The 56531-nt window shown below is 71.0% G+C and carries 52 protein-coding genes; 39 read left to right on the top strand and 13 right to left on the bottom strand.

The features are described from left to right. Positions 1–333 precede the first annotated feature (333 nt). Positions 334–1362 (bottom strand): 5'-3' exonuclease, encoded by a 1029-nt coding sequence (locus ISG29_RS13700; protein ID WP_194504013.1) that lies wholly within the window; start codon positions 1360–1362, stop codon positions 334–336. A 103-nt stretch (positions 1363–1465) separates the two neighbouring features. Here ISG29_RS13700 and ggt point away from each other — a divergent pair, with 103 nt between their 5' ends. Next, the gene (gene ggt / locus ISG29_RS13695) at positions 1466–3391 is read left to right on the top strand and encodes a gamma-glutamyltransferase (protein WP_194504012.1); all 1926 of its coding nucleotides are present in this window, start codon (positions 1466–1468) and stop codon (positions 3389–3391) included. Positions 3392–3426: 35 nt separating this feature from the next. On the opposite strand, the gene ISG29_RS13690 is transcribed toward ggt, so the two are convergent. Beyond that, positions 3427–5034 (bottom strand): amidase, encoded by a 1608-nt coding sequence (locus tag ISG29_RS13690; RefSeq protein WP_194504011.1) that lies wholly within the window; start codon positions 5032–5034, stop codon positions 3427–3429. Positions 5035–5238: 204 nt separating this feature from the next. On the opposite strand from ISG29_RS13690, the gene ISG29_RS13685 reads away from it, so the two are divergent. The 3 genes from ISG29_RS13685 to ISG29_RS13675 are packed head-to-tail and all read left to right on the top strand — an operon-like array spanning position 5239 to position 8407. Continuing rightward, positions 5239–5928 carry a TetR/AcrR family transcriptional regulator gene (locus ISG29_RS13685; RefSeq protein WP_194504010.1) on the top strand — a complete coding sequence of 230 codons (690 nt, stop codon included), beginning with the start codon at positions 5239–5241 and terminating at the stop codon, positions 5926–5928. After that, positions 5925–6818, top strand: a complete 894-nt coding sequence (locus tag ISG29_RS13680; RefSeq protein WP_194504009.1) for an amidohydrolase family protein — start codon at positions 5925–5927, stop codon at positions 6816–6818. Before ISG29_RS13685 ends, ISG29_RS13680 begins: the two co-directional genes overlap by 4 nt. Continuing rightward, the gene (locus tag ISG29_RS13675; RefSeq protein WP_194504008.1) at positions 6815–8407 is read left to right on the top strand and encodes an AMP-binding protein; all 1593 of its coding nucleotides are present in this window, start codon (positions 6815–6817) and stop codon (positions 8405–8407) included. The genes ISG29_RS13680 and ISG29_RS13675 overlap by 4 nt, the downstream gene beginning before the upstream one ends. A 107-nt stretch (positions 8408–8514) precedes the next feature. Here the strand turns inward: ISG29_RS13675 and ISG29_RS13670 are convergent, their stop codons facing one another. Continuing rightward, positions 8515–9810 carry an acyl-CoA dehydrogenase family protein gene (locus tag ISG29_RS13670; RefSeq protein ID WP_194504007.1) on the bottom strand — a complete coding sequence of 432 codons (1296 nt, stop codon included), beginning with the start codon at positions 9808–9810 and terminating at the stop codon, positions 8515–8517. A gap of 154 nt (positions 9811–9964) precedes the next feature. Here ISG29_RS13670 and ISG29_RS13665 point away from each other — a divergent pair, with 154 nt between their 5' ends. The 7 genes from ISG29_RS13665 (at position 9965) to ISG29_RS13635 (ending at position 17157) form a co-directional block, all read left to right on the top strand. Then, complete coding sequence (locus tag ISG29_RS13665) at positions 9965–10489, top strand: aromatic-ring-hydroxylating dioxygenase subunit beta (protein ID WP_194504006.1); 525 nt, start codon at positions 9965–9967, stop codon at positions 10487–10489. After that, a complete protein-coding gene (locus ISG29_RS13660; protein ID WP_194504005.1) occupies positions 10486–11292 on the top strand; it encodes an SDR family NAD(P)-dependent oxidoreductase in 807 nt (268 codons plus the stop codon). The genes ISG29_RS13665 and ISG29_RS13660 overlap by 4 nt, the downstream gene beginning before the upstream one ends. Positions 11293–11307: 15 nt before the next feature. After that, entirely contained in the window at positions 11308–12225 is a 918-nt protein-coding gene (locus tag ISG29_RS21715) for a quinone oxidoreductase family protein (protein ID WP_194504004.1), read from the top strand. A 280-nt stretch (positions 12226–12505) separates the two neighbouring features. Next, positions 12506–13333, top strand: a complete 828-nt coding sequence (locus ISG29_RS13650; protein WP_194504003.1) for an IclR family transcriptional regulator — start codon at positions 12506–12508, stop codon at positions 13331–13333. Continuing rightward, positions 13330–14925 carry a long-chain-fatty-acid--CoA ligase gene (locus ISG29_RS13645; RefSeq protein WP_207793123.1) on the top strand — a complete coding sequence of 532 codons (1596 nt, stop codon included), beginning with the start codon at positions 13330–13332 and terminating at the stop codon, positions 14923–14925. The genes ISG29_RS13650 and ISG29_RS13645 overlap by 4 nt, the downstream gene beginning before the upstream one ends. Before the next feature lie 126 nt (positions 14926–15051). Beyond that, positions 15052–15792, top strand: coding sequence for a dienelactone hydrolase family protein (locus ISG29_RS13640; protein ID WP_194504002.1), 741 nt, complete (start codon positions 15052–15054; stop codon positions 15790–15792). A gap of 45 nt (positions 15793–15837) precedes the next feature. Further along, positions 15838–17157 carry an aromatic ring-hydroxylating oxygenase subunit alpha gene (locus tag ISG29_RS13635; RefSeq protein WP_194504001.1) on the top strand — a complete coding sequence of 440 codons (1320 nt, stop codon included), beginning with the start codon at positions 15838–15840 and terminating at the stop codon, positions 17155–17157. A gap of 69 nt (positions 17158–17226) precedes the next feature. Here ISG29_RS13635 and ISG29_RS13630 read toward each other — a convergent pair whose 3' ends face one another. Next, positions 17227–17754, bottom strand: coding sequence for a gamma carbonic anhydrase family protein (locus ISG29_RS13630; protein WP_194504000.1), 528 nt, complete (start codon positions 17752–17754; stop codon positions 17227–17229). A gap of 191 nt (positions 17755–17945) precedes the next feature. On the opposite strand from ISG29_RS13630, the gene ISG29_RS13625 reads away from it, so the two are divergent. The 10 genes from ISG29_RS13625 (at position 17946) to ISG29_RS13580 (ending at position 28078) form a co-directional block, all read left to right on the top strand. After that, positions 17946–18710: an ABC transporter ATP-binding protein gene (locus ISG29_RS13625; protein ID WP_194503999.1), complete on the top strand. Its 765-nt coding sequence runs from the start codon at positions 17946–17948 to the stop codon at positions 18708–18710. Beyond that, complete coding sequence (locus ISG29_RS13620; protein ID WP_194503998.1) at positions 18707–19417, top strand: ABC transporter ATP-binding protein; 711 nt, start codon at positions 18707–18709, stop codon at positions 19415–19417. Before ISG29_RS13625 ends, ISG29_RS13620 begins: the two co-directional genes overlap by 4 nt. 10 nt (positions 19418–19427) lie before the next feature. Further along, positions 19428–20318, top strand: a complete 891-nt coding sequence (locus ISG29_RS13615) for a branched-chain amino acid ABC transporter permease (protein WP_194503997.1) — start codon at positions 19428–19430, stop codon at positions 20316–20318. Further along, positions 20318–21439, top strand: coding sequence for a branched-chain amino acid ABC transporter permease (locus tag ISG29_RS13610; RefSeq protein ID WP_194503996.1), 1122 nt, complete (start codon positions 20318–20320; stop codon positions 21437–21439). The genes ISG29_RS13615 and ISG29_RS13610 overlap by 1 nt, the downstream gene beginning before the upstream one ends. A gap of 199 nt (positions 21440–21638) precedes the next feature. Continuing rightward, the gene (locus ISG29_RS13605; RefSeq protein WP_194503995.1) at positions 21639–22946 is read left to right on the top strand and encodes an ABC transporter substrate-binding protein; all 1308 of its coding nucleotides are present in this window, start codon (positions 21639–21641) and stop codon (positions 22944–22946) included. Between the two features lie 217 nt (positions 22947–23163). Further along, positions 23164–23490: a non-heme iron oxygenase ferredoxin subunit gene (locus ISG29_RS13600; protein WP_235959847.1), complete on the top strand. Its 327-nt coding sequence runs from the start codon at positions 23164–23166 to the stop codon at positions 23488–23490. Between the two features lie 304 nt (positions 23491–23794). After that, the gene (locus tag ISG29_RS13595; protein ID WP_207793122.1) at positions 23795–25009 is read left to right on the top strand and encodes an NAD(P)/FAD-dependent oxidoreductase; all 1215 of its coding nucleotides are present in this window, start codon (positions 23795–23797) and stop codon (positions 25007–25009) included. Between the two features lie 56 nt (positions 25010–25065). Beyond that, complete coding sequence (locus ISG29_RS13590) at positions 25066–26037, top strand: alpha/beta fold hydrolase (RefSeq protein WP_194503994.1); 972 nt, start codon at positions 25066–25068, stop codon at positions 26035–26037. Further along, on the top strand, positions 26034–26879 hold the full coding sequence (locus ISG29_RS13585) for an alpha/beta fold hydrolase (RefSeq protein ID WP_194503993.1): 846 nt from the start codon (positions 26034–26036) through the stop codon (positions 26877–26879). Before ISG29_RS13590 ends, ISG29_RS13585 begins: the two co-directional genes overlap by 4 nt. Positions 26880–27013: 134 nt before the next feature. Beyond that, a complete protein-coding gene (locus tag ISG29_RS13580; protein WP_194503992.1) occupies positions 27014–28078 on the top strand; it encodes a DODA-type extradiol aromatic ring-opening family dioxygenase in 1065 nt (354 codons plus the stop codon). A gap of 102 nt (positions 28079–28180) precedes the next feature. On the opposite strand, the gene ISG29_RS13575 is transcribed toward ISG29_RS13580, so the two are convergent. Further along, a complete protein-coding gene (locus ISG29_RS13575; protein ID WP_194503991.1) occupies positions 28181–29197 on the bottom strand; it encodes an IclR family transcriptional regulator in 1017 nt (338 codons plus the stop codon). Here ISG29_RS13575 and ISG29_RS13570 point away from each other — a divergent pair. From ISG29_RS13570 to ISG29_RS13555, 4 genes are all read left to right on the top strand, one after another. Further along, complete coding sequence (locus tag ISG29_RS13570) at positions 29160–30260, top strand: amidohydrolase family protein (RefSeq protein WP_207793120.1); 1101 nt, start codon at positions 29160–29162, stop codon at positions 30258–30260. The two genes, ISG29_RS13575 and ISG29_RS13570, sit on opposite strands and share 38 nt — an antisense overlap. Next, a complete protein-coding gene (locus ISG29_RS13565; RefSeq protein WP_194503990.1) occupies positions 30247–31446 on the top strand; it encodes an FAD-dependent oxidoreductase in 1200 nt (399 codons plus the stop codon). Before ISG29_RS13570 ends, ISG29_RS13565 begins: the two co-directional genes overlap by 14 nt. A gap of 127 nt (positions 31447–31573) precedes the next feature. Further along, positions 31574–33241, top strand: a complete 1668-nt coding sequence (locus ISG29_RS13560) for an acyl-CoA synthetase (RefSeq protein ID WP_194503989.1) — start codon at positions 31574–31576, stop codon at positions 33239–33241. Further along, positions 33238–34257: an NADP-dependent oxidoreductase gene (locus ISG29_RS13555; RefSeq protein ID WP_194503988.1), complete on the top strand. Its 1020-nt coding sequence runs from the start codon at positions 33238–33240 to the stop codon at positions 34255–34257. The genes ISG29_RS13560 and ISG29_RS13555 overlap by 4 nt, the downstream gene beginning before the upstream one ends. Positions 34258–34271: 14 nt before the next feature. On the opposite strand, the gene ISG29_RS13550 is transcribed toward ISG29_RS13555, so the two are convergent. Further along, positions 34272–35315, bottom strand: coding sequence for a zinc-dependent alcohol dehydrogenase (locus ISG29_RS13550; protein ID WP_194503987.1), 1044 nt, complete (start codon positions 35313–35315; stop codon positions 34272–34274). 213 nt (positions 35316–35528) lie between these two features. Here ISG29_RS13550 and ISG29_RS13545 point away from each other — a divergent pair, with 213 nt between their 5' ends. Continuing rightward, complete coding sequence (locus ISG29_RS13545; protein ID WP_194503986.1) at positions 35529–36050, top strand: FAS1-like dehydratase domain-containing protein; 522 nt, start codon at positions 35529–35531, stop codon at positions 36048–36050. Beyond that, on the top strand, positions 36047–36469 hold the full coding sequence (locus ISG29_RS13540) for a MaoC/PaaZ C-terminal domain-containing protein (protein ID WP_194503985.1): 423 nt from the start codon (positions 36047–36049) through the stop codon (positions 36467–36469). Before ISG29_RS13545 ends, ISG29_RS13540 begins: the two co-directional genes overlap by 4 nt. A 26-nt stretch (positions 36470–36495) precedes the next feature. Here the strand turns inward: ISG29_RS13540 and ISG29_RS13535 are convergent, their stop codons facing one another. Then, entirely contained in the window at positions 36496–37683 is a 1188-nt protein-coding gene (locus ISG29_RS13535; RefSeq protein ID WP_194503984.1) for an MFS transporter, read from the bottom strand. Further along, positions 37680–40028, bottom strand: a complete 2349-nt coding sequence (locus ISG29_RS13530) for a CoA transferase (RefSeq protein WP_194503983.1) — start codon at positions 40026–40028, stop codon at positions 37680–37682. The genes ISG29_RS13535 and ISG29_RS13530 overlap by 4 nt, the downstream gene beginning before the upstream one ends. Before the next feature lie 186 nt (positions 40029–40214). Here ISG29_RS13530 and ISG29_RS13525 point away from each other — a divergent pair, with 186 nt between their 5' ends. Both ISG29_RS13525 and ISG29_RS13520 read left to right on the top strand, forming a co-directional pair. Further along, on the top strand, positions 40215–41327 hold the full coding sequence (locus tag ISG29_RS13525) for an acyl-CoA dehydrogenase family protein (protein ID WP_194503982.1): 1113 nt from the start codon (positions 40215–40217) through the stop codon (positions 41325–41327). A gap of 13 nt (positions 41328–41340) precedes the next feature. Further along, positions 41341–42531, top strand: coding sequence for an acyl-CoA dehydrogenase family protein (locus ISG29_RS13520; RefSeq protein WP_194503981.1), 1191 nt, complete (start codon positions 41341–41343; stop codon positions 42529–42531). 66 nt (positions 42532–42597) lie between these two features. Here the strand turns inward: ISG29_RS13520 and ISG29_RS13515 are convergent, their stop codons facing one another. After that, complete coding sequence (locus ISG29_RS13515; protein WP_194503980.1) at positions 42598–43341, bottom strand: SDR family NAD(P)-dependent oxidoreductase; 744 nt, start codon at positions 43339–43341, stop codon at positions 42598–42600. Positions 43342–43463: 122 nt separating this feature from the next. Next, positions 43464–44138, bottom strand: a complete 675-nt coding sequence (locus tag ISG29_RS13510) for a nitroreductase family protein (RefSeq protein WP_194503979.1) — start codon at positions 44136–44138, stop codon at positions 43464–43466. 119 nt (positions 44139–44257) lie between these two features. Between ISG29_RS13510 and ISG29_RS13505 the strand changes: the two genes are divergently transcribed. The 8 genes from ISG29_RS13505 to ISG29_RS13470 all read left to right on the top strand — a co-directional run bounded on the left by ISG29_RS13505 (position 44258) and on the right by ISG29_RS13470 (position 53483). Continuing rightward, the gene (locus ISG29_RS13505; RefSeq protein ID WP_207793119.1) at positions 44258–45316 is read left to right on the top strand and encodes a phosphotransferase family protein; all 1059 of its coding nucleotides are present in this window, start codon (positions 44258–44260) and stop codon (positions 45314–45316) included. 73 nt (positions 45317–45389) lie between these two features. Continuing rightward, positions 45390–46355: an NADPH:quinone oxidoreductase family protein gene (locus ISG29_RS13500; RefSeq protein ID WP_194503978.1), complete on the top strand. Its 966-nt coding sequence runs from the start codon at positions 45390–45392 to the stop codon at positions 46353–46355. Between the two features lie 165 nt (positions 46356–46520). Then, positions 46521–47711 (top strand): thiolase family protein, encoded by a 1191-nt coding sequence (locus ISG29_RS13495; protein ID WP_194503977.1) that lies wholly within the window; start codon positions 46521–46523, stop codon positions 47709–47711. Between the two features lie 143 nt (positions 47712–47854). Next, entirely contained in the window at positions 47855–48763 is a 909-nt protein-coding gene (locus ISG29_RS13490; RefSeq protein ID WP_194503976.1) for an enoyl-CoA hydratase-related protein, read from the top strand. Beyond that, entirely contained in the window at positions 48760–50019 is a 1260-nt protein-coding gene (locus ISG29_RS13485; RefSeq protein WP_328829122.1) for an acyl-CoA dehydrogenase family protein, read from the top strand. Before ISG29_RS13490 ends, ISG29_RS13485 begins: the two co-directional genes overlap by 4 nt. Continuing rightward, on the top strand, positions 50016–51074 hold the full coding sequence (locus ISG29_RS13480) for a phosphotransferase family protein (RefSeq protein ID WP_194503975.1): 1059 nt from the start codon (positions 50016–50018) through the stop codon (positions 51072–51074). The genes ISG29_RS13485 and ISG29_RS13480 overlap by 4 nt, the downstream gene beginning before the upstream one ends. A 90-nt stretch (positions 51075–51164) precedes the next feature. Further along, positions 51165–52253: a CaiB/BaiF CoA transferase family protein gene (locus ISG29_RS13475; RefSeq protein WP_194503974.1), complete on the top strand. Its 1089-nt coding sequence runs from the start codon at positions 51165–51167 to the stop codon at positions 52251–52253. A 45-nt stretch (positions 52254–52298) separates the two neighbouring features. Next, positions 52299–53483 (top strand): FAD-dependent oxidoreductase, encoded by a 1185-nt coding sequence (locus tag ISG29_RS13470; protein ID WP_194503973.1) that lies wholly within the window; start codon positions 52299–52301, stop codon positions 53481–53483. 48 nt (positions 53484–53531) lie between these two features. Here the strand turns inward: ISG29_RS13470 and ISG29_RS13465 are convergent, their stop codons facing one another. Continuing rightward, positions 53532–54005: a PaaI family thioesterase gene (locus ISG29_RS13465; RefSeq protein ID WP_328829118.1), complete on the bottom strand. Its 474-nt coding sequence runs from the start codon at positions 54003–54005 to the stop codon at positions 53532–53534. 126 nt (positions 54006–54131) lie between these two features. Here ISG29_RS13465 and ISG29_RS21945 point away from each other — a divergent pair, with 126 nt between their 5' ends. After that, positions 54132–54953, top strand: a complete 822-nt coding sequence (locus ISG29_RS21945; protein ID WP_456237965.1) for a sigma factor-like helix-turn-helix DNA-binding protein — start codon at positions 54132–54134, stop codon at positions 54951–54953. Positions 54954–55013: 60 nt separating this feature from the next. On the opposite strand, the gene ISG29_RS13450 is transcribed toward ISG29_RS21945, so the two are convergent. Both ISG29_RS13450 and ISG29_RS13445 read right to left on the bottom strand, forming a co-directional pair. After that, positions 55014–55319, bottom strand: a complete 306-nt coding sequence (locus tag ISG29_RS13450) for a HigA family addiction module antitoxin (RefSeq protein ID WP_194503970.1) — start codon at positions 55317–55319, stop codon at positions 55014–55016. 21 nt (positions 55320–55340) lie between these two features. Beyond that, entirely contained in the window at positions 55341–55622 is a 282-nt protein-coding gene (locus tag ISG29_RS13445) for a type II toxin-antitoxin system RelE/ParE family toxin (protein WP_194503969.1), read from the bottom strand. 524 nt (positions 55623–56146) lie between these two features. On the opposite strand from ISG29_RS13445, the gene ISG29_RS13440 reads away from it, so the two are divergent. Further along, complete coding sequence (locus tag ISG29_RS13440; protein ID WP_194503968.1) at positions 56147–56428, top strand: transposase; 282 nt, start codon at positions 56147–56149, stop codon at positions 56426–56428. Positions 56429–56531 lie beyond the last annotated feature (103 nt).

Raw genomic sequence — 56531 nt, 5'->3', positions numbered from 1 at the left:
GAGGCCGGGTCGTCGTGGTGCCCCCGCCGCGGCCCAGTCCGGCTCCTCGCCGGACGCCATGGCGACCATGCCGGTGATGCCGGTGATGCCGGTGATGCCGGTGACCAGGTGGTCGGCCAGCTCGGCCACGGTCCACTCCGAGCACGGGGTGAGGGGCGCGCCGTCCGGCCGTGGTGTGGGGGGATTTCGACACGCCTCCGCCTTCGGCATCCGGCGGCTCAATCACCGGTGGGCTGGCGCGCCGGCACCGGCGGCTCAATCACCGGTGGGCTGGCGCGCCGGCACCGGCGGCTCAATCACCGGTGGGCTGGCGCGCCGGCACCGGCGGCTCCATCACCGGTGGGCTGGCGCGACGGCACCGGCGGCTCCATCACCGGTGGGCTGGCGCGCCAGCACCCGCAGCGCGTGGTCGGTGAGGGTGGGGTCGTCGAGGTGGTCGACGACGCGGCGCACCCGGTCGGGGTCCAGCGGCAGCACGCCCGGGCCGGGGTGCTGGAGTCGTGACAGGTCGAGCCCGAGGTCGAGGTCGTCGCGACCGCGCATGATCTCGACGTTGAAGTCGTAGCGCTCGCGCGCGCCCTCGGACGTGAGCGCGGTGACCACCCGGCGTCCGACCCGGGAGCGCCCCTCGGCCTCGCACGCGTCGTCCAGCGCTGGGCGCAGCGCGTCGCCCGCGTTGAGCTCGACGTCGGTCCACGCGGCGGCCATGTCGCCGGCCACCGCGAGCAGCAGGGCGGCCGACTTCTCACCGATGCCGGCCACCCCCGGCAGGTTGTCGCTGGCGTCGCCGCGCAGCGCCGCATACTCCAGGTACTGCGCGGCCGGCACGCCGTACATCGTGTGCAGCCGGGCCGGGGTGAGCAGCGGAGCCGAGGCGATACCGCCGGTGATGAGCCGCAGCACGGAGGTGTGCTCGCTGATGTGGGCGAAGGCGTCGCGGTCCGAGGTCGCGATGGTGCAGCGCCACCCGGAGGCCTCGGCGAGGGACGCCGCGCTCGCGCTCACGTCGTCGGCCTCGAGCCCCTCGGGCTGCACGGCGTGCAGGCCGAGCGCGGCCAGGAAGCCCGGCGCCCGGTCGAGCTGCTCGACCAGCTCGGGCTCCTTCGGCTTGCGCCCCGCCTTGTAGGCCGGGTACCGCTCGGCCCGCACCGAGGCCCGGCGGTCGTCGAGCCCGAACACGACAGCGTCGGGGGTCAGATCCTCCAGCACCTGCAAGATCAGCCGCAGCATCCCGTGCAGCGCCCACGCCGGGCGCCCGCCACGGTCGAGGCGCCCGCTGCCGACGTGCGCGTGGTGGCCGCGGTGCAGCAGGGACGGCGCATCGACGGCCAGCAGCAGGGGGCGGTCGGCGGGAGCGGGCATCGTGTGGTCGATCGTGCCAGGAGTCGACCGTCGGAGGGGAGACGGTGTCGCCGCGGTGTGGCAAGGTGGCGAGCTCACGCGTCGTCTGTCTCGGGAGGAACGCATGACACGCACCCACCTCTTCTCCACCGCGCTGGCCGCGATCCTCACCCTGGGCCTCGGGGCCGGCGCCGGAGCCGGCGCCCCCGCGCTCGCCTCGCCGTCGGGTCATGGGGCCGGTCATGGCTCCGGTCATGGCTCCGGTCACGGGGCAGGTCACGGGGCAGGTCACGGGGGAGGCCACGGCGGCGGCGCCCCGTCCGCGCCCGCCAAGAACCCGACCGCCGTCGGCTACGGCGGCGCGGTCACCTCGGTCGACCCGGAGGCCTCGCGCATCGGGCTCCAGGTGCTGCGCCACGGCGGCAACGCCGTCGACGCCGCGGTCGCCACGGCCGCCGCGCTCGGCGTCACCGAGCCCTACAGCGCCGGTATCGGCGGTGGCGGCTACTTCGTGTACTTCGACGCCGACTCCGGCGAGGTCAGCACCATCGACGGTCGCGAGACCGCGCCGGCGGGCATCACCCACGACGCCTTCATCGACCCGGAGACCGGCGACCCGTACCCGTTCACGCCCGAGCTGGTCACCAGCGGCGTCTCCGTCGGCGTCCCCGGCACGCTGGCGACCTGGAAGAAGGCGTTGCGGCAGTGGGGCACACGCCGCTTGGGCCAGGCCCTCCACCCCGCCGAACGGCTGGCGCGGCGGGGGTTCGTCGTCGACGAGACCTTCCGCAGTCAGACGAAGGACAACGCCGAGCGGTTCGCCGCCTTCCGGCCGACCAAGAAGCTGTTCCTGCCTGGCGGCAAGGCACCGAAGGTGGGCAGCCGATTCCGCAACCCCGACCTCGCCGACACCTACCGGATCCTCGCCCGCCGCGGCACGAAGTGGTTCTACGGCGGCACACTGGGCCGCGAGATCGCTCGCACCGTGCGCAAGCCACCGACGACCAAGGCCACCGACCTGCCGGTGCCCCCGGGCTCGATGACCGTCCGCGATCTCGACGCCTACCAGGCGCCGAAGCAGGCGCCCACGCACGTCGGCTACCGCGGCTACGACGTCTACGGCATGGCCCCGTCGTCCTCCGGCGGCTCGACGGTGGGGGAGGCGCTGAACATCCTCGCGCAGTACGACCTCTCCGGCATGAGCGACGCCGACGCCCTGCACCACTACCTCGAGGCCAGCGCGCTCGCCTTCGCCGACCGCGGTGCCTACGTGGGCGACTCGGCCTTCGTCGACGTCCCCCTGGCCGACCTGCTCTCCGACGACTTCGCCGCCGAGCGCGCGTGCCAGATCGACCCCGACCAGGCGGCCACCAAACCGGTCGCGGCCGGTGACGTGAACGACTACGACGGGCAGTGCGATGGCCAGACCTCGTCGGCGGGGGAGAGGGTGCCCGACACCGAGAACGTCGAGACGACGAACCTCACCGTCACCGACCGCGACGGCAATGTCGTGGAGTACACCCTGACCATCGAACAGACCGGAGGGTCGGGCATCACCGTGCCCGGCCGCGGCTTCCTGCTCAACAACGAGCTCACCGACTTCTCGGCCGTCTACGACGACGACGATCCGAACCGGATCGATCCCGGCAAGCGGCCGCGCTCGTCGATGTCGCCGACGATCCTGCTCGAGGACGGCCAGCCCGCTCTGGCCCTCGGCTCACCCGGTGGCTCGACGATCATCACCACCGTGCTGCAGCTGATCTTCGACCGCATCGACCGGGGCATGACGCTGCCCGAGGCGATCGCCGCCCCGCGGGCCTCGCAGCGCAACACGCCGTCGGTCACCGCGGAGCCGGCGTTCATCGACGCCTACGGCTCGGCCCTCGAGGGGTACGGACACACGCTGACCCCCTCGGGTGACGCGTTCACCTCCGCAGCGGAGATCGGCGCCGCCACGGCGATCGAGTTCGGTCCCGACGGACTCCTCACCGCCGTCGCCGAGCCCACCAGGCGAGGTGGCGGCTCGGCGAGGGTGCTGCAGAAGCGCTGACCCGGGCGGCTACCGGCAAAGGCCCGGATGGGCGCTCAGTTCTCCAGAGCGGTCGGGGTCGTCATCGGCTGGAACGGTGAGATCTCCTCCCACGCCGCGCCGAGTCCGAGGAGGGTTCCCTCGGAGTCGGCCGGGCCGACGAACGAGACACCGACGGGCAGGCCGTGGGAGTCGGTCCCGGCCGGCACGGTCAGGTCGGGCAGGTGCGTCGAGCTGGAGATGTACTCCCCGGCGTAGGTGTCGTCGCTGGTGCACTCGTAGGTGTCGTCGGTGACGTCGTGGATGACGCTGGCCGGGCAGGTCATGGTGGGTAGCGCCAGTGCCGAGACGCCCCGGGCCGCCATGAGCTTCTCCAGCTGCGCACGCAGCTGCGGCATGGTGGTGGTCAGGATCCGCTGGACCTTCGGCGAGTCCAGGGTGCCGGCGGCGGCCTCGGCCGACTCGTAGCCGGAGATGCGGCCGGGGTTGACTGGCTGGTCGGTGTCGGCCAGGGCCTTGCTGGCCCGGATGAGCTCCTTCACCGTGGCGGGAACCCCCTGCGGAGCGTCCTGCATGAACGCCTCCCACTCCGAGACGAACTCGGCGTTGCCGACCGGTCCCATCACCGAGGACCACAGCTTCTCGTACTTGGTGGGCAAGTTGATCCGTACGGTGCTGGCCCCGGCCCGCCGGAAGGCCCGCACGGTGTCGGCGAAGACGGCGTCGACGTCGGCGTTGTCCCCGGCGAAGTTGGTGACGACGCCGATCGAGGCGCCGTCGAGCGCGTCGTGGTCGAGGTCGTCGGCGTAGTCGACCGACGTGGGGGCGTCGGCCGTCGCGGGGTCGTCCTCGTCGGGGCCGGTGATGGCGTCGAGCACGAGCGCCTGGTCGGCGACGGTGCGGGTGATCACGCCGGTCACGTCGAAGTCGCTCGCCAGCGGCATGACCCCGTCTCGGCTGGTGTGGCCGAAGGTGACCCGCATGCCGACCGTGCCGGTGACGTTCGCCGGACCGCGGATCGAGCCACCCGTGTCGCTGCCGAGGGCGTACGGCGCGAAGCCGGCGGCGACGGCGGCGGCACTGCCGCTGCTGGAGCCCGAGGCGTCCCGGTCCAGATCCCAGGGGTTCTTGGTCTGGCCGCCGGCCGAGCTGTAGCCGAGCCAGCCGTAGGAGGCGGCCAGCTCGGACATGTTGGTCTTGCCCAGCACGATGCCGCCTGCGTCGACGAGATCCTGCACGATGGCGGCGTTGGAGGTGGCGATGTTGCCGGTCAGAGCGGCGGAGCCTCCCGTGGTGGCCATGCCCTCGACGTCGTAGTTGTCCTTCACCAGGAAGGGGATGCCCGCAAGCGGTCCGGCGTCCTCGCCGTCCGCGCGGGCGGCGTCGGCCGCCGCGGCGTTGTCCAGGGCGTCGTCGTCGAGGGAGGTGACGGCGTCGATCGCCGCTCCCTGGTGGTTGTCGGCCCGGATGCGGCCCAGGTAGTAGTCGACCAGGTCGACCGAGGTGACGGCCCCGGAGTCGAGGGCCGACTCGAGTTGGGCCAGGGTCTTGCCCGCCGGATCGAAGGGCTGGTGCTGCTGCGCCTCCTGCTCGGAGGAGCAGCCGGCGAGGACTGCACCCGCGAGGGCGGTGGCGGCGAGGAGGGAGAGGAGGCGAGGGGGCAACGTGATCCTTCCGGGGAGCGGGTTCGAGGTGCCCCGCGTGGGCGGGGCGGGCTGAACCTAGGTGGCGGGAGTCGCCTGGGTGTGTCGCGCGGGTTTCCGTCGTATGACCGCGGGTGTGATCTCCCACTCAAACGATCGTTTGGCTAGGGTGACCGCAGCAGCATCACCGCGCGGTGGTGCCGAGCGGCTCGGAGGAGGTGGGTCATGGGGGCCGATGAGGTGCAGCGTGCCGCCGTGCGGCTGTTCGCGCGGCGTGGCTACGCGGCCACCGGGATCCGCGAGATCGGGCGCGAGGTCGGCCTGAATCCCGCCACGCTCTACCACTACGTCGGCAGCAAGCAGGAGCTGCTGGTCACGATCATGCGCACGTGCCTGGACCAGCTCCTCCTCGCAGGAATCGAAGCGGTCGAGTTCGGAGATGACCCGCGGGTCCATCTCGCGCGGCTCGTGCGGGCGCACGTGGGTCTCTCGGCCACCAACCCCGCCACCGCCCGCGTCACCGATCAGGAGCTCCGCGCCCTCGACACTGGAGAGCAGGAGCAGGTGCTGGAGCTGCGCGACCGCTACGAGGCGCTCCTCGCCGACGTCGTGAGGAAAGGGGCCCGGGCTGGCGTCCTGCACGCCCGCGACCCGGTGGTGACCCGCTTGGCCCTGCTGGAGATGTGCAACGGCGTGGCGCACTGGTACCGGCCCGACGGGCGGCTCACGGTGAGGCAGGTGCAGCAGCGATTCGTCGAGCTGGGCTGCCGGCTCCTCGGAGTCGGCGACCTCCCGCGGGCCGCGGATCTCGGTCCGCCGCCACGCGTGGTCCGCCTCGCCTGCGAACCCGACCATCCGCCGGCCGTCACCACACGAGCCGTCCGTCCCACACCGAAGGCCCAGGAGGTCACGTGAGCATCATCGACGCCCGAGTACGACTCCCGCAGGACCAACGTCGCAGCCACACCTACGCGGCTCCGTCGCGTCAGGTCGAGCAGTACGACAAGGTGCTCGACCTCAGCGCCAAGATGAACGGTGGCACCTTGGCTGCCCTGCTCGAGGCCCTGGACGCCGAGGGCATCGAGCAGGCGGTCATGCACGCCGAGTCCGAGGGCGGAGAAGACGCCGACGACCTCAACGAGAGCCTGCGCGCCGTGCTCGACGCCCACCCCGACCGCTTCGTGGGCGTCGGCTGCGTCGACGTCGGGCAGGCCTCGCCCACCGCCGTGGTGAGCCAGGCGCTGCGCGCCCACGACCTGGGCCTGCTCGGTGTCTCCTTCCAGCCCGCGTTCTTCGGGCTCGACATCGACAGCCGGCATCTTTACCCGCTGTACTCGCGAGCCGAGGAGCTCGGCCTGATCGTGGCGGTGCACACCGGCATCACCTACAGCCGGCTGCACCCGCTGCGCCACGAGCGGCCCGAGCTGCTCGACCAGGTGGCCTGCGACTTCCCCGACCTGCGCCTGATCGCGTGCCACGCCGGCTGGCCGTGGGCCACCGAGTTCGCCGCGGTGGCTCGACGCCACCCCACGGTCTACCTGGAGTTCGGGGCCTTGGCGCCCAAGTACGTCGCCAAGCCCGGCACCGGGTGGGACGCCCTGTTCGGCATGATGCCGAACGTCCTGCGCGAGCAGGTGCTCTACGGCAGCGACTGGCCGATGATGCAGCCCGCCCGCGCGGTGCGGGAGTGGCGCGAGTCCGGCCTCACCGACGTCGCCCTCGCGGCGCTGTTCGAGCACAACGCCCGGCGGCTCTTCGGGATCCAGACGACCTCGAGCCCCGCGGACGCCGACGTCTCGCCATGACTGCCGTCACCTTGGCCGACGAGCTGCGGCAGGCCGCCGTCGACGCGCCCGAGCGGGTCTTCGTGCGCACGGTCGAGCAGGACGTCACCTATGCGGACATGCTCGACCGGGTGCAGCAGCGCGCCGGCCGGCTGCGGGAGCTGGGAGTGGGTGCCGGCACCCCGACCGTGCTCGTCATGGACAACGGCGTCGAGCAGGTCGTCACCTGGTTCGCCCTCAGTGCACTCCGGGCGCTGCACGCACCCCTCAACCCCGCCCTGCCGCCCGCGCACCTCACGCATGCGCTGGGTGTGGTCGGGGCGCAGGTCGTGATCGCCGACGACGCGCACCTAAGCAGGGTGGCCGCCGTGGTGCGCGCGTCCGACTCGGGTGCCGTGCCCCAGGTCGTGTCCGGGAGTGACCTGGCCGCGGCCCTGGGATCGCCGGTGCAGCCGGTGCAGCCGGGGCAGCCGGGGCACGACGAGGCGGTGATGGCTCTCGTGGGCGAGGTCGACGAGCTCGAGACGGCCACGCTGCTGTTCACCTCGGGCACCACGGGGCCGTCGAAGGCCTGTGCACTCTCGCACCGCTACCTCGTGCGGGCCGGTCAGCTGCACGCCCGGGAGATGGGGATCACCGCCTCCGACGTGCTCTACTGCCCCTTCCCGCTCTTCCACATCGACGCCGCCACGCTGACCGTCTCGGCGGCCCTGGCGCAGCGGGCCACCGCCGCACTCGGCGTCCGCTTCAGCGCCTCCGGGTTCTGGGAGGAGATCCGTCGCACGCGTGCGACGGTGTTCAACTTCATGGGTGCCACGCTGACGATGCTGTGGAAGCAGGATCCCACCGACCGCGACCGCGACCACGCCGTGCGTCTGGCGTGGGGCGTGCCGATGCCGGAGTGGCAAGGGGCCTTCGAGCGCCGGTTCGGATTCCCGCTGCGTCAGGTCTACGGCCTCACCGACGGGGGAGTGCCCGTCTACGACCCGCTCGACGACCGGCACCGACCGGGCACGGCCGGCAGGGTGCTGCCCGAGTACGACCTCGTCGTCGACACCGCACGCCGCCGCAGCGGCGACCCCGACGACGTGGGCGAGATCCTCATCCGGGGTCGCGAGCCCGGCCTGGTCATGAACGGCTACTTCGGCGACCCGGACGCCACCGCCGAGACCGTGGTCGACGGCTGGCTGCACACCGGCGACCTCGGCTCCCTCGACGCCGACGGATACCTGCGTTTCGGTGGTCGACTCAGTGACTCGATCCGCCGTCGCGGTGAGAACATCTCGGCCCACGAGGTGGAGGAGCTCGTGACCGGTCACCCCGAGGTCGTGGAGGCCGCCGCTCTCGGCGTGCCCAGCGAGCTGACCGAGGAGGACGTCAAGGTGTGCGTGGTCCTGCGGCCCGGCAGCGGCCTGACGCCCCAGGCACTGCACGCCCACCTGCAGCAGCAGGCACCGCGCTACCTCGTGCCGCGCTACCTCGAGTTCGTCGAGGTGCTGCCGAGGACCCCGACGGAGAAGGTCGAGAAGTTCCGCCTGCGGGCACAAGGCGTCACCGACCGCACCTGGGACGCCGAGGCCGGCGAGCGGCGAGCGCGCCCTCCTGGCTGAGCGAGGCTCCGAGGTTCCCGTCGGCCCCCAGACGCTCGACGGGCTCGACGGGCTCGACGGGCTCGACGGGCTCGACGGGCTCGACGGGCTCGACGGGCTCGATGGGCTCAGCGGGCCTCGGGGTTGCCGTACAGGGCGCGCGCGCGGCTGACCTGGATGTCGCGGTGGTACGACGGGAACATGGCATCGGCCGGCTCGACGTCGCGCAGCACCTCCCTGGCCACGACCACCTTGTGGACCTCGCTGGGGCCGTCGGCCAGCCCGACGTGGAAGGAGTTGATGACCCACTCGGCGAACGGCATGTCGTGGGTCAGGCCCAAGGATCCGTGCAGGTGGAGCGCTCGCGCCGAGATGTCGTGCAGCAGCTTCGGCATCGCGAACTTCACGGCCGAGACGTTCTTGCGGATCGCCTTCCAGTCCAAGCCCTGATCGGCCAGCCAGGCCGTCTCGAGGATGAGCAGCCGGAACTGTCGCAGCTCCACCCAGCTCTCCGCGATCTTGTCCTGCACGAGCTGCTTCTCCGCCAGCCTCTCGCCCTTGGTCTCCCGGGAGACGACCCGCTCGCACATCATCTCGAAGGCTCGGGTGGCCTGGGCCAGGGTGCGCATGGCGTGGTGCATGCGACCGCCCCCGAGGCGCACCTGCGCCACGACGAAGGCCTCGCCCCGACCGCCGAGCATGTTCTCGCCCGGAACCCGCACGTCGGTGAACCGCAGGTGCGCGTGGGAATCGTCGCGCTCGCCGTAGAAACCGTAGTTGCGGATGTTCTCGATGCCGGGCAGGTTCCGCGGGACGATGAACATCGACATGCGCCGGTGCGGGTTCTCCGCCTCGGGGTCGGTCACGACCATGAGGATGAAGAAGGCGGCATGGTCGGCCTCGGAGGCGAACCACTTCTCCCCGTTGATGACCCACTCCTCGCCGTCGGGCTCGGCGTGGGCGGTGAAGAGGAGCGGGTCGGCGCCGCCCTGCGGCTCGGTCATGGAGAAGCAGGACACGATCTGGTTGTCGAGCAGAGGGTAGAGGTAGGTCCGCTTCTGCTCCTCGGTGCCGTAGTGCGCCAGGATCTCGGCGTTACCGGAGTCGGGAGCCTGGCACCCGAAGACGATCGGTCCGAAGCGCGACATGCCGAACTTCTCGTTCATCAGGGCGAGCTTGAGCTGGCCGTAGCCCTTCCCGCCGAGCTCCGGGCCGAGGTGGCACGCCCACAGACCGCGTTCCTTGACCTCCTCCTGGAGCGGGCGCACCAGCCGGACGAACTCGGGGTCGTGGATGTTCCACTGGCTGCCCAGCAGGTAGTCGAGCGGCTGGACCTTCTCGCGCACGAAGGCGTCGATCCAGTCCAGCTCTGGCTGGAAGTCGGGGTCGTTCTCGAAGCTCCACAAGGGCCGGCGTCCTTCCATCACGATGTCGTGTCGACGAGTTGTGCGTCCGCAGCGAAGACAACAGCCCGATGGCTCGTCTCGGCAGGTGGGGTTCCAGGGCCCGGAACTGCCCGTGGTCCGCACGCCTCGGACCCCCCACTCTGGGCACCGGATCGAACCCAGGAGGATGACCATGAGCGATGTCCAGGTAGCCCCGAGCGTGGCAGTGCCGGTGTCGGACCCGCAGCTGCGCCGCATCGAGCACTTCCTCTTCGAGGAGGCGCAGCTGCTCGACGAGTGGCGGCTGCACGAGTGGCTGGAGTTGTTCACCACCGGCGGCTACTACCTGGTGCCGTCGACCGACAGGCCGGACGGCGACCCGAGCCGCGACCTGTTCTTGATCCAGGACGACCGGTTCCTCTTGGAGCAACGGGTCAACTCGTTGCTGACCCGCGCCGCGCACGCCGAGTACCCGCACTCGCGCACCACCCGCCAGATCACCAACGTCGTGGCCACCGAGGGGGAGGACGGACGCCTCCGCGTGCGCGCCAACTTCACCGTCTACCGCGTGCGCAACGGGGTGCTCGACACCTATGTGGGGCAGTACCGCCACGTGCTGGAGGTCGAAGCCGAGGAGTCCTTCCGTTTCGTGGAGCGCAAGTCGGTCCTCACGCTGGATGCGCTGCGACCGCACGGCAAGGTCAGCATCATCCTGTGAGCCGGCTCGAGGGCAAGGTCGCGATCGTCACGGGAGCCAGCGCCAACATCGGGGGCGCGCTCGCCGTCGGGATGGCCGCCGAGGGCGCCAGGGTGGTCTGCACCGACCTGTCGGCGGAGGTCGCCGACGCCACGGCGAACCGGATCGTCGACGAGGGCGGCGAGGCCATCGCCGTGGTGGGTGACGTCACCGACCCCGAGCACGCGAGCGACGTCGTCGCGCGAGCGCTCGACCGGTGGGGTCGCATCGACGCTTTGGTCAACAACGCCGTCTGGTTCAACCAGAAGGGGCTCTTCGACATGCCCCTCGAGGAGTACCGCCGCCAGCTCGACATCATCCTCGGCGGGGCGTTCATCTTCACGAGGGCAGTGGCACGGGCCATGATCGACCTCTCGATCCCCGGCAGCATCATCAACGTGCTCTCGACCGCCGCCTGGCAGGGCCAGCCGGGCAACATCGGCTACAGCACCGGCAAGAGCGGTCTGGTCAACTTCACTCGCTCGGTCGCCATGGAGCTGGCCGAGCACGGCATCCGGGTCAACGGCTTCACGCCCACCGCGACCCAGCCCGAGGATCCGGAGCTGGCGGCGCAGATGGCCGCTGCGCTCTCCAAGCAGAGCGGACCCTACGCGATGGACTTCTTCGGGCAGTTCCCGATGAGGCGGTTGCCGACCCCCAGCGACTACGTGTCGTCCGTGGTGTTCCTCGCCTCCGACGACTCCTCGATGATCACCGGCAGCAACATCACCGTCGACGGTGGGGCGACCGCCAAGTACTGGCCCTGGCGCCCCCAGCACGACTGACACAGGAGACACGACGTGCGAGCAGCCCTCATCCGCGACCTCGGCTCCGCCCCCGTGGTGGCGGACATCCCCCGGCCGGAGGCCGGCGACGGGGTGCTCGTCGACATCACGACGGCGGCGCTCAACCCCGCCGACCTGGTCTACGCCTCGGGCGTCCGCCTGCGGCCGTCGACCCCCTTCGTGCCCGGCATCGAGGGCGTGGGCACCACCGCAGAGGGCACACGGGTCTACTTCCACCCCGCAGTGCACCCCGACGGGAGCCTCGCCGAGTACGCGGTGGCGAGAGCCGGGCGCCTGCACGAACTCCCCGACGACATCTCCGACGAGCAGGCCCTGTGCCTGGGTGTCGCGGGCACGACGGCCTGGTTGGCCCTGACCTACAAGGGGCGCATCCGCGCGGGGGAGTCCGTCCTCGTGCTGGGCGCAACGGGCAGCGTGGGACAGATCGCGGTCCAGGCTGCCCGGGCGCTCGGTGCCGGCCGCGTCGTGGCGGCGGGTCGCGACCTCACCATGCTCGAGACGCTGCGGGGGCGCGGCGCAGACTCCACGGTCGTGCTCGACGACGGCTACGCAGAACGGCTGGTCGAGGAGTCCCGGGGTGGCTTCGACCTCGTCGTCGACTCGCTGTACGCGGAGCCCATGGTCGCCGGTCTCGCGGCGTTGCGCCCCGGTGGCCGACTGGTGAACCTCGGCATGCGAGCAGGTCGCAGCGCCGAGGTACCGGGGATCCCCCTCAAGGGGCGCGACCTGCTGAGCCTGTGGGTCGACATCGTGCCGGCGCAGGCGCAGGCCGAGGCCTTCCATGGCCTGTGCACACTCGCGCGAGAGGGCGGCATCGAGGCCGCCTACGAGCTCACGGAGCTCGACGACATCGCGGCGACATGGCAACGCCAGGCGGCGAGTCCGCACCGCAAGCTGCTCGTCGGGTTCTGAGGCGCCGGCGCGTCTCGAACCGGCGTGCCGCGGAACCGGGCATGGTGCTGTCCCGGCGGGTTCCGGGGCTGTCGGGCGCGGCCGGATCCGGTCGTGTGGTGCTTCGCCCACGGGGGTGTGGCGACCGTTCCATTCGCCGGAACCAGCGGTGGGGAACGGGGCGCGTCGACACCACTCTGAGGTCCGTCAACCACGTAACCGACGTCACATCTGCGGGGTCTTCGGCCATCGGTGACCGGGTGCACGTGGGCCATGAGCAGAGCATCAGGAGGAGGCTTCGATGAGTGTCGACATGGTGGTCGTACCGCCGGTGAGCGACCGGCAGCCCGACGCGCAGGTGGGGGAGGTGGCGCAGTCCTCTGCCTCGAAGGCTCTCGCCGTCCTGGAGGCGATCTCGCGGGCTCGCGGCTCGTCGTTCGGCGTCACCGAGGTCGCAGCCGACGTGGGCGTCCCCAAGAGCACCGCGCACCGGCTGCTCAAGACCCTCGAGAAGCACGGCTTCGTCGGTCGCAGCGGCTCGCGCTACCGCGTCGGTGGCAGCTTCTTCGAGCTCAGTGAGGCGGCTCGTTGGTCGGAGTTCGGCGAGCTGCGCGACACCGCCGCACGCCCCCTGAACTGGCTGTTCGAGCGCTCCGACGCCGCCGCGGTGCACCTCGCCGTCCTGAGCGGTCGCGACGTCTTGTACCTCGACAAGATCACCCGACCCGCCGGCACCCGGCTGCCCAGCCGTGTGGGCGGACGGTTCCCGGCCACCTGCACCGCCCTGGGCAAGGCGATCCTGGCGCACAGCCCCCGCGCGACCGTGGCCGACGTGATCGGTGAACCCCTGGCCCGGATCACCCCCTACTCGGTGGCCCTGCGGCAGCAGTTCGTGCTCCAACTGAGCAAGGCACGCGATGCGGGCTACGCCATCGAGCGGGAGGAGGCCTGCCACGGGACGGTGTGCGTGGCCGCTCCGATCATGCGTGACGGTGCGGCGGTGGCGGCGGTCTCGCTCAGCGTGCCCACGCTGACCGCGACGCGCGGCGGCGCCGCCGACCTGCCGGCGCTGGGGCGCCTGCTGGTCCAGGCCTCGACCGAGATCTCGCGTTCGCTCCCCCTCGCGTGAGCACCGTGAGGGAGTCGACCAGGTTCGCCGACGCGGGCTCGTCCGACGTGACGGGCGTCGCCGGCCACGTGCGTCGCTGGGCGCTCCGGCGCCCCGACGCGCCCAGCCTCAGCAGCGGCGAGGTCACGCGGACCTGGGAGGAGCTGGACACCCGCACGAGCAGACTCGCCTGCGCTCTCGTGGAGGCCGGCGTGCGGGCCCAGGCCCGGGTCGTGATGCTGGACCGGAACAACCTGGAGTTCTTCGAGATCCTCGTGGGTGCCGCGAAGGTCGGGGCCGTGACGACCGCGGTCAACTGGCGACTCTCGCCGCGGGAGATGGCGCAGATCATCGACCACTCCACCGCCGAGGTGGTGTTCCTCGGCGCCGAGCTCGTGGCCCAGTGGCAGACGTTCAGCCACCAGCTGAGCACCGTCCGGACGGTCGTCGTGATCGGCGGGGCCCCGGGGTTCGAGGACTACGAGACGTGGCTGGGGCGGCACGCGCCGCGTGACCCCATGGCGCTCGTGGAACCCGACGACACGGCCCTGCAGATGTACACGTCCGGCACCACCGGGCTGCCGAAGGGTGCGATGTTCAGCAACCGGGCGGTCCTGGCCACCGAGGGCATAGCCCGGGCGTTGCGGGTCGACGAGACGTCGACCCTGATGGTGGCCATGCCCGTCTTCCACTCCGCGGGAGCGAGCCTGGGGGTACTCGGACTCCGCACCGGCGCTCACGTCGTCGTGGCCCAGGAGGCCTCGCCCGAGATCCTGCTGACCGCCATCGCCCGCTGGGGCGTGACGATGACGACGTTGGTGCCGTCGGTGCTGAAGATGCTCCTCGAGTGGCCGGGCATCGACGGGCACGACCTCTCGACGCTCGACACGATCGCCTACGCCGCGTCGCCGATCTCGCCGGAGCTGCTGCGCAGATCCCTCGCGGCGTTCGAGTGCCGGTTCCTGCAGATGTACGGCCTCACGGAGACCCAGACGGCGACGACGCTCCTGCCCGAGGACCACCTCGACCCCGCCCACCCCGAACGCATGCTCTCGGTGGGTCGGGCCATCCCCGAGGTGACGGTGCGCGTCGTCGACCCCAGCACGGGGCTCGACGTGCCGGACGGCGTGGTGGGTGAGGTCTGGGTCAAGGCCCCGACCAACATGCAGGGGTACTGGCGCGACGAGCGGGCCACCCGGGCGACGCTCACCGACGATGGGTTCGTGCGGACGGGCGACGGCGCGTCGCGACGAGAGGGCTACGTGTTCCTCCGGGACCGGCTCAAGGACATGATCGTCAGCGGCGCCGAGAACGTCTATCCCATCGAGGTGGAGAACGTCTTGGCGCGGCACCCGGGCATCGACGAGGTCGCCGTGATCGGCGTCCCCTCCGAGCGGTGGGGTGAGACGGTGAAGGCCATCGTCGTCGCCCGGCCGGACCACGCCTTGAGCGAGACCGAGGTCATCGCCTACGCCCGCGGCGACCTCGCGGCCTACAAGTGCCCCACCTCGGTGGAGTTCCTCGACCAACTGCCCCGCAATCCCACCGGCAAGATCCTCAAGCGTGTCCTGCGCGAGCCCTACTGGAGCGGTCGTGAGCGTCCCATCGCCTGACACATCGCCGAAGGGTGTTCCGGCGTCCAGAACTGTCCCTGCCTCGGCGACGTGGGGTGACAGACGATCGAGGCGAGGCCGCGCACCGTCGCCGAGACGGTGCGCCCCGTCCGCAGAGAGGCACCCATGAGCACCGTCATCCCCAGCATCGCACCGGCGTCGGTCGACCTACCCGTCGCCGGCGGCACCCTGACGGTCGCGCAGATCCTCTTGCCGGGCGTCCCCCGCGGGGCTGTCGTCCTGCTCCGCGAGGAGCACGGCACGGATGGTCGGATGGCCGTCCTCATGAACGCACTGGCCGAGCACGGCTACGAGTCCTTCGCCGCAGACCTCGCGACGCTCTCGTCGGAGCCGCTGAGCGACGAGGCTGCCCTCGCCGCGCTCGGCGACCTGGTGGCCCACGTGGGGTCGCACGGATGGACCCGCGAGCAGACCGGGGTCGTCGGCTACGGCTTCGGGGGCCGGCTGGCGTTGTTGGCCGCGTCCCGGACTCAGCTGGGGGCCGCGGTCAGCGTCTCGCCCGAGGGCGTGGGGCGCTCGACGCCCGGTCGACCGGCCCTGGTCGACGCCGTCCCCGCGGTCGTGACGCCGTGGCTGGGCATGTTCGGCGCGGTGGACGACCTGGCCCCCGCCGACGACGTGCGGACCCTGGCGAAGCGTCTGGTCGGTCCGTCCCCTCAGTATAGCGAGGTCGTGACCTACCCGGGCGTCGGGGGGCTCTTCTTCCACGAGTCCGCCGAGGCCCTGGCCCACGCGGCCATGTTCGACTCCTGGCAGCGCGTCGTGGAGTGGTTGAACCTGCGGGTCGTCCCGCGTCCCACCCCCTACGCAGAGATCTGGTCACTCAAGCAGGCCCTGGGTGAGTGACATGTTCAGTGGTGGCCCGAGGGCCGAGAAGAAGGATGTGTGCTGATGTCGCAGTTCATCGACGACGATCGCGAGATGCCGCGATTCCGGGTCAACCGGAAGGCGATGGTCGACCCCGACGTGTTCGCCAAGGAGCGAGACGAGATCTTCGACCAGGTCTGGCTCTACCTGGGTCACGAGACGGAGCTGAAGAAGCCCAACGACTTCAAGACCCGCAACGTCGCCGGACGGCCGATGATCTTCGGCCGCGACGCCAAGGGTGCGATCCAGGTCTGGCTGAACTCCTGCCCGCACCGCGGAGCGATGATCTGTCGTGAGCCCGCGGGCAACGCGCGCTTCATGACGTGCTTCTACCACGGCTGGAGCTTCAGCTCCTCGGGCCAGCTGGTCGCGGTGCCGGGCGACACCTCCTACGGCCCGGAGTTCGAGCGTCCCGGCCTCGCGACCCCGGCCAGGGTCGACTCCTACGCCGGCTTCGTGTTCATCAGCTTCAACCCCGATGTCGAACCCCTCGTGGACTACCTCGCCGGGGCGACCGACTTCATCGACCTCATCGCCGACCAGTCCGAGCAAGGCATGCAGATCGTCGACGGGACTCATGAGTACTCGGTCAAGGCCAACTGGAAGCTACTCGTCGAGAACAGCGTCGACGGCTACCACGCGGTCTCCACCCACCAGCGCTACTTCGAGATGGTGATGGCCTCGGGTGTCGAGCTCGACGGGGCGAAGATGGGCCAGTCGGTGGCGCTCGACCTCGGCAACGGCCACACCGTCATCGCGGGGGGGCCGGACACCGGGGGCATCTTCGGACGCCCGCTCTCCGAGGCCGGCACCGCGGAGAAGAAGGCCCGCTTCGACGCCTTCCGCGACAAGTACGGCGACGCCTGGGTCGACCGCATGTCGGGATCGCGCAACATGGTGATCTTCCCGAACCTGGTCATCATCGATCTCGTGATGGGTGTCGTCGTCCGCAAGATCGACCCGGTGTCGCCCGACTACATGGAGGTCACGGCGTGGGAGCTCGTCCCGCCCGAGGAGGGTGCCGAGCTCAAGCGCCAGCGCCTCGACAACTTCCTGACGTTCTGGGGCCCGGGCGGTCTGGCCTCGCCGGACGACGTGGAGGCGCTCGAGACGTGTCAGCGATCGTTCGCCTCGCACCGAGAGCTGCCGTGGTCGGACGTCTCGCGCGGCATGGCGGGTGAGCAGCACCCGAGCGGCTCCGAGGAGCTGCAGATGCGCACCTGGTGGCGGCGTTGGAACGAGTTCATGACCGGCGAGGTGCTGCCGCCCGAGGAGCACCTGGCACCGGCGGCGATGTACACGGCGCCGCGCCCGTCGCTGCCGGCGCAACAGCCGACGGCCTGAGAGAGGCCGTGCGGGCCCGCCGTCGGGGGACGGCGGGCCCGTTGCTGCGTGCCGCTGGGTGGTGCCGGCTCAGGTGACCGGCAGGATCCCGTCACGGTGGCGTGCGGCCAGCGCGGCATAGGCGTCGGGATTGCCGTCGACCCACTGCTCCGCCACGGACCCGGTGATGTCGCGCTTCGCGACGGCCGGCGCGCCGGCGATGAGGGTGTTCGCGGCGAACTCGGCTCCGGCCGCGACCATCGAGTGTGCGGCCACCAGGCACCGCGAGCCGATGCGGGCGCCGTCGAGCACCGTCGAGCCGTTGCCGACCAGGGCGCGGGCGCCGATGACGGCCCCGTGCACCACGCACAGATGACCCACGGTGGCTCCGGGACCGACCTCGGTCGGCAGGTCGGGCGGGCCGTGCATCACCGAGCCGTCCTGCACGTTCGCACCGGCACGGATGACGATCGGCGCGTAGTCCGCCCGGATGACGGCGTTGTACCAGATCGAGGCGCCCGCCTCGACGATCACCTGGCCGACGAGCGTCGCGGTCGGGGCGATGAAGGCGGTCGGGTGGATGTCGGGGCTCGCGCCCTCCAGGGAGTACAGAGGCATCCCGACACGGTAGGGCCGGATGCGCGAAGCCCGACGGCCGCGCGTTCCGCCCGGCGGAAACGAGCGTGGGAGGGGGCTGTAAGCAGCGTCACACTGACGCCTCGGCGCGGCGCAGCGACCGCCACCGGACCACCTCACCACCCACCGGGAGAACACATGGACCACGCGGCAGGCCCACCCAGGAGCGGGTCATGAGCGAGCTGAGAGTCGATGGCGTCTCGATGCACTTCGGCGGGATCACCGCGCTGGACGGCCTCTCGTTCACCATCGGGAGTGGGCAGATCTGCGGCCTGATCGGCCCCAACGGAGCGGGGAAGACGACGCTGTTCAACTGCGTCAGCCGCATCTACCAGCCCAGCGCCGGCAGCATCTGCCTCGACGGTGAGGAGCTGCTCGACGTGCCGGCCCATCGGATCGCCGGTCACGGCGTCGCCCGCACGTTCCAGAACCTCGGGCTCTTCCCGTCGCTGACCTTCCTCGAGAACACCATGGCGGGGGCGCACGCCCGGGGTAGGGGCGGCTACCTGGGCTCGATCCTGCGCATCGGCCAGGCGAGGGCGGAGCGCGAGCTCAGGGCCGAGGCCTTCGAGCTGCTCGAGGTGCTGGGCCTGGCCGACCTGGCCTTCCTCCCCGCCGCCCATCAGTCGTTCGGCACGCTCAAGCGTCTCGAGCTCGCCCGCGCGCTCGCTGCGCGACCCCGGTTGCTGCTCCTCGACGAACCGGCCGGCGGACTGACGCACAGTGAGGTGGACGAGCTGTCCTCGACGATCCGCCGAGTCCGCGACGAGTTCGGCCTGACGATCCTGCTCGTCGAGCACCACATGGCCATGGTCATGGGGATCTCCGACATCGTGGTGGCCATGAACTTCGGCGAGAAGATCGCCGAGGGCACACCCGCGGAGGTCCGGTCGGACCCGGCGGTCGTCTCGGCCTACCTGGGAGCGCCCGCCGCATGAGCCTCTTGCAGATCGAAGACCTCCACGCGGGCTACGGGGCGGCCGACATCGTGCACGGGGTGGACCTCACGGTCGACGAGGGCGAGGTCGTCGTGCTCCTGGGCGCCAACGGCGCCGGGAAGACCACGACGATGCGAGCCATCTCCGGCTTGATCGCCCGCCACGGGAGCCTGAGGTTCGACGGCACCGACATCTCCCGGGCGGCGCCCGACGAGATCGTCCGCCTCGGACTCGCACAGGTTCCCCAGGGCCGCGGGACGATCGCGGACCTGACGGTCGAGGAGAACCTCCGCGCGGGCGCCCACGTGCGCCGCGACAAGCAGGGCATCGCCGAGGACATCACGCGCTGGTTCGACACCTACCCGCGGCTGGCCGAGCGCCGCAAGCAGCAGGCGGGGCTGCTCTCCGGTGGCGAGCAGCAGATGCTGGCGATCTCGCGGGCCATGATGAGCCGGCCGCGGCTGCTGCTCTGCGACGAGCCGAGCCTGGGGCTCTCACCGAAGCTGACGCAGGAGATGTTCGCCTCCTTGTCACGCATCAACCACGAGATGCGCATGGCCATCCTGCTCGTCGAGCAGAACGCCACCTTGGCCCTCGGCATCGCCGATCGCGGCTACCTCATCGAGGTCGGCCACGTCGGTGCCTCCCGATCGGCAGCGGACCTGGCCGGCGACGACGCCATCCGTGCCGCCTACCTCGGCTACTAGGAGCTGTCCCATGGACCTACTGGTCGCCCGCCTCATCGACGGGCTCAACAACGGTGTCATCTACGGGTTCCTCGCCCTCGCCCTGGTCTGCGTCTACCGCAGCACCAAGCACCTCAACCTCGCCCAGGGCGAGATGGCCATGTTCTGCGCCTTCATCGCCTACGCAGCCACGCAGGCTGGGGTGCCGGTCGTCTTCGCCATCGTCATCGCGATCGCGGCCGGCGTGATCATGGGTGGCGTCGTCGAGCGGGTGCTGGTCAGGCCTCTCGGACACGACGCCGACTACTCGATCCTGCTCGTGACCATCGGCCTCTTCCTCGCGCTGAACGCCACCGCCGGCATCATCTGGGGTGGTGAGCCGCTGGCGTTCCCGACCGTCTTCTCCTCGGGCGCCGAGGACTACATCGGGGTGCTCGGCAGCCGGGTGCGCTATCAGCAGCTGCTGCTGGCGGTCCTGCTCGCGGCGGTCCTGGCCGCGATCCTGGCTCTGTTCAAGTACACCAAGCTCGGGCTGGCGATGCGCACGGCGACGAGCAACCCCGAGTCCGCTGCGCTGCTCGGCATCAGGGTCAACCGGATCAACGCGCTGGGCTGGATGATGGCCGCCGCGGTCGGTGGACTGCTCGGGCCGCTCGTCGCCCCGGGCACGACCCTGACGACGTACATGATGTTCACCTTCCTCATCTACGCCGCGGCCGCGGCCACCCTCGGGGGTTTCGACTCACCCGGTGGAGCGGTGCTGGCAGGGCTCATCATCGGCGTGCTGGAGAGCCTGATCGGCGGGTACGTCTCGTTCGTCGGCTCCGATCTGAAGCTGGCGGTCGCGCTGGTGCTGCTGTTGATCGTCCTCATGGTCAGACCGTCCGGTCTGTTCGGATCCAGGCGAGTGGAGAGAGTCTGATGGCACTGCCGATCACCGTTCACGAAGGCACGATGCCGCACCGGGGCATCCGGTTGGGACGGGTGGCCCTCGTGGTGGCCGTCGTCCTCGCGTTGCCCTACGTCGTGGCTCCCTATCGCCTCGACCAGGTCACCGGCGCGCTGATCCTGGCGATCGCGGCCGTCGGCCTCAACCTGCTGTCGGGGTTCGGAGGCCAGATCTCGCTGGGTCACGCGGCGTTCTTCGGCTTCGGCGCGTACACCACCGGCATCCTGGTCACGGACCACGGCTGGTACCCGCCGGTGGCCTTCGTCCTGGGCATGCTGGTCTGCTTCGTGGTCGGCGTGCTGGTCGGCGTGCCCGCGCTGCGACTGCGGGGCATGTACCTGGCCCTGGTCACCTTGGCGGTCGGGGTGATCTTCCCGAGCCTGGTGCGACGCTTCGACTCCCTGACCGGAGGATCCGCCGGGCTGTTCGGGATCAGCTTCGATGCTCCCGATCACGCCTACTTCGCCGGTCGCGCCGGCCAGATCCTATGGCTCTACTACGTGGCGGTCGTGGCGTTGGCGGTGTCGTGCCTACTCGTGTGGAACATCATGCGGGGCAGGACGGGACGCGCCATCGTGGCGCTGCGCGACAACGAGCCCGCCGCGATCGTGATGGGGGTCGACCGGACGGTCGTGCGCACGGTCCTCTTCGGCATCTCGGCTGCCATCGCCGGTCTCGCGGGCGGGCTGTTCGCCGTCGACACCGGGATCCTGACCCCCGACAGCTTCTCCCTGCTCTTCACGATCTACCTGCTGGTCGCCATGGTGCTCGGTGGGCGGGCGAGCTTCTGGGGCCCGATCATCGGCGGCTTCGTGATCTACTACCTGCCCCTCTGGACCGGGGAGCTGACCGACGGCCCCGCCGCCGGCGTCCTGTTCGGGATCCTCATCATCGTCATGGTGTTCACGCTGCGCGAGGGCGTCGTCGGCGGCCTCGGGCGGCTGGGCGCCCGCGTCCTCGTGGTCGAGCCCCGGCGCCCGACTCCGAGGTTCGACCTCTCCGAGGCCCCACCCGTCTCCGCCGACCAGGGGATCGAACCCGCCGCGTGCCAGCCGCGCCAGGAGACGGCGGCAGGCGCCCCTCTCGCCGACTGAGCGCCTCGGCGCTGGGGCGGGTGCCGGCCACGCATCTTGTGCGGGGGTTCCACCCGACGGAATCCGCGATCGGACCCCCGGTGTCGCCCACATCACACTGAGGCCCGGCGGGTGAGCCAGACCCATGAGCCACCGACTCGGGATCTCGACGCTGCATCTCACGGTCCGACCGAGGACCAGTCTCTCGAAGGAGCACGACATGTTCACGAAGCGCACACGGCTGTCCGCAACCGTGCTGACCATCGGCCTCCTGGCCACGGCCTGCGGCTCGCCGGTCGCCGACGACAACTCGGGCGGTGATGTGTCGAGCGAGGCCGAGGCGGCAGCCAAGGCGCTCGGTATCGACCTGAGCCAGTGCCCCACCGACGTCACCCAGCCGTTGGGCAAGACGGTCAAGGTCGGCAACACGATGCCGCTGACCGGTCCGGTCGCACCGGCCCTCGGCGTGATCGGCCCCGGGCTCAAGGCCGCGTTCGACAACTTCAACAAGACCTCCGGGCTCGACACGACGTTCCAGCTCGTCTCGGAGGACGACGCGTTCACGCCCGACAAGGCGCTGACCTCGACCCAGACGCTGCTCGACAAGGACGACATCGACCTCATGACCACCGTCATCGCGACGGCGCAGGTGGTCGCCGTACGCGGCATCCTGGGCGAGGAGTGCGTGCCGTTCCTGCCCGGCGTCTCCGGCGGTGCCTCGGCCAACGACCCCGCCGATTACCCGTGGACAGCGGTGTTCTCGCAGCCCTCGGCGCTCGACTCGCGCATCATGATGGCCGACATCACGGCCAACCACCCCGACGGCGCCAAGGTCGCGGTGCTGTACTCCAACACGGAGTCCGGCAAGGACTACCTGGATGCGCTGAAGAAGTACGCCGGCAAGAACCAGATCGTCAAGACCGAGACGATCGAGGCGACCGAGACGGCGGCACCGTCCTCGCAGATCACGACGCTGCGCTCCTCGGGCGCCGACACCCTCATCGCGATCCCGACGTCGGCGCAGTGCGCCTCGACGATGCAGGAGGCGGCCAACCAGGGCTGGGACGTGCCGTCGTACATCACCTCGACATGCTCGAGCGCGACGTTCGACGTCGCCGGCCAGGCCGCCGACGGCTGGCACATCACGACGTACGTCAAGGATCCCTCACGCGGTGAGGGAGCCAAGGATCCCGCGGTGCTCGAGGCCGTCGACCTGCTCCACAAGTCCTCGCCCGACACCCCGATCAACAACACCTCGCTCGGCGGGTTCTTGTACTCGCAGCCACTCTTCGAGGCGATCAAGGAGGCCGCCGACTCACCGCTCGGCCTGAGCCGCCTGGGCATCATGTCGGCCTTCTCCACGCTCGACTTCCAGCCGGCGCTGCTCAAGGACGGCGTGCGGTTCAAGCTCGACGGACTCGAGGACCACGAGGCCATGGAGGCGTCCTACATGAGTGTCTACGACGCGAAGTCCAAGACGTTCACCGACAGCGACCTCTACGACTTCGAGGGTCAGATGGGCGACTAGCAGCTCCTCGGCGAGGGCGGCGGGTCCGGCGACGTCTGTCGCCGGGCCCGCCGTCGCGTGCGGTCACGACGACACGCAGGTGGGGCCGGCCGTCGGGCGTGGTCGTCGCCCCGCGCGTTCCGTGGAGTGAAACCGGCCCTGACGAGGTGAGGCGGCCTTACCCAGACTGGACCCTTGGCCCGGACGACCCGGCCGACGACGACGGAGGTCAGCACCGATGGAAGGTACGCAGACGATGAACCGCCAGCTGGCCTGTGCCGTGGACGATCTCGCTCCCGGTGAGTCGATGACGCTGGAGGGCGACCAGATCGCCCTGCACCGCGCCGAGGACGGCACGTTCTTCGCGACGGCCGACAGCTGCACCCACGAGAAGTGGTCCCTCGGCACCGAGGGTGAGATCGAGGGCGACGAGCTGGTCTGCCCCCTGCACATGGCGCGCTTCGAGCTGTCCAGCGGAAAGCCGCTGTGCCTGCCCGCGACCGTGATGCTCGCGACCTACCAGGTCGAGGTGGACGGCGACCAGGTCTACGTGCTGAGTCAGTGAGCGCCGGCGGGCGCCTCTGACGCCTCGCGGCATCTGGGCCCCTCGTGGGAGTTCGTCGTCGGGATCGAGCGTCGCCGACGCGTGCACCGGCTGGGCAGGGCAGCCGTCGACGAGAGCTCCATCGCTGGGCGTCTGACCGGTCCGTCTGACCGGTCCCTCTGACCGGTCCGTCGGGCGCGGTCGGATGAGTCCTGCTCGTTGCGCAGGCGCCGATGGTCCGTCCACCGGGACCGGGCGGCCTCGGGGTTCCAGCCAGCGGTAACGCGCGTTGCCCGCCCGGTGGGCCGTGCCAAGACTGACGGGCGTGCCCATTCTCATCATCGGTGCCTCGGTCGCCGGCATGCGCACGGCCCAGGCACTGCGCGCGGCCGGCAGTGCCGAGTCGATCACGATCCTCGGTGCCGAGACCCACCACCCCTACGACAAGCCACCGCTGTCGAAGGAGATGCTCCTCCCCGGCGGCTCGGACGAGCCGGTCCCGCTGCTCTCCGCGGAGGAGCTCGAGGCGCTGGCCGTCGACCTCCACCTCGGTACGCGCGCCACGGGCCTGGACCTCGACCGGCGCGTCGTCACCACGCAAGACGGTGCGGAGTACGCCTTCGAGCAGCTGGTCATCGCCACGGGCGTCAACCCGCGGACGCTGCCGGGGGCAGACGAACTCGAGGGCGTGCACACGCTGCGCAACGCCGAGGACTCCGTCGCCCTGCGTGCGTCGTTGGCCGGGGCGGAGCACGTGGTCGTGGTCGGAGCCGGATTCATCGGGGCCGAGTTCGCCGCGGCGGCACGCGCGCACGGCAAGGCCGTCACCATGATCGAGACGCAACCGGTTCCCCTGACCCACGTGCTGGGCGAGGCGGTCGGGAGCGAGCTGGCCCGCCTGCACGCGCTCAACGGCGTCAGGGTGCACGCGGGGGTCGGCTTCTCGCACTTCGTCGGTGACGGCGCGAGTGGCCGGGAGCGTGTCGCCGGCGTCGCGCTGGACGACGGACGCGTGCTGCCCGCCGATCTGGTGGTGGTCGGCATCGGAGCGACGCCGGCCACGGAGTGGCTGGCGTCCTCCGGCCTGCCGATCGGCGACGGCATCGAGTGCGACGCCGAGCTGCGCGTGCTCGGCGTCGACGGGGTCTTCGCGGCCGGCGACATCGCGCGGTGGCCACATCCGCTGTACGGGACCGACCTGCGCATCGAGCACTGGACCAACGCCAACGAGCATGCCGGTGTCATCGCCGCCACGCTGACGGGCACGCCCCCGCCTCGACCGCAGGTGCCCTACGTGTGGTCCGACCAGTACGGCCACCGCATCCAGATCGTCGGGCGCCCCGCCGACGGCACCGTCGCGCTGCTGCACGGCGACGTCGAGTCGGGTCTCGTGGCGGTCTACGCCGATGCGGTGGGACGCGTCACCGGGGCGCTCGTGGTCGACGATCCACGAACGCTCATGAAGTGCCGCAGGGCAGCCACCCAGCGCCTGGCCATCGCCGACCTCGACCTGGGGCTCGCGGGCTCCACGCCCGCCTGACCCGACCGGCCACGGCTCACGCGTCTGCCGTGGCGCCCAACAATGAAGGAGAAAGCATGACGTTGACCGAAGAGGGACTCATCGAGGTTCCGGGGATGCTCAGCCGCTGGGTGCGACTGGCGAACGGTTCGAAGGCGCACTACATGACCTCGGGCACCACCGGACCGGCCGTGATCCTCCTGCACGGCGGCCTGCCCGGGTCGTCCGGATTGGCCGGTTGGCGCTTCATGGCGCCCTTCCTCGGCGAGAACGGTTTCCGGGTGTACTGCCCCGACATGCCGGCGTTCGGCCTCTCCGACGACCGGGAGGAGTTCTGGCCGAAGGGCGTGCACAGCTACGTCGACTTCATCCACGACTTCGCCACCGCCTTGTGCCTCGACGAGTTCCACCTCGCCGGCAACTCGATGGGCTGCATGAACACGACCAACTACGTGGTCGCCCACCCCGAACGAGTGCTGAGCTTCGCCCTCATCGCCGGCGACATCGGCGATGTCGTCCCACCTGGCCTCAAGCCGCCCGCCAAGGTCGAGCTGACCCACTACGACGGCACCCGCGAGGGCATGCGGGCGATGATGAGCGCCATCATCTACCGGGGTGAGGCGATCAGCGACGACCTCATCGAGATGCGCTACGCGGCCGCCGAGCGTGGCAAGGATGCTCACGCGCAGTTCTGGCCCGGGCTCCTCCAGTACGGCCGCATCATCCCGTGGGAGGACCCGAACATCGAGGCTCGACTCTCGACCAAGGGTCGTCTCGACCGGCTCACGATCCCCGGGATCTACCTCTACGGCACCGAGGACGTGCTCACGCCGGTCGAGTGGGGCTATGAGCAGGAGAAGGTGCTTCCGAACATCCAGTTCTTCTATCCCGAGCAGACCGGGCACCAGGGGCAGACCGACTCACCCGACATCTTCAACCGGGTGTTCCTCGAGTTCTTCCGCGACGGTCGGGTCTCGCGCCAGGCGGCCGATGCCGCAGGTGTGTCGAAGCTGCGGCCCGAACTGACCGACCGGGTCGTGCAGTCATGACCGTCACCGCAGAGAGCTCCAGCCGCACGGTCCAGACCAGCCGGTACCGCATGCACTACTACGAGGCGGGGGAGGGCCATCCGGTCATCCTGTTGCACGGCAGCGGACCGGGGGCGACCGGTTGGAGCAACTTCCGGCCCAACATCGAGCCGCTCTCGCAGCACTTCCACGTCTACTCCGTCGACATGCCGGGGTGGGGCGAGAGCGAGACCCAGAACGACGCCGTCGGTCGCGACCACGTCGCCGACCTGATCGCGTTCATGGACGAGCTCGGCATCGAGCGCGCCGCGCTGGTGGGCAACTCGATGGGCGGGATGACCTCCGTGGCGACGTCGGTGCGCTTCCCCGAGCGGGTCAGCCACCTGATCTCGATGGGCGCACCCGCCCCCGGGCTCGACCTGTTCAGCCCCGGGGGAGGCTTCTCCGAGGGTCTGAAGGTGCTGTTCCACGCCTACCGCGAGCCGACGGCCGAGAACATGAAGAAGCTCGTGCAGATCATGTGCTTCGACCCCGAGTGGGCCACCGACGAGCTCGCGGCCCTGAGGTCGGCGGCCGCTCGGGCGCACCCCGAGCACCTCGACAGTTGGAACGCGCTGTGGGACGCCCCTCAGGCGCCGAACCCGTACTTCGCCCTGCTGCCCGAGCTGTCGAAGCTGTCGGTGCCCACGCTGGCTCTCCACGGTCGCGACGACCGGGTCGTCAGCTTCGAGCACTCGCTGCGCTTCGTCGCGGCGATCCCGACATCGCGGGTGCACATCATCAACCGCTGTGGGCACTGGCTCCAGATCGAGCACTCCGAGGAGTTCAACCGCCTCGTCGCGGACTTCGTGAGCAACAGCTGAGCGGTTCCGGGCAGCAGAACGGCACGTGGTGCTGCCCGGACCGCCGGACTTGTATGGCCAGGCGCCCCGTGACCGTCGGTGCGATCGACGTGAAGGGGGCAGCCCACCCCACCCATCGACTTGGAGGAGCACCCATGGCAGACGTCATCGGTCTCGGCATGACCCACTATCCGATGCTGGCCGGTGCGGACACGCACATGGCGAACCTCATGAAGACGGTTCTCAAGGATCCCGACATCCCGGCCGAGCGCAAGGATCCGGCGAACTGGTCTCCTCTCGCGCAGAGGGAGTGGGGCGACGACGAGGGCACCACGGCGGCGGCCGGGCACCGGGCGCAGCTGCGCGAAGGCCTCGACACCGTGCGCGCGGCTCTGGACGAGTTCGAGCCCGACGTCGTGCTGGTGTGGGGCGATGACCAGTACGAGAACTTCCGCGAGGAGGTCATCCCGTCGTTCTGTGTCCTGGCCTACGAGGACACCGAGGTCGAACCGTTCGCGGTGTTGAACATGCTCAAGGTGCCGAACGTCTGGGGCCTGCCGGACGAGGAGCGGTTCACCATGCAGGGCGACCCGAAGTTCGCCAAGGAGATCGCCGCCGCAGTGCTCAACGACGGCATCGACGTCGCCTACTCCTACGAGCAGCGCGAGGGCATCCACTTCCCGCACGCCTTCGCGAACACGCAGATCTTCCTCGACTACGACAACGTGGGCAAGCAGTTCCCTTACCCGATCGTCCCGCTGGCGGTGAACTGCTACGGCGAGCACGTCATCGCCCGCCGCGGTGGCATCGCTCGCTTCGCCGACATCCAGGCCGGCGAGGATCTCGACCCGCCCGGGCCGTCACCGATGCGCTGCTTCGAGTTCGGTCGGGCCGTCGGCCGCGCGGCGCGCGACAGTGGCAAGCGCGTGGCGCTCGTCGCCTCGGCCAGCTGGTCGCACGCCTTCTTGAACGACAAGGACTGGCACCTGCGCCCCGACACCGAGGCCGATCGCGCGCTCTACGACGCGATGGTCGCCGGTGACTACGCGGCGTGGGCCGCGCAGACGACCCGCGACATCATCGACGCCGGCCAGCACGAGATGCTCAACTGGTTCTGCCTGCTGGGGGCGATGTCCGAGCTGGGGCTGAGCCTGGAGTGGAGCGACTTCGTCGAGACCGAGATCCTCAACTCGAACAAGACCTTCGCGATCTTCCGCTAGCGACACGCCCGTTCTCGACGACGGCGCCGGCCCCCATCGAGGGCGTCGGCGCCGTGGTGCGTCCGGGGCGGACGCCCGCGGTTCGGTGCTGCCGGGGAGGCCTCAGACCTCGCGGGGGAACCAGTGCGACCGGCCATGGGTCAGGCCCTCGCGGATCTCCTTGGCGATCTGGACAGCCGTCTCGTGCAGTGCGTGCTCGATCTTCTGGCCCGCCTCGGTATCGGCTCGGTGCGCGACCGAGATCGCGCCGACGGCGAACTCGTGGACGACCAGGGGCGTCGCGACGCAGGCCAGCCCGAGCTGGGCCTCGTTGCGCTCGTGGGCCATCCCGACGGTCCGGACGGTGCGCAGCTCGGTCACCAGCTCGTCGACCCCGGTGATGGAGTGCGGCGTCATCATCGGCATCGGCGAGGGCAGGAAGGCCTCGAGATCCTCGAGGTTCTCCCAGGCGAGCAGAGCCTTGCCGATCGCGGTGCAGTTGGCGGGGAGTCGCGCACCCACGCCCGAGAGGGACGACGGGCTGTCGGCGCGCGCGAGCTTCTCGAGGTAGACGACGTCGTAGCGGCGCAGCACCGCGAGGTGGACCGTCTGGCCCGACCAGCGGTGCAGGGCGGCCAGGTAGGGCATCGCGACGTCGCGCATGCCGGCGGCCGGGGTCGTCGCCCCGAGTTCGAGGAGGCCCAGACCCAGCTTGTAGCCCGAGCGGTGCTGCTCGATCGCGTCGAGGTCGATGAGACGGGCGATCAGTCGGTGCACCGTGGACTTCGGCAGGCCCGAGGCGCGGGAGAGCTCGCTGAGGGTCATGACCCTCTCGTTGGAGTTGAACGCACGCAGCAGCTCGAAGGCCTTGGACAGGATCGAGGGCGGCTCGGGGGCCCTGGTTCCGTGGTCCGGCGAGGCATTCACAGTGGCTGACTCCCGGGGGCTGTGCGCGGTATGACGTGTGACGGGCTTCACTGAAGGGTAGCGGTCGCCGGACGGCCCCGAACCCCGGCTCCGGGCCCCTCCCGGCGCCTTTCCAGCGACCGGAACGACGGCTTCACCGGCCCCTGGAGGCGTCGATACGGTCGCGCGACGACACGTGGCACTCGGCCGCGTCGCGACGAGGGGAGCGCTCATCCGCACCGACGTCATCTCCGAGGCTCCCGGCATCGTCGTGGACGCACACGCGCACATCCTGCCGGCCGGTCTGCCGGCTCCGGACGGGTCTGATGACCCGCGCTGGCCGCGCCTGGTGCGTCATGACGCGAGCCACGGCTCGATCATGCTCGGCGATCGCGAGTTCCGTCCCGTGCGCTCGGCGCTGTGGGACGTGCGCGACCGTCTGGCCGAGCTCGACGCGTCGGGCATCGACGTCCAGCTCGTCTCGCCCGTGCCGATCACGCTGACCGACTGGGCACCTGCGCCCGCCGCCTCGGCGTTCGCGGCCGCGATGAACGACGGCATCGCGGCCGCCGTGGCCGAGTCGGGCGGACGACTGGTGGGCCTGGGCGCGCTCCCGGTGCAGGACGTCGACGCGGCGGTCGCCGAGCTCGAGCGCATCGTCACCACGCTGGGGCTGCGCGGAGCCGAGATCGGTTGCCGGCTCGCCGATCGTGAGCTCGACGACCCGGCCGTGCGAGCGTTGTTCGACGCCGCCGAGGCACTGGGGGCGATCTTGTACGTGCACCCGCTCGGTGGCGGGGACGGTGCTCTGAGGCGCACCGGGCAGCCCTACGACTTCGGCCTCGGCATGCTCAGCGACACCGCCCTCGCGGCCGGCGCCCTCGTCTTCGGTGGTGTCCTGCGCGACCACCCCGCACTGAAGGTCGTGATGTCGCACGGGTGCGGCACCTTCCCGTTCGCGCTGCCGCGGCTCGCGCTCGGTGCGGCCCTCTTCCAGGATCCCGCGACCGACCACGACGACCTCGCCCGTCGCCTCTGGGTCGACACCCTCGTCTTCGACCACGAGCACGTGCGTCTGCTGGTACGCCGGTTCGGTGCCGACCACATCGTGATGGGGACCGATCACCCCTTCATCGCGGGCCAGCTGGAGGCCCAGCCGCTGCTCGTCCGGGCCGCCGTCGACGCCGGCATCCTGACCGACGAGCAGGGCCATGACGTCAGAGGCGCCAACGCCGCGGCGCTGCTCGGCCTCGCGGCGGGCGCAGTACCGCGGGGCGGCGTCCGTGTCGACGCATGACGTGACGATCGTCGGCGCCGGGCCCGTGGGTTTGGTGACGGCCCTCGGGCTGGGCCAGGCCGGGGTCGGCGTCACGGTGCTCGAGTCGGCGCCGTCGGTGGTGCGCGCGCCGCAGTCCACCCTCTTCCACTGGTCGATCATGTCCGAGCTCGACCATCTCGGACTGCTCGAGGAGGCTCGGGCGGTCGGTCTGGAGCAACGCAGCTGGTCGCTCCAGATCGTCGAGTCCGGTGAGGAGCTGGTCTTCGACCTCTCGGTGCTCGGCGACGAGGTCGAGCATCCCTTCACGCTGCACCTGGCCCAGAACGAGCTGAGCCGGATCGTGCACGCACACCTGCGCGCGCTGCCGAACGTGCGCGTCGAGCGCGGCACCTCGGCGTGCTCCGTCGTCCAGGACGCGACCGGGTGCACGGTCGGAGCGGTGGGCCCCGAGGGCGAGCGCGACTACCGGTCGTCGTGGGTCATCGCTGCCGACGGCACGCACAGCGTCGTCCGCCGAAAGCTGGGCCTGGCGTTCCACGGGATGACGTGGCCCGAGCGCTTCGTCGTGGCCGACCTGGATCTCGACCTCTCGATGCTGGGCTACCGGTCGTCGGTGGCCCGCGTCGCGCCCCCCGGAAGCGCCCTGATCGCCCAGCTGGCCAGTCCCGGCCCGTGGCGCTACACCTACGCCGAGAGCCGGATCCTGCCCGACGACTCGGTCGGCCAGCGGATGTCCGGGGTGCTGCGGGCAGCCCTGCCCGACTCCGTCGACCCGGGAGTCCGCGAGTGGGCGTCGTTTCGCATGCACGAGCGCGTCGCCGACCGGTTCAGGGTCGGACGCGTGCTGCTGCTGGGCGACTCGGCCCACGTCACGAACCCCACCAGCGGCTACGGGGTCGCGTGCGGCTTCTACGACTCCGCAGCGCTGGTCGAGGCGCTGGGCGCGGTTATCCTCGACGGTGCCTGCGACGACGTGCTCGACCGCTACTCCACCGAGCGGCGCAGGGTGTTCACCGAGATCGCGTCACCGGTCTCCTCGGAACAAAAGCAGCTCGTGTTCGATGTCGGCGAGCCCGCTCGCAAGGCGGCCGACCTCGAGCGCTACCGCCGGATCGTGAACGACCGCGATCGGATGCGCCGATTCATGATGACGGGCCGCGAGCTGCGTAGCGGTTCGCTGTTGTCGGCCGGCCCCACCGCGTGAGGCGGCTCGGCGGCAAGGGCGCGCCGACAGCGCTGGTTCCGGCGCACGGAACGGTGCCATGACCGAGGTCACACGGGGTGCTTCGGTGTAGGTGACTCCCTACCGTTCGACCTCGAGGTGACGCCCCATGTCCACCGTCCGCGACGACCTGCACGCCGAGCTCCGCGCCGAGCGCGAGCTGTCGATCGACCAGATCTGGCGTGCTGCCGAATCACGTCTGGACTGGCCCATCGAGCGTGGCCTCAACACCGCCCACGAGTGTGCCGACCGGTGGGCGCGCGACCGGGCTCGGTTGGCGATGATCCTGCGGCACCCGGACGGGTCGAGCGAGCGGTGGACCTATGCCGAGCTGGCCCGGGCGTCGAGTCGCCTGGCGTCGGCCTGGAGGGCGGCGGGATTCACCCGTGGGGACCGCGTCGCGGCGCTGGTCAACCAGCAGGTCGAGGCCTTCATCGGCGCGCTCGCCGCCTGGCGGTCCGGCCTCGTGTACGTGCCCCTCTTCGTGGGTTTCGGCACCGACGCCATCGTCCAGCGGCTCAACGGGGCCGAACCCGTGGCGGTCGTCGTCGACCACCGCTACCGCCACCAGCTGGCAGCGGCGATGCCACTGCTCTCGGTGGAGCCGCAGGTCTACACGGTCGCCGGCCCGGCCGGGCGCGGGCTGGTGCGTGGCGACCGCAGCTTCTGGAGCGAACTCGACTCCCGCGCGCCCGACTTCGCGATGGTCGAGACCGCGCCCTCGGACCCCGCGACCCTGATCTTCACCAGCGGCACGACCGGTGCGGCCAAGGGCTGCGTCCAGCCGCACTCGCTGATCCTGACCATCCAGCCCTTCATCCGGCACACCTGGGCCTTCACACCCGACGACATGTTCTTCACCGGAGCGGCGCCCGGATGGTCCTACGGCCTCTACACCACCGGCGCCGGCCCGATGTCTCTCGGCGTCCCGCGCGTGGCCTATACGGGCGACTTCGACCCCGCCGCCTGGCTGCGCGTCTTCGAGGAGGAGCAGGTCACCTACGTCGCGGCGGCGCCGAGTGCCCTGCGACGGCTCGTGCCCCTTGCCGAGCGCCAGGGCATCTCCGAGAGCATCCGGGGGGCCACGAGTGCGGGCGAGCCCCTGGACGCCCCGCTCGCCGAGGCGTGGGCCCGGCTGACGGGGAGCACCATCCAGGACGGCTACGGCCAGAGCGAGTCGGCGATGGTGCTCGCGAACCTCGCCGATCCGCAGTGCCCTGACGTCCCGGGTGCGTTGTCCTCGGTCGTGCCCGGATTCGACGCCGTGCTGGTCGACGACGCCGGCGTCGAGCAGGAGCAGCAGGGGATCCTGGCGCTGCGGCAGCCCCGGTACCAGGCGGCCACGGGCTACCTGAACGCCGACGACTTGTGGCGGGCGCGCTGGCGGGGAGATCTGTTCCTGACCGGCGACGTGCTGCGCAAGGACGACGCCGGCCGGTACTGGTTCGTGGGTCGTGACGACGACCTCATCGTCACCTCGGGGTACAACGTGGGCCCCAGCGAGGTCGAGAGCCTGATCCTCGCCCACCCGGGCGTGGCGGAGGTGGCGGTCGTGGCTGCCCCCGACCCGGCCCGGGGCTCGGTCGTCCGGGCGATCGTGGTGCTGGACGGAAGCGTCGACCAGCAGCAGGTGGCGGAGGACATCAGGGCCGATGTCAAGCAGAACCTGGGACGGCACGCCTACCCCAGGATCATCGACTTCGTCGACGAGCTGCCCCGCACCGAGACCGGCAAGATCAAGCGCAACGTGCTTCGCCAGCAGTCGGTGCCGGCGTGAGCGGACCCGTCGCCGGCGAGCAGCGCCAGATCCTGCTGGCACGGCTGCCGGACGACGGCGGGCTCAGCGAGGACCACTTCGCCGTCGTGCGCGCGCCGGTCCCCGAGCCCGGCGCGGGGCAGGTGTTGGTGCGCACGCTCCTGCTCTCGATCGACGCCGCCAACCGCACGTGGATGGACAAGGCGACCTACCGGCCCCAGCTGGTCGCCGGTGACGTCATGGCCGGCTACGGCTTGGGCGAGGTCGTCGATGCCAACGGCACGGAGCTCACAGAAGGCACCGTCGTGTTCGCCGACCTGGGCTGGCAGGAGCTCGCAGCGGTCTCGGCGGATCAGGCGATGGCGGTCACGATCTCCGGCGAGCTGACCCACCAGGTGAGTGTGCACGGCGTGAGCGGCATGGCGGCCTACTTCGGGACGACCGACGTCGGGAGGGTCGCGCCGGGGGAGACCTTCGTGGTGTCGGCCGCGGCCGGGGCCACCGGCCACCTGGCCGGCCAGATCGCGCGCATCCTCGGTGCCCGGGTCGTGGGCATCACCGGGTCGGACGAGAAGAACCTGATGCTCGAGTCGTATCTCGGCTTCGATGCGACGGTGAACCATCGCAGCGCGAGCTTCGCGGCCGATCTCAAGGCCGCCTGCCCGGAGGGGGTCGACGTCTATTTCGACAACGTCGGCGGCCGGGTGCTCGAGACGGTGCTGCGGCGCATGAACACGCGCGGCCGGGTCGTGTGCTGTGGCGTGGTGAGCCACGACCCCCACGCGTGCGAGAGTCGTCTGGCCGAGGTGCTCCCCGGGGTGCTGATCTCGCGTCGCATCCGCATGGAGGGGTTCATCGTCATGGACGAGACACACCGTTGGCCTTCCGCCAGCCTGATGTTGGGCAGGTGGCTCGCCGACGGTCGGTTGAAGCCGCTCGAGAACCCCTACGAGGGTCTGGACCAGGCGCCCCGGGCCCTGCTCGGGCTCCTCGAAGGCGCGAACTCCGGCAAGACGATGGTGCGAGTCGGCGGCTGACCCGTGCCACGAGCTCAGCCGCCGCCGGTCACGACCACCCGGATCGCGCTCGCGGACGGATCGCGCAGCGCTGCCAGCCCGTCGGCGTAGTCCTCGAGACCGACGGTGTGGCTGATGCTCCCGGTGACCTCCAGGGCACCGTCGGCCAGGAGCGAGAGGATCTGCTCGACATCGGAGGTGAGGTAGCCGTGCGACCCGATGACGGCCTGGCCTCGGGCGACGAGGGTCTCCTGCCGCACTGTCAGCCGGAGCCGGTCGGGCCCCACGCCGACGACCACGCACCGTCCGCCGAACGCCAGTGACCGCACGGCCTGCTCGACGACGGCGACCGCGCCGACGAACTCGAACGCCACGTCGACCCCGCCTCCGGTGAGCGCGGCCACGGCGTCCGCGGCGCGCCCCTGCCGGGCGTCGACGACCTCCTCGATGCCGAACGACGCCGCGCGCTCGAGGGCGGCGTCGCTCGCGTCGACTCCGATGACCCGCAGGCCGTGCACCTGCCGGAGCAGCATCGCGGCGTGCAGGCCGAGCCCGCCGAGCCCGAAGACCGCGGCTGTGTCGCCTGGCGTCACGCCCGCCCGTGAGATGGCGTGCCAGGGCGTGGCGATGGCGTCGGCTGCGATCGCGCCGAGGGCGAAGCCGACGGCGTCGGGGAGGGGGACCACGTTGGCGGCGGGCACGACGAAGTGGTCGGCGTGCGCGCCGTCGGTGGAGACGCCGAGGATCGTGATCGCCGTGCAGAGATTGGGACGGCCGGTCAGACACGGTCGGCACGACGCGCAGCTGATCATCGGGTTGACCGTCACGCGATCGCCGACCTGCACGCCGGTCACACGCTCACCGAGCGCAACGACGATGCCCGCAGCCTCGTGGCCCGGCGTGATGGGCAGGTAGGCGGGCACGGTCGACCCGTCGATGATGTGCAGGTCGGAGCCGCAGATGCCGCAGGCGCGCATCGCGATGCACACCTCGCCCGTTCGCGGTCTCGGCACCGCACGCTCCACCACCCGGGGCACCTCGCCGTGCTCGGTCAGCAGGACGGCGCGCGAGCGATTCACCGGACACCAGCCTGCGCGGTGGCGACGCTGCGCCCGGACCGGTCCATCGGCCCCGTCATGGCGACCCCCTTCTCGTCGGTGTCGTCGGGGTTCTCGGGAGGGTAGGGCGTCGGGCCCGGACGGTGCGGTCGGCTTTCCAGCTCGTGGAAAGCCGTCGCCCGCCCGGTGGCGGCTGGCGCCTAGAGTGCGAGACCACGACCAACAGGAGGCTTCATGGCGATCGACCGATTCCCCGTCGAGGCAGGACACGTCCTGCAGTTCGCACGTGCGATCGGCGATCCCAGCCCGGTGTACGTCGACCCCGAGGCGGCGCGGGCCGCGGGGCTGGAGGCGATCCCGGCGCCACCGACGTTCGCCATGGCCAGCGCGCACTTCGACCCCGAGTACCCGCTGCGGCCGAACCCGGGTCGCCCGTGGATCGGCTCGGCCGACACCGCCACCGGCTACGGGCCCGACGACGTCGACGAACTGGCCTCGATGCTCTACGCCGAGCAGCACTTCGAGTACCACCGGCCGCTGATGGTCGGCGACGTGCTGACCGGCGCCGAGCGTGCGGGCGACACGTGGACCAAGCAGGGCCGTCGCGGCGGCGAGTTGCGCTTCACCGAGGTCATCACCGATTTCGTCGACCAGTCCGGTGCGCCGGTGGTGACGTCGCGGACCGTGTCGGTCTCGACCGCTCGTCCGCCCGTGACGCCCCAGGAACCCCAGGAGCCCCAGGAGCCCCGATCGTGACGACGCCACCGGAGCACCCTGCCGTCGCGGTGGGCGACACGTTCCACCTCCCGCTCGTCGACAGACTGACCCGCACCCGGATCGTGCAGTACGCGGGGGCGTCCGGCGACTTCAACGCCGTGCACACCGACGCGACGTACGCGACCGAGGTCGCCGGCTTCCCGGGGGTGTTCGCCCACGGCATGCTGACGATGAGCATGACCGGACGCGTCCTCACCGATCGGTTCGGGGTACAGCGCCTGCGCTCGTTCGGCGGCCGCTTCGTCAGCCAGGTGTGGCCCGGCGACTCACTGTCGACCAGGGCGACCGTCACCGAGATCCTCGACCACGACGGCGAGCGTCGGGCACGGCTCGTGGTCGAGACCGTGCGGCACGACGGCGACGTGGTGTTCACCGGGGTCGGCGTCGTCGCGATCTGACGGGGGTCCGACCGCGATCCCGTCTCTCACACGGCGGTGCGTGGACGGGGCGGAAGTGTGGCGATCCAGCGCGGCAGCAGGGCCAGGGCGAGGAGGGTCGCGGCCCCGCACGTCAAGAAGGCGACCGCGTAGGAGGCGTCCGCGGCGACGATCCCCAGCAGGCTGGGCCCCAGCGCGGCCGCAAGGTCGAGGAACAGGGTGAAGGTGCTCATGCGCCGGGTCTCCTCGCCCTCCGAGACGCCGTCGGTCGCGCTGAGCACCAGTGAGGGCACCAGCAACGACATGCCGGCGGCCATGACCAGGGTGCCGACCAGGAGCCCCGGCAGGCTGTGCCAGGCAGCGAGCACCACGAAACCGGCCGTGAGCATCGCCAGCGAGCCACCCGCCACCCGACGCGGACCGAGCCGGTCGGGCAGCTTCGCCGCCGCGGACCGCACGACGGCGATCGTTCCCGAGGCGAGCAGGAAGATCCCTGCCGTGGTCTCGACGCCGACGTCGACCGCGTACAGCGGTAGGAACGCCAGGTAGCCCGCGAAGCCGAGCGTGCCGAGCCCGGCGAGCAGCCCCGTGCGGATCGCGACGCCGTGATCGACCCTGACGCGTCGGTTGCCCGCGGCCAGTTCGCGTGTGCCGGGCCGCGCCACGCGGGGCAGCGTCGCCGACAACCCGGAAGCGACGAGGCAGGCCGTGGTGGCGGTGATCCAGACGGCTCCCAGACCCCAGGGCCGGACGGCCTCGCCGATCGCCGGCCCGGTGCCCAGACCCACCTGCACCGCGATGAACAAGAAGCTCGACGCTTCGCCGCGACGTCCCTGGGGTGCCAGGTCGATCGCGAGCGTCGTGGCCGCGACCATGACGGCGGCCTGGCCGGCACCCAGCACCAGACGCGCGAGGACGAGCGTGGCCATGGTCTGCGCCAGCAGGTGACCGACGAGGCCCAGGGCGCACAGCACGCATCCGAGACGCAGCAGGGCCCTGCGACCGCGCGTGTCGCCGAGCCGGCCCAGCAGCGGGCGTCCGAGGACGGCCGAGACCGCGGCGGCCGCGAACACCAGCCCGACGGCGCGGTCTCCAGCCCCTAGGGCGTCGGTGACGACGAACGGGAGCACGGGGATCGTGATGCCGATCGCGACGAAGACCAGGACGGTGGCCCCGACCGTCGTGGCGTACGCCGAGGTCCACAGGCGCTGGCCGCACGCGGGGACCGTGGTCACCGCGGCGCAGCGGTGCGGTCGAACGGGGCGTTGAACGGCGAGTCGGCCAGCAGGCCGTCGGCCCGCATCCGGGCGATCTCCTCGTCGGTGCGCCCGAGGCGTCGCAGGATCTCGTCGCTGTGCTGACCGAAGAGCGGAGCCGGTGCGGTCGGCAGCATGGAGGGCCCGCCGGTGAACACCGCCGGGCCGGCCAGGTAGGGCTGCGGACCCACGACCGGGTGGTCGATCTCGACCACCCGGTGCCGGGCCACGAGCTGAGGGTGCAGCACCAGGTCGTCGCCGACCTCGAACCGGGACGCGGGCACCCCGATGCCCCGGAGGTCGTCGATCACCTCTGTCGAGACCAGTGCCCCGCACGCCCGGCTCAGGAGCGCATCGAGCTCCTCGGTGGCTGCGGCACGTCCGGCCGTCGTCGCGAACCGTGGGTCGCCGGCCCACTCCCCGACCCAGGGCAGGGCGGCGAGCCGGGCCCACTGGGCGTCGTCCTCGACCGACACCGCCACCTCGGCGCCGTCGGCCGTCCGGTACGCCCCTTGCGGGCAGAGGCCAGGCCGGTCGTTGCCGGTGCGGCGCACGACCCGACCGGTCGCCGACTCGTGCACCACGGCCTCGGCGGTGAGCTGGATCGCCACGTCGCACAGAGGCAGCACCACCGACGCGCCGCGGCCGGTGACCCGACGCCGTCGGATCGCGGCGATGGTCGCGAACGAGCCGACCGTCGCGGCGAAGGGGTCGACGACCGTCCCGCTCAGCAGGGCGTCGCCGTCGGGGTACCCGGTCAGGTCGGCCATGCCCGACGCGGCATTGACGGTGTAGGTGAAGCCGGGGCGGTCCCGCCACGGTCCGTCCAACCCCCAGGCGGGCATGCGCACGATCACGGCGTGGGGGTTGAGGGCCCGGATGCCCTCGGCGTCGAGGCCACGCGACTCGAGCACGCGCGGACCGAAGTTCTCGAGCACGACGTCGGCCTCCGCGACGAGGTCGCGCACGACGGCCAGACCCCTCGGATCGGCCAGGTCGGCGACGACGTCCTTCTTGCCCAGGTTGACGCCCAGGAAGGGGCCGCCCCGCTCCCACGCGCGGTCGACGGTCATCGCGACACCGTTGAACCGGATCAGGTCGGGACGGTTGACGGTCTCGATCTTGACGACCTCGGCCCCGAGGCTGGCCAGGTTCATGGTCACCAGCGGGCCGGCCTGGAAGGTGCCGATCTCGACGACCTTGAGGCCCGTGAGAGGTCGTTGCGGATCTGCGTCCGGGGACGCCGAGCGACGGCGCGCCGGGCCGGCCGACCAGTCCCGCCCGTCGTCGAGACCGGGGGCCGCGAGTGCCTCGACGTCGGCCACCGCGCCGTCGACCGTGAACGGCGACCGGGGAGCGACGAAGTCACCCGAGACACTGCGTGCGAAGGAGCCCCGGGCCGCGAAGGGCGCCAGCGAGGCGACCGACCCGGGCGTGCCGACCGGCACGATCGGCACTCGGTGGGCCGCCCCCATCTCGACGAGCTCCTCGACCGTGTGCCGGCGCGTGAACTCGCGGATCAGTGGCGTGACCTCGGCGGCGTGGACGATCCGACCGCCGAGACTGTCGAAGCGTGGGTCCGCCAGACCCGGCACCTGGGCGATCCGCGCGAGATCCTTCCACTGGTCCGGGGTCACGCTGACGATGCACACCCACCCGTCGGACGCCTCCTCGATGCCGGGGACCGGAGCCTGGGGGAGGGGGTACGGATCGTGGTGCTCGATGCGACTCTGGAGCCAGGGGTACTGCTGCAACGAGACGGCCGCCTCGAACAGCGACACGTCGGCCGTGATCGAGGACTCCGCCGCGTCGTCGGCCAGGAGCGCGACGACGGCGGCCATGGCGGCGGCCGCTCCGCCGGTCAGCTCGGCGAGCGGGACACCCGCCGCGACCGAGGGTCGGCCACCCGTGTCGTGGACGCGGGAAAGGCCCGTCTCGGCCTGCATCGTGAAGTCGTTCGCGGGTGTCGCGGCGTGGGGGCCGTCGAGCCCGTAGGGCGACACCGACACCACCACCAGATGCCGCCGTCGACTCCGCCGTCGACTCCGCAGCTGGGCGAGCATGCCCGCGACGTCGGCCCGGTCGTCGTGCAGGACGACGTCGATCCGGTCGGCCAGGCCGTGCCCCGCTCCGAGGAGATCGGTCACCGACGCCTTGCCCGCGTGCAGGTACTCGGCGTAGGCGGGATCCTCGGTGCGGATCGGGTCGCCGCTCCCGGGGGCCTCCAGCCGTGCGACGACGGCGCCGGCATCACGCAGGAGACGACCGGCGTACGCGGTCGACACTCGGGTGCCCACCTCGAGCACCACGATGTCATCGAGCATGTCGTTGTCTCCTTCGTTCGTCGCGACTGCGGCGACGGTAGGAGTCGGTCGGCGCCGCACGCAGCGCGGTTTCCGTCGTCCGGAACGGCGCGTTGTCGCCCCGAAGTGCCCGACCCAGGATGCGAAGCAGGGCCGCCGGCGCCGAACTGCGAGGCGGCCTCCCATACCTGGATCCGAGGAGCACGCATGAACCTGTCGCCCGACGAGGAGCAAGAGGCGGTCGCCGAGCTGGCCACGAGCATCGCGACCGAGATCGTGTCGCCGGCGGCGCGCGAGGCCGAGGCCGCCGGGGCAGTGCCCGACAAGGTCTGGGCGCAGCTGGTCGAGAGCGGGCTGACCGCGCCGATCCCCGAGGAGCTCGGCGGTGGCGGTGTGCCCGACGCCGTGACCCAGCTCGTCGCGGTCGAGAGACTGGCCTACGGCGACCCCGGGATCACCATGGCCGCGGTGTGGAGCGGCGCCGCCGGTGGGCTGATCGCCCGTCACGGGACGCCCGAGCAGACCGAGCGACTGCGCGGGCTCGCCTCGAGCCGCGACGCTCGCGCAGCGGTCGCCCTCTTCGAGGGGTTCGGCCGGGGCCCGGCCGAGCTCGCGACGAGCGTGACGGTCGACGGGGACTCCGTGCGGGTGCAGGGCCGCAAGGTGGGAGTGCCGTTCGCGGCGATCGCCGACCCGTTGGTCGTCGTGGGCCGAGACGTGCGGGACGGACGACTGCGCGCGGTCGTGCTCGCGAGCACCGACGACGGCGTGGGTGTCGACGAGATGACCCGCAGCATCGCGCTCGACGCGGCGGCGATGGGCTCGGTGACCTTCGACGTCACGACCACGACCCACGCGCTGCTCGGCGGCGTCGACGCCGACGGCGACGCACTGACCAGCTCCGTGCAGCACCTGCGTCTGCTCAACGCCGCGGCCCAGATCGGCCTGGCACAGCGAGCGGTCGAGTACGCCGCCGACTACGCCACGACACGCATCGCGTTCGGTACTCCGATCGCCGGCTTCCAGGGCGTGTCGTTCCCGCTCGCCGAGGCCCTCATGCGCCTCGACGCAGCCCGTCTCGAGACCAAGGACGTCGCCGACCGCCTCGACCTGGGGGCGGGCCTCGGCGCTCGAGACGTGGACCACGCGGTGTCCTACGCCTCGGAGGTGGCACTCGAGGCGACGCGCGACAGCCTGCAGACGCTGGGTGGCCACGGCTTCATCACCGATCACCCCGTCGAGATCTGGTACCGCTCGGCGGCCGCTCTCGCGGCGCTCGACTTCGACCCGACCTGCTCGGCCTTCGAGCCGGCACTCTGAACAGGGGACGCCCGTGACCTACAGCGCTCAACTCAGCAAGCCGCTCGTCGACTACGCCCGCACCCTGCGTGAGTGGTCCACCAGCGAGGCCCGTCCCTACGCCCGAGCGGCCGACACCGACCACCGCCCCCCTGCGAACTGGGCCGACGTACTCGACACCTGCCCGGTCCCGCTCGGCCGCGTCGACCTGCCCGAGCCGCAGGCCCTGCCCGACTTCGAGGAGGGGTACTGGGTCCGTGCCCTGGTGTTCTACGAGAGCCTGAACTACGGCGACATCTGGGTGCACCCGACCCTCGGCGGCGGCATCGGCCACCTGGTCGTCGAGTCGATGGGTACGCCCGAGCAGCTGGAGAAGTGGTACGAGCCCGTGCTCGAGCGCGGCTTCACCACCGGGTTCGCCCTGACCGAGCCCGGTTTCGGGTCCGACACCTCACAGGTCTCCACGACCGCCACGCGCGACGGCGACAACTGGGTCATCAACGGCACGAAGATCTACTGCAGCGGTGGCGCGACGGCCGAGTACGTGGTGGTGTTCGCGACCGTCGACAAGTCGCTCGGAGCCAAGGGCATCAACGCCTTCGTCGTGCCCAAGGACGCCCCCGGCTTCGTCGTCGCCAAGGAGAACGAGCAGAAGCTCGGCATCCGCAGCTGGGTGACCTCGGAGCTGGTCTTCGACCACTGCGTCATCCCCGTGGAGAACCAGCTGGGGTGGACGCCCGACGGCGCGGCCACACCCCGCCGCAGCGGCCAGGGCGGGGCGCTGGGGGCCTTGGCCCACAACCGTCCCAACATGTCGGCGATGTGCATCGGCCTGGGCCAGGCCTCGATCGACGTCACGGCGGGCATCCTGGCCGGACAGAAGGCGGGCTTCACGCCGCAGCGCTGGCAGGCGGTCGAGAGTGAGCTGGAGCGGATGAACGCCGCGCTCGAGCGCGGCCGTCGGATGACCTTCCGGGCCCAGTACCTCGTCGACCAGGGCAAGGAGGACCGCGCGGTCTCGGCGGCCGGCAAGGGGTACGCCCCACAGACCGTCGAGCGGGTCATCCGGCGTTGCATGCAGCTGCTCGGCCCCGAGGGGACCAGCCAGGATCTGCTGCTGGAGAAGTGGTATCGCGACGTGAAGATCATGGACATCTTCGAGGGCTCCGGCCAGGTGCAGCGCATCGTCGTGGGTCGCACCCTGATGGGCCGACTCGTCGGCTGAGCATCGCGCTCGCGAGGCCGGGCGGCTGGGGGCCCGGCCTCGCCTCAGAGTCGCCCCAGCGCCACCTCAGCGCCACCCGCCGTCGACGCGGAGCACGGCGCCGGTGGAGTACGACGATGCCGAGCCGGCGAAGAACAACACGGAACCGACGACCTCGGAAGGCTCCGCGCACCGGCCGAGCGCGACGGTCTCCTCGATGCGCTCGCGGGCGCCCTCGGCCCAGTTGTCGGCGATGTCGGTGAGGAAGGGCCCGAGCTGCAGGGTGTTGACCCGCACGGTCGGGGCGTACTCGCGGGCGAACCCCTCGGTCAGCAGGTGGAGTCCTCCCTTGGCCGCGGCGTAGGGCAGCGCGGCGGGTGTCGGCCGGATCGCCTCGACGGACCCCATGTTGATGATCGAGCCGCCGCCGTCGGCCACCATCCGCGAGCCGATCAGGGCGCTGAGGCGGAAGGGGCCGCGCAGGTTGACGCCGATGATCTTGTCGAAGAGGGCCTCGCTGACCTCGACCAGGCTGGGGTAGAGAGGCGAGAGACCCGCGTTGTTGACCAGCACGTCGACCTGCCCGAACTCGTCGTAGGCGGCGTCGGCGAGGGCGTCGCAGTCCCCCCAGTCGCTGACGTTGCACGCGACCGGCAGCGCCCGGACGCCGCAGGTCGAGCGGACGTGCTCGGCGAGTCTCTCGCACGCCTCGACCTTGCGGCTGGCGATCACGACGTGGGCGCCGCGCTCGGCGAAGGCCAGCACGATCTCCTTGCCTATGCCGCGGCTGCCACCGGTGACGATGACGACCTTGTCCTGGAACTCGCGCATGGATGCTCCGATTCTCAACTGTGATGGATGGGGCGGTGATGGATGGGGCGGTGATGATTTCGGCGACGGCACGAGACGACGCACGACCCGCTGCGAGATCGACTCGGCCTCGGCCACGTTCGTCACGACGAACGCGACTCGGTGACGCGGCGCACGGCCTCGCCGGCGTCGACGCGGCTCGTGCGGAAGGTGTTGACCGGGGCGTCGGGGTCGGCGCGTCCGAACGAGATCGCGCAGACGACGCTCTCGTCGTCCGGGATCGAGAGCCAGGAGCGCACGAAGGGGGAGTGGAGAGCGACCGCACCCTGCGGCACGGCCCCGAGACCGAGTTCCTCGGCGGCCAGCAGCAGGGTCGACACGTAGGCGCCGCAGTCGACGGCCCCGTAGACGCCGAGTTCGACCGGCGTCGTGACGACCGCGACGTGAGGGGCGCCGAAGAAGGTGAAGTTGCGCATCATCTGTGCCGCGCGGGCATCACGGTCGGAGCGCTCGATTCCGAGGGCGGCATAGAGGGCGTGGCCCGCCTCGCGTCTGCGCTCGTCGCGGACACCGGTGTACCCCCTCGGGAGAGGTAGGTCGGGATCCGCCGGTTGCGATGCCGCATGAGCCGACAGTGCTCTCGCGAACGAGGCCGTCACCGCGCCGCGCGTCAGGTAGGCGCGCCAGGGCTGGGTGTTGCACCACGAGGGGGTGAGCTGTCCCAGTGCGAAGAGGCGATCGATGATGGCTTCGTCGATCTCGTCGGGCAGGAAGGCGCGGCAGCTGTACCGAGACGTGAGCAGGCGCGAGAGGGTCATGGGGCGATCCTCGCCGCACGCCGCCTGGGCCCCACAGGTCGTGTGCCGCTGGCCGGGACTGTTCCAGTGGGGTGAACATCCGGTGGGCGCGCGGTGCCGCCACCCCTAGCGTCCGGGCCATGACGGTCTTCGGCGGCGCCCCGGTGAGTCCGGACATCGACCTGCGGGCCGTGCGATCCTGGATGGACGCCGCCGGGCTCGGATCGGGCTGTCTGGTCGACGTCGAGGCACTCACCGGCGGTACGCAGAACCTCATGGCCGCCTTCGTCCGTGACGGCCGCCGGTACGTCCTGCGCCGCGGCCCGAGCCATCTGCGTGCCGGGAGCAACGCGGCGCTGGGCCGTGAGATGACGCTGCTCGACGCGCTGGGTCGCACCGAGGTTCCGCACGCGCGCCTCGTGGCCAGCTGCGAGGACGAGACGGTGCTGGCGGGAGCCGCCTTCTACTTGATGGAGCCGGTCGACGGCTACAACCCGGCGGTCGCCCTCCCGCGGGGCTACGCGGAGACCCCCGAGACGCGTCACCGACTCGGGCTCGGCGTGGTCGAGGCGCTGGCCCGGCTCGGGGAGGTCGACCACGAGGCCGTCGGACTGGCCGGCTTCGGGCGCCCGGACGGCTTCCTCGAACGGCAGGTGCCCCGCTGGATCTCCGAGCTGGAGTCCTACTCCGAGCTCGACGCCTACCCGGGCCCCGACATCGGCGACGTCGCGAGGGTGGCGCGATGGCTCGAGCGTCATCGCCCCGGTCGCTGGGATCCAGGCATCATGCACGGCGACTTCCACGTCGCCAACGTCATGGCGCGTCACGACGCCCCGGAGGTCGCCGCCATCGTCGACTGGGAGATGACCACGATCGGCGACCCGTTGCTCGACCTCGGCTGGATGCTCTCGCTGTGGGCCGCTCCCGGTGACGACGCCGACCTGGCGGGCTCCCTGTACTCCCAGCACCCCGGCCGCCCGACCGAGCAGGAGCTCGTCGCCCACTACGCCGAACGATCCTCGCGCGACGTCTCGGCGATCGACTGGTACGTCGTGCTGGCCTGTTTCAAGCTCGGCATTGTGCTGGAGGGCACCTATGCGCGCTCCCTCGCCGGGCTCGCCCCGGTCGAGACCGGCCTGCGGCTGCACGACGTCACCCGGCGCCTCGTCGAGCGCGCCCTCATGCGGATGGAGTCATGATGAGAGAGCCACCTGACCTCGGCGGCCGATCCCGGCCCACCGACCCCGTTCCGGTCGCGTCAGGGAGGCCGGCATGAGAGCCCAGGTGCTGGAGTCCCTCACGGGCCCGACGGGACTCCGCCTCGTCGACCTGCCCGACCCCGAGCCGGACGGCGAGCGGGTCATCCTCGACGTCACGACGACCGGGGTCAGCTTCCCGGAGATGCTCTACACCTATGGGCGCTACCAGGACAGGCGGCCACCGCCCTTCGTGCCAGGGGTCGAGGCGTGCGGCGTGGTGTCCTACGCCCCGCCCGGGGCGCCGGTCGGGGTCGGTGACCGCGTGGTCGCGGCGCCGTTCTTCGGAGCGTGGGCCGAGAAGGTCGCGGTTCGTCCGGAGTTCGTGGCACCGCTGCCCGCCGGCCTGGACGTGGCCCAGGGTGGCGCGTTCGTCCTGAACCACCACACCGCCCACCTGTGCCTGGTCCGGCGGGGCCGCCTGGAGCCGGGGGAGACGGTGCTGGTCCACGGTGCGGCCGGCGGCCTCGGCAGTGCCGCGCTGCAGGTGGCCATCGGTCGCGGCGCCCGAGCCATCGCCTTGGTCAGCACCCAGCAGAAGGCCGACGTCGCACGGCGCGCCGGCGCGACGGACGTCGTCGTGCTGACCGAGGCGTGGCGCTCCGACGTGCACGACCTGACCGACGGCAGGGGCGTCGACGTCGTCTTCGACGTCGTCGGCGACCGCGTCGTCGACAGCCTGCGGCTGCTGCGCCGTGAGGGCCGTCTGGTCGTCGCCGGGTTCGCCGCCGGGGAGATCCCGACCGTCAAGGTCAACCGGCTGCTGATGAACAACATCGACGTGGTGGGTGCGGCCTGGGGCGAGTACGTGCTCGCGGAGCCGAGCCTGTTCGCGCACACGGCCGCGGCCCTCGACGACATGGTGGCCTCCGGGGCGGTCAGTCCGTGGGTGGGCGCACGCTTCGCCCTCGACGACGCAGCGACGGCCTTGCGCGCGTTCGAGGACCGCTCGGCCCTCGGCAAGATCGTGCTCGAGGTCTGAGCGAGGATCCAGGCTGAGCCGTCCTCACGGCTCGTTCTGAGCAGTGGAACCGCCGATTGAGTGCCTCGCCTCGTCCGACCACCCTGCACCGAGCGAGCGTCGGTCAGGCGCTCCTCGAGCGCGGAGTCCGGCACCCGGTGCCGCGCCTGGCGAAGGAGTTCTGTCATGCCATCCGCAGTCATCGTCGACATCGTGCGCACCGCCTCGGGGCGCGGGAAGCCAGGCGGTGCCCTCTCGGGCACCCACCCCGCCGACCTGCTCGCCACCACGATCGAGGCGCTCGTCGAGCGCACGGGCGTCGACCCGGTGACGATCGACGACGTCATCGCCGGCTGTGTCGGACAGGCCGGCGACCAGGCGCTGAACATCGCGCGCACTGCGGCGCTCGTCGCCGGGCTCCCCGAGTCCGTGCCCGGAACGAGCGTCGACCGTCAGTGCGGGTCGAGCCAGCAGGCCGCGCACTTCGCCGCCCAGGGCGTCGTCGCGGGCGCCTACGACATCGTCGTCGCCTGCGGTGTCGAGAGCATGAGCCGGGTACCGATGGGCACCACCGACCCCGAGGGCGGGGCCACCGCGCCCCTGGGCCGCCGCTACCCGGACGGCCTGGTGAACCAGGGCGTCTCGGCCGAGCTCATCGCCGCCCGGTGGAAGCTCGGACGCGCCGAGCTCGACGAGTACTCCTCCCGGTCGCACGAGCGTGCGACCCGTACCCGGGCCGACGGCGGGTTCGACCACGAGATCGTGCCCGTCCGGCTCGCGGGACCGGATGGCTCGGCCGGGTTCCACGACGTCGACGAGACGATCCGCGCCTCGACCACGGCCGCGGGCCTCGGTGGCCTGCGCCCGTCGTTCCAGGACGACGACCTCAGCGCTCGGTTCCCGGAGATCGACTGGGTCATCACGCCCGGGAACTCCTCGCCGCTGACCGACGGCGCCTCCGCGGCCTTGATCATGAGCGACGAGCGGGCCGCGAGCCTCGGCCTGCGCCCCCGCGCACGATTCCACGCGTTCTCGGTCACCGGGAGCGACCCGCTGCTCATGCTCACCGGTGTCATCCCGGCTACGCAGAGGGTGCTGGCCCGGTCCGGGCTCTCGATCGACGACATCGACGCCTTCGAGGTCAACGAGGCGTTTGCGCCGGTGCCCCTGGCCTGGGCCCGTGAGTTCGGCGTCGACCCCGAGAAGCTGAACCCGCGCGGCGGAGCGATCGCGCTCGGCCATCCGCTCGGCGCCTCCGGCACCCGCCTGCTCGCCACGATGGTCAACCACCTCGAAGCGACCGGTGGTCGATTCGGGCTGCAGACGATGTGCGAGGGCGCGGGCATGGCCAACGCGACCGTCATCGAACGTCTCTGACCCGGCCACCCGACGGCCATAGCAGCGCGACCAGCAAGGAGACCCATGGACACCGCCGGAGAGGTCGCCCGCGCCACCGGGCACCGCCTCGGACACCGCCGCGGACACGTCGTACGCCCGACGGCCCGGAAGGTGTGAGCGCGATGGCTCACGTCAGGGTCGAGGTCGCGGACCACATCGCCACCATCACCCTCGACCGACCCGAGGCGCTCAACGCGTTCACCGACGAGATGGAGTCCGAGCTCATGACTGCCCTCGACCGGTGCGACGCCGACGACGACGTGCGCGCCGTCGTCCTGACGGGCGCGGGCCGCGCCTTCTGCGCGGGGATGGATCTCTCCGACGCCGACGCGACCTTCGAGTCCTGGCGCACCAGCGACCGGGCCCCGTCCGGCTCCCAGTACCGCGTGGAAGGCCAGCGGCTGCCGTTTCGTCGCGACGGCGGCGGGCGTGTCGTGCTGAGGATGTTCGCCTCGGACAAGCCGATCATCGCCGCGATCAACGGTGCCGCGGTGGGCGTGGGCCTGACGATGACGCTCGCCGCGGACATCCGCGTGTGCGCCGACCACGCCACGTTGGGCTTCGTGTTCAACCGGCGCGGACTCGTGCCCGAGTCCTGCTCGTCGTGGTTCCTGCCACGCCTCGTGCCGATGTCGACCGCCCTGGAATGGGTGCTGACCGGTCGCCTCTTCGACGCCCACGAAGCGCTGCGGCACGGGTTGGTGCGCAGCCTGCACCCCGCGGCGGAGATCCTCGACGCCGCGCTGGGTCTCGCACGCGAGATCGCCGACAACGCGGCGCCGGTCTCGGTGGCCCTGGCCCGGCAGCTGCTGTGGCGGATGCTCGGCGCGGACCACCCGATGGTCGCTCACGAGATCGAGACCCACGCGCTCAACGTCCGCGGTGTCAGTGCCGACGCCATCGAGGGCATCGGCTCCTTCCTCGACCACCGCGCGCCCCGGTTCGCAGACCGGGTCTCGGTCGACCTGCCGGCGGTGTTCGACCACCGACCGGTCGAGGAGTTCGTGGCGCGACCGGGCGGTGCGCCGTGATCGGCCCGGACGTCGACCGTCTCGACCTGAGACCGTCCGCCCGCGCCCTCGAGCTGCGCGACTCGCTGGTCGAGTTCATGCAGGAACGGGTGTTCCCGGCCGAGGCCTCCTACCACGCCTATCGTGCGGCGCAGGGCGTGGCGGACCACACCCTGCCGCCCGTGGTGGAGCAGCTCAAGACCGAGGCTCGCCGCCGCGGACTGTGGAACCTGTTCCTGCCGGCCATCTCCGGCATCGGGCAGCTCGACTACGCGATGCTGGCCGAGGTCACGGGGTGGAGCCACGATCTGGCGCCGGAGGCCATCAACGGCCAGGCGCCGGACACCGGCAACATGGAGCTGCTGCACCTCTTCGGCACCGACGGCCAGCGGTCGCGATGGCTCCAGCCGCTGCTGGACGGGACGATCCGCTCAGCCTTCGCGATGACCGAGCCGGCCGTCGCCAGCAGCGATGCGACCAACATCGAGACCCGCATCGTCCGTGACGGCACCGATTACGTCATCAACGGACGCAAGTGGTGGACGAGCGGTGCCGCCGATCCGCGATGCGCCCTGCTCGTGGTCATGGGCAAGACCGATCCCGAGGCCGCACGCCAGCGGCAGCAGTCGATGGTGCTCGTGCCGACGACCACCCCCGGGGTGAGCATCGTGAGGGATGTCCCGGTGTTCGGCCGGCACGACCAGCACGGCCACTGTGAGGTGCTGTTCGACGACGTGCGCGTGCCCGCGTCCCATCTGCTGGGCGAGGAGGGCGGCGGCTTCGCGATGGCCCAGGCTCGCCTCGGGCCCGGCCGCATCCACCACTGCATGCGTGCCCTGGGTGCTGCCGAGCGCGCGTTGTCGATGATGGTCGAGCGGGCGGGATCCCGCGTCGCCTTCGGCAGGCCCCTCGCCGAGCAGGGTCTGGTCCAGAGCGACATCGCGGAGTCCCGGCTGGCCATCGATCAGGCGCGGTTGTTGTGCCAGCAGACCGCGCGCATCATCGACCTGCACGGCAACAAGGCGGCCAGCCATCAGGTGGCGCTCGCCAAGGTCGCGGTGCCGAGGGTCGCGATGCAGGTGATCGACCGGGCGATCCAGGTGCACGGCGGAGCCGGCGTCTCGGACGACGTCCCCCTGGCCGCGATGTGGGGCTGGCACCGCGCCATGCGCATCTTCGACGGGCCCGACGAGGTGCACCTGCGCTCGATCGCACGCGAGGAGCTGCGCCGGGCGCCCCTCTTCGACCTGTCCGCCCCCACGCAGGCGCGACCATGACGAGCGCCACATCGCCGGACGGCCTCGACCTCGCGGCACTGACGCGGTACCTGCACCGGGAGGGCGTGCCGGTCCAGGGCTCCCTCACCGCGAGCCTCGTCAGTGGTGGTCGCTCCAACCTGACCTACCTCGTCTCCGACGGCGTCAGCCGCTGGGTGCTGCGCCGTCCGCCCCTCGGCGAGGTGCTGCAGGGGGCTCACGACGTCGCGCGCGAGTACCGGGCGATGGCGGGACTCGCCTCGACGCCGGTACCGGTCCCACGAGTCGTCACCTTGTGCCGCGACGCGTCTGTCCTCGGCGTCGACTTCTACCTGATGGACGAGGTCGAGGGGCGCGTGTTGCGCACGCCCGACCAGGTCCGGGGGCTCACCCCCGCCGAGCGCGCGGGGCTGGGCGACTCCCTCGTCGACACACTGGCCGACCTGCACGACGCCGACTACGTCGCCGCCGGTCTCGCCGATCTGGGGCGTCCCGACGGCTACCTGCGGCGCCAGGTCGACCGCTGGCACCGGCAGTACGGGGTCATCGCGGATCGCGAGCTCGAGCACGTCGAACCGATCGTCGAGGCGCTGCGTGCCGCGATGCCGGCCCGCAGCGACGCGTCGGTCGTGCACGGCGACTACCGCCTCGACAACGTCATGGTGGGCCAGGGCGACCCGACGCTGGTCATGGCCGTGCTCGACTGGGAGATGGCGACGCTCGGCGATCCGCTCGCCGACCTCGGCATGCTCCTGATGTTCTGGGACGAGGAAGGCAGGCCCTTCAACCCGATCACCGGCGGCCTGACGGCCTTCGAAGGCTTCCCCACCCGTGAGCAGGTCGTCGAACGGTACGTGGCACGGCGAGGTCTGCGGGTCGACGACCTCGACTGGTACCTCGTCTTCTCACAGTTCAAGCTCGCCGTCATCCTCGAGCAGATGCACGTCCGCCACCGCACCGGTCAGACCCGCGGCGAGGGGTTCGACGGTCTCGGCGAGATGGTCGTGTCCCTGCTGCAGGGGGCGCGAGACGACCTCGAACGATCACGCCGACTCCGCGCCGGACGATCGGCCTGACGGCGATCGCCGTCACGGACGTCGCGCGGGTCGACGACTCGTGCGACCTCGCCGGCCGGCGCCGAGACACCTCTTCACGAAAGGCACCCCATGAGCGGACCACTGACCGGGATCCGGGTCGTCGAGCTCGCGGGCATCGGCCCGGGGCCCCACGCGGCCATGATGCTCTCGGACCTCGGCGCCGACGTCGTCCGCGTCGTGCGGCCCTCGACGCCCGAGTCCGACTACGCGATGACCTCGCACGTCCTGCGCGGCCGCACAGTCGTGTTCGCCGACCTCAAGGACGCCGGCGACGTCGCGCGCGTGCGCGCTCTCGTGGCGCGGGCGGACGTCTTGATCGAGGGGTTCCGACCCGGGGTCGCCGAGCGGCTCGGCCTCGGCCCGGGAGAGTTCACCGTCGACAACCCCGGGCTGGTGTACGGCCGGATGACGGGGTGGGGGCAGACGGGCCCGCTGGCGTCCTCGGCGGGGCACGACATCAACTACATCTCACTCACCGGTGTGCTGGACGCGATCGGGCCAGCCGGATCCCCGGTGCCACCACTGAACGTGGTGGGTGACTACGGGGGAGGGTCGATGTTCTTGGTGACGGGCATCCTGGCCGCATTGGTCGAGCGGCACGCGTCCGGTGCGGGGCAGGTGATCGACGCGGCGATGCTCGACGGAGTGGGTGCCCTCACCCAGCCCATCAACGAGCTGCGCGCCATGGGCGTGTGGCACGACGGTCGCGCCGCCAACCTGCTCGACGGCGCGGCACCCTTCTACCGCACGTACGCGTGCAGCGACGGTCGACACGTGGCCGTGGGTGCGATCGAGCCGCAGTTCTACGCGCTCCTGGTGGCCGGACTCGGCCTCGACGCCGCTGACCTGCCCGATCAGCACGACCGGTCGTCGTGGCCCGAGCTCGCGGCCACCTTTTCGGCCGCCTTCGGTGCACGCGACCGGGACCACTGGACCGGGGTCTTCGACGGCACCGACGCCTGCGTGACGCCGGTGCTGGGCTTCGCGGAGGCGCCGACACACCCGCACGTCGCCGCGCGCGGGAGCCTGGTGGCGGCCGGGCCCGATGTCGTGGCCGCGTCGGCGCCGCGCTTCTCGCGTACGCCCGGGCGCGCTGCCGAGGGCACGACTCCCCGGGTGCGTGCCCTCGAGGAGGTGGTGAGGGACTGGGGCGGGTGAACGTGGCCGGGGGCCGACACCACCGATGTGCGAGGCTTGTCGTCGATGTCTCCCTCGAACGTGCTCATCGCCGGCGGCGGCACCATGGGTCTGGTGCAGGCGCTCGCCCTGGGGCGCGCCGGCGTCGACGTCACGATCCTCGATCCGGGTCACGAGCCGCCGACGATGTCTCGGGCACTGGTGCTGGACTGGTCGATGATGGACGGTCTGCACGAGCTCGGCCTGCTCGACGACATGGTCGCCATGGGACTCGTGCAGACGTCGTGGTCGCTCCATGTGCTGCGCACCGGTGAGACGCTGACCTTCGACCTGACGTCGCTGGCCGAGGACGTCGAACGGCCCTTCAACCTCACCGTGTCGACCGAGCGGATGGTCGCCCTGCTGCTGGCCCGGGTCGAGGAGCTGCCGAACGTCCGGATCGAGTGGCGCAGCTCGATCACGGGCATCGAGCAGGACGACGACGGTTGCACCGTGACGGCGCACGGCCCCGACGGGCCCCGAGACTATCGGTGCGGATGGATCGTGGGCGCCGACGGCTTGCGCAGCCAGGTGCGCCGTCTGATGGGCCAGGGCTTCCCCGGGATGACGTGGCCCGAGCGCTTCGTCGTCGTCAACCTCCGTTTCGACTTCGCCTCGACGGGCGTCGACCAGGCCGCGAGCCACATCGATCCGCACCGGGGCGCGCTCATCGCGCAGATCGACGGCACCGGGCTGTGGCAGTACCTCTACGCCGAGAACGAGCGGCTGCCCGAGGCGACGCTCGAGGAGCGCATGCGGTCGCGCTTCGCCGACGCCTTGCCCGAGGGTGCCGAGCCGCATATCGAGTCGTGGTCGTCGGGCCGCATGCACCAGCGCTTCGTCGACTCCTTCCGCCGAGGTCGCGTCATCCTCGTCGGCGACGCCGCCCACGTCACGGCACCGACGAGCGGCTATGCCGCCGCGGCGGCGTTCTTCGACGTGCTCGCAGCGAGCGAGGTGCTGGCGGCCATGGCCCACGGCGAGGGCGACGCTTCGGCTCTCGAGCGGTACGCGGTCGACCGTCGCCGTGTCTTCACCGAGATCGCCGGCCCCGTGGCGTCGGAGACCAAGACGCTGGTCTTCGACGGCCTGGCGCCGCACCAGATCGAGCTCGAGCTGCGTCGCTACCGCGCCGCTTGCTCCTCGCGGCAGGAGACCCGCGACTTCTTGTTGCACGCGCGAGAGCTGCGGAGTCCCTCGCTCGTCGGCTGAGGGATCGGTTGAAGGATCGGCTGAGGGATCGGCGTGGGCCGGGGTGGGTCAGCGCGGGCGCCAGCGCTTCCACAGCGCTTCGGCGCGGCTGCGCTCCTTGCCGTCCCACTCCACCCACACCTCGGCCCGCATCTCGGCCTCGCTCGCCGCGACGATGCGGGCACCCAGCGTGATCGCCTGGTCGAGCGGCGCGGGACGCAGGTAACGGACGTCGAGCCCGGCCGTGACATAGGGCAACGCCGCCCCCGGCAACGGCGGCCACCCCCGCTGATGCGCCTCGTGGGTCACGGCCGCGGCGGAGTGGCAGTCGAGCACGGTCGCGATGATGCCGCCGTTGAGGTAGCCGAGCCCGTTGTCGTGCTGCGGCCACGGCGTGAAGTGCGCGACCACGAGCCCGTCGTCCGCGGCGTAGCTCTTCAGTCGCAGGCCCTGCTCGTTGGCCGGGCCGCACCCGAAGCATGGCAACTGTGGGAAGTAGCGGTCCTGCAGCGCGATGCCGGGAGAGATCGTGGAAGGGGTCACCGCCTCATCATCGCAAGCGGCACGCCCGCCGTCTCAGCGTCCGTACCGAGTGCCGTCGATGATCCACAGTGCGAGGCTCATGGTTCTCCTTCGTCGTTACCTCTGCGCAGTCGGCACGTCGAACCCATGACGGACCCGAGCACGCTCATGGCGGACTCGCTCGGTCTCGCACTGATGGTCGTGCTCGGCTCGCTGGAGCCCGAGGAGCGGCCGGCGTTCGTGCTCCACGACCCGCTCGCGGTGCCGTTCGCCGAGATCGCCCCGATCCTGGGCAAGTCGAGCGACGCGGCGAAGATGTCGGCGAGCCGAGCCCGCCTCAAGGTCCGTGGGGCATCACCAGACGCGATCCCGGCCAGCCGGCTGTACGAGCAGAGACGGGTCGTCGACGCTTTCCTCGCCGCGGCCCGCGACAGCGACTTCGAGGCGTTGTTGGACATCCTCGACCCAGACCTGGTCTGGGAGATCCGCACGGCCGAGGGCGTGCGGGTTCGCTCCGGAGCGCACCATGGGCTCGGCGCCGTTGCTCGCGGCGACCGGACGCGGATCACCGCGCGCCGGGTTCTCGTCGACGGTCAACCCGGAATCCTCGCCCACGCCACCAACGGTCGGCCGGTCGCCCTGATGCGCTGCACCGTAGCGGGCGACCGGATGACCACGATCGTCTCCATCGTCGACCGCAACCGACTCGATGCTGGCCTCCTCAACACTCGAGCTCGTCAAGATCCGTGCCAGTCAGATCAACGGCTGCAGCGGCTGCCTCAACATGCACGTCAAGGAGGCTGCCCGGGCCGACGCCTTCAACCGGATGAACATCATGACTCGGCAGATCGGCGGCAGCTACGTCGCAGGCAGCCTCAGTGCGCCGCAGCCCGACAAAGCGGGGTAGCTCGGCGTCCGCGCCCTGACCCAGCTGCCCTCCGGGACCAACCTGCCTCGACGCGATGTTGACGTGCGGAAACGGCGTTCCGGCGGCTGCTGGGGCCTCCGTGGGGCCGCACGTGGCCGAGTTCAGGTCGCGACCAGGGCGGTGACCTTGGCCAGGTCGTCGGCGCGCAGGTCGCGCTCGACCTCCAGGTCGTAGTCGGTCTGGATGTTGATCCAGAACCGGTCGTCGACGCCGAGTGCCTTGGACAGGCGCAGTGCGGTGTCGGTGGTGATGGCGCGCTTGCCCCGCACGATCTGACTGATCCGGGTCTGGGGGAGACCGGTGGCCTGGGCGAGGCGGTACTGGCTGATGCCCAGCGGCTCGAGGAACTCGGTCAGCAGGATCTCGCCCGGGGTGATCGGGTCGTGCGCCTTCGTCGTGGTGGCCATGCTCGTCTCCTCTCGTGGCATTCAGTGGTAGTCAGTGATCTCGACGTCGGTCGGGCCGGTATCGGTCCAGACGAAGCAGATCCGGTATTGATCGTTGATGCGGATGGAGTGTTGGCCGGCACGGTCGCCGACCAGCTTCTCCAGGCGATTGCCGGGAGGCACTCGCAGGCTGTTCAGTTCTGAGGCTGCGTTGAGGAGCCGGAGCTTCTTCTGCGCTGCCCGTTGCAGTTCGGGTCCGAGGGCTCGGACATGTTCGCGGTTCCAGACCTTCTCGGTGTCCGTGTTCTTGAAGGACCGGATCACGACACGATACTAACGTGCCGCGATGCTAACGACAAGCGTAAGTATTGGATCGGACCGTCAGATCGCGTCTGGAAGGGGACCGCGGCCGCCGACGCCGGCCGGAACGCGACGACGGTTGTCTCCCACTTCGGGCAAGACCGTTGTGTCGACCGTCGAGCGCAGCTCATTCGCCGCCTTCCTCGTCCTCGCCGAGGAAGGCGGTGTCGATCGCACGCCTGTTGCGCTCCGAGCTGCCCTCCATTAGATGCGTGTAGGTCCGAAGGGTGAAGCCCGGGTCGGTATGACCGGATACTCGCTGACCGCCTTGATGGTCTCGCCCCCATGTAGGGCCGTGCTGGCGAAGAAGTGGCGCAGCGCGTGGCACCCATTCTGCCGGAGATCGGGGACACCGGCTCCCTCCAACGCAGGACGCCACAGATAGGTGTTGAAGTAGTGGCGATTCATCGGTCTGTCCGGCCCCCCGTTTTTCGGTCCAGTTCTTGGCAGAATCCATCCACAAGTGAGAGGACCGGTGTGAGTTCCTGATGGCTGCATCGAAGAGGTTGACCCCGGAGCAGATCGTGGCGCGTTTGCGGGATGCGGAGAAGTTGCAGGGGCAGGGCGCGACGATTCCGCAGGTGTGCAAGAAGCTGGGCGTCAGCGAGCAGACGTTCTACCGGTGGCGCACGAAGTACGGCGCTTTGAAGGAGGACGAGGCGATCCGGCTGAAGACGCTGGAGCAGGAGAACGCGCGGCTCAAGCGCATCGTGGCCGAGCAGGCGCTGGACATCTCGATGCTCAAGGATGTCGCGAAGGGAAACTTCTAAGCCCGGCCAAGCGGCGGGACGCGGTGGCGATGCTGATGCGCAAGCACAAGGTCAGTGAGCGCCGTGCCTGCCGGCTGGTCGGGCAGCACCGGTCGAGCAACAG

The organism is Nocardioides acrostichi, assembly GCF_015319165.1.
Taxonomy (GTDB): domain Bacteria; phylum Actinomycetota; class Actinomycetes; order Propionibacteriales; family Nocardioidaceae; genus Nocardioides; species Nocardioides acrostichi.
This window is presented reverse-complemented; position numbering and strand designations above follow the sequence as displayed.

Excerpts from the sequence above, each read along its gene's own strand:
- ISG29_RS13700 (WP_194504013.1), bottom strand. The coding sequence starts at position 1,362 with ATGCCCGCTCCCGCCGACCGCCCCCTGCTGCTGGCCGTCGATGCGCCG.
- ggt (WP_194504012.1), top strand. The coding sequence starts at position 1,466 with ATGACACGCACCCACCTCTTCTCCACCGCGCTGGCCGCGATCCTCACC.
- ISG29_RS13685 (WP_194504010.1), top strand. The coding sequence starts at position 5,239 with ATGGGGGCCGATGAGGTGCAGCGTGCCGCCGTGCGGCTGTTCGCGCGG.
- ISG29_RS13675 (WP_194504008.1), top strand. The coding sequence starts at position 6,815 with ATGACTGCCGTCACCTTGGCCGACGAGCTGCGGCAGGCCGCCGTCGAC.
- ISG29_RS13670 (WP_194504007.1), bottom strand. The coding sequence starts at position 9,810 with ATGGAAGGACGCCGGCCCTTGTGGAGCTTCGAGAACGACCCCGACTTC.
- ISG29_RS13665 (WP_194504006.1), top strand. The coding sequence starts at position 9,965 with ATGAGCGATGTCCAGGTAGCCCCGAGCGTGGCAGTGCCGGTGTCGGAC.
- ISG29_RS13650 (WP_194504003.1), top strand. The coding sequence starts at position 12,506 with ATGAGTGTCGACATGGTGGTCGTACCGCCGGTGAGCGACCGGCAGCCC.
- ISG29_RS13640 (WP_194504002.1), top strand. The coding sequence starts at position 15,052 with ATGAGCACCGTCATCCCCAGCATCGCACCGGCGTCGGTCGACCTACCC.
- ISG29_RS13635 (WP_194504001.1), top strand. The coding sequence starts at position 15,838 with ATGTCGCAGTTCATCGACGACGATCGCGAGATGCCGCGATTCCGGGTC.
- ISG29_RS13630 (WP_194504000.1), bottom strand. The coding sequence starts at position 17,754 with ATGCCTCTGTACTCCCTGGAGGGCGCGAGCCCCGACATCCACCCGACC.
- ISG29_RS13625 (WP_194503999.1), top strand. The coding sequence starts at position 17,946 with ATGAGCGAGCTGAGAGTCGATGGCGTCTCGATGCACTTCGGCGGGATC.
- ISG29_RS13620 (WP_194503998.1), top strand. The coding sequence starts at position 18,707 with ATGAGCCTCTTGCAGATCGAAGACCTCCACGCGGGCTACGGGGCGGCC.
- ISG29_RS13615 (WP_194503997.1), top strand. The coding sequence starts at position 19,428 with ATGGACCTACTGGTCGCCCGCCTCATCGACGGGCTCAACAACGGTGTC.
- ISG29_RS13610 (WP_194503996.1), top strand. The coding sequence starts at position 20,318 with ATGGCACTGCCGATCACCGTTCACGAAGGCACGATGCCGCACCGGGGC.
- ISG29_RS13605 (WP_194503995.1), top strand. The coding sequence starts at position 21,639 with ATGTTCACGAAGCGCACACGGCTGTCCGCAACCGTGCTGACCATCGGC.
- ISG29_RS13600 (WP_235959847.1), top strand. The coding sequence starts at position 23,164 with ATGGAAGGTACGCAGACGATGAACCGCCAGCTGGCCTGTGCCGTGGAC.
- ISG29_RS13590 (WP_194503994.1), top strand. The coding sequence starts at position 25,066 with ATGACGTTGACCGAAGAGGGACTCATCGAGGTTCCGGGGATGCTCAGC.
- ISG29_RS13585 (WP_194503993.1), top strand. The coding sequence starts at position 26,034 with ATGACCGTCACCGCAGAGAGCTCCAGCCGCACGGTCCAGACCAGCCGG.
- ISG29_RS13580 (WP_194503992.1), top strand. The coding sequence starts at position 27,014 with ATGGCAGACGTCATCGGTCTCGGCATGACCCACTATCCGATGCTGGCC.
- ISG29_RS13575 (WP_194503991.1), bottom strand. The coding sequence starts at position 29,197 with ATGAGCGCTCCCCTCGTCGCGACGCGGCCGAGTGCCACGTGTCGTCGC.
- ISG29_RS13560 (WP_194503989.1), top strand. The coding sequence starts at position 31,574 with ATGTCCACCGTCCGCGACGACCTGCACGCCGAGCTCCGCGCCGAGCGC.
- ISG29_RS13545 (WP_194503986.1), top strand. The coding sequence starts at position 35,529 with ATGGCGATCGACCGATTCCCCGTCGAGGCAGGACACGTCCTGCAGTTC.
- ISG29_RS13530 (WP_194503983.1), bottom strand. The coding sequence starts at position 40,028 with ATGCTCGATGACATCGTGGTGCTCGAGGTGGGCACCCGAGTGTCGACC.
- ISG29_RS13525 (WP_194503982.1), top strand. The coding sequence starts at position 40,215 with ATGAACCTGTCGCCCGACGAGGAGCAAGAGGCGGTCGCCGAGCTGGCC.
- ISG29_RS13515 (WP_194503980.1), bottom strand. The coding sequence starts at position 43,341 with ATGCGCGAGTTCCAGGACAAGGTCGTCATCGTCACCGGTGGCAGCCGC.
- ISG29_RS13510 (WP_194503979.1), bottom strand. The coding sequence starts at position 44,138 with ATGACCCTCTCGCGCCTGCTCACGTCTCGGTACAGCTGCCGCGCCTTC.
- ISG29_RS13505 (WP_207793119.1), top strand. The coding sequence starts at position 44,258 with ATGACGGTCTTCGGCGGCGCCCCGGTGAGTCCGGACATCGACCTGCGG.
- ISG29_RS13500 (WP_194503978.1), top strand. The coding sequence starts at position 45,390 with ATGAGAGCCCAGGTGCTGGAGTCCCTCACGGGCCCGACGGGACTCCGC.
- ISG29_RS13495 (WP_194503977.1), top strand. The coding sequence starts at position 46,521 with ATGCCATCCGCAGTCATCGTCGACATCGTGCGCACCGCCTCGGGGCGC.
- ISG29_RS13490 (WP_194503976.1), top strand. The coding sequence starts at position 47,855 with ATGGCTCACGTCAGGGTCGAGGTCGCGGACCACATCGCCACCATCACC.
- ISG29_RS13480 (WP_194503975.1), top strand. The coding sequence starts at position 50,016 with ATGACGAGCGCCACATCGCCGGACGGCCTCGACCTCGCGGCACTGACG.
- ISG29_RS13475 (WP_194503974.1), top strand. The coding sequence starts at position 51,165 with ATGAGCGGACCACTGACCGGGATCCGGGTCGTCGAGCTCGCGGGCATC.
- ISG29_RS13470 (WP_194503973.1), top strand. The coding sequence starts at position 52,299 with ATGTCTCCCTCGAACGTGCTCATCGCCGGCGGCGGCACCATGGGTCTG.
- ISG29_RS21945 (WP_456237965.1), top strand. The coding sequence starts at position 54,132 with ATGACGGACCCGAGCACGCTCATGGCGGACTCGCTCGGTCTCGCACTG.
- ISG29_RS13450 (WP_194503970.1), bottom strand. The coding sequence starts at position 55,319 with ATGGCCACCACGACGAAGGCGCACGACCCGATCACCCCGGGCGAGATC.
- ISG29_RS13440 (WP_194503968.1), top strand. The coding sequence starts at position 56,147 with ATGGCTGCATCGAAGAGGTTGACCCCGGAGCAGATCGTGGCGCGTTTG.